Source organism: Alteromonas sp. KUL106 (genome assembly GCF_009811415.1).
In the GTDB taxonomy this organism is placed as follows: Bacteria; Pseudomonadota; Gammaproteobacteria; order Enterobacterales; family Alteromonadaceae; genus Alteromonas.
On the sequence record NZ_BLIG01000039.1, the window covers coordinates 57,672 to 109,457 of the forward strand.

Genomic DNA, 51,786 nt, shown 5'->3' on the forward strand with positions numbered 1-51,786 from the left:
GCGCCACTGGTTAAAAGCGGTGTAATTGCTATTGCGTTGTTAGGACAATGTATGCCGGCGCTTATGTTTGGTATTTATTGGCGGCGCAGCACCAAGGCAGCTGCCATTTCCGCTTTACTTGTGGGCTTTATTTGTTGGGCGGCATTTCTGCTCTATCCTAGCTTGCTTTCAAGCTATTATTTCGATCCCGCGCCGACTGACGAGGCGTTGGGACTCGGTTTTGCTTATTCATTACTCGCTAACTGCTGTACGTTTGTTTTAGTGGCAATGACAACATCCAAGCGAGAAAATACTGCGCAAGAAAGTGCTATTTCACGCGCCGACACACCTCTTTTAATGGTGAAAGTAAGAGATTTGATTGCGCTCACGGAGCGTGTTTTGGAGAAAGAAACACACGCTCAACTTATTCAACAGCTTTCTGTCGATGTCAATCGAGCATCAAGCAGCGGCTATGCCAGTCAGGCTTTAATAGAAAGAGTAAATAAATTATTGGCAGCCCAAGTTGGCGCCCCTAGCGCCAGGATTCTATTGGGAGCGATTGCAGATACAGGCGGAGATGCGTTGCCAGAGCTAGTCGATTGGGTTGAAGAGGCGTCGCAGTCATTTCAATTTAATCATGAAGTACTCCAATCATCTGTCCAGAATATCGAGCAAGGGATAAGCGTACTGGATGAAAAACTCAAATTGTTAGCATGGAACGACAGATATATTGAAATATTTAACTACCCCAAAGGCTTCTTAAAAGCGGGGATGCCTATCACTGACATACTCAGTTACAACGCCCAGCGCGGCTTATTTAGTGTTTCAAACATCGAGTCTAATCCTCACGCAGTTCAATCAGAAATTAACAAGCGCGTGAGTTTTATGCTGGACGGCAGTCGCCATAAATTCATTCGAAAACAACCCGACGGTAAAGTGATTGAATTAAATGGCGCGCCGCTACCGGGTGGTGGCTACGTCACGACGTATAGCGACATAACCGAGTACATTGCGATTCAGCAGCAACTCGAAAACGCGAAGGCGGAATTGGAAACACGGGTAGCAATAAGAACGGCAGAATTGGAAGAAGCGAAACGTCAGGCTGTGCAGGCAAATGAAAGTAAGACAAAATTTCTTGCAGCTGCTGGTCATGACTTGATGCAGCCTTTCAACGCGGCTACGTTGTTTGCAGCTATGCTGAGCAAGAAAACGCAAGGCAGTGAACTGGCTAGTCTATCAGAGGGTGTGGTCAATTCACTGGATAATGCGCAGAGTCTACTCACCATGTTACTTGATATGAGTAAACTGGACGCAGGAGTGTTGAAAGCACAAAAAAATGTATTCCCTTTGGATGAAATTTTATCCTCATTAGTACAAGAATTTACCATTATTGCGGAGCAAAAAGGGGTCACGCTTAGCTATGTACCTACAAGTTTATTTATCTATAGCGATAAAAATTTACTGAGAAGAGTGATACAAAATTTGTTGTCAAATGCCGTTCGCTATACTTCTCGGGGTAAAGTCTTAATTGGTGTTAAAAGAGCCCGCCGCACAAATAGAGATAATGAAAACGTTAACGATATAAGGATAGTTGTCTGCGATACCGGAAATGGAATTGCCGTAGATGAACAGCAAAATATTTTTAGTGAATTCCATCAGTTAGATAACCCGAATAGCAGCGAAGGGATTGGATTAGGATTAACCATAGTCGATCGCATATGTCGCTTATTGGCACACCGAATCACGATTGAGTCAACGTTAGGCAGAGGCAGCTGTTTTTCTGTCTATCTAGATTTAGCGCATGAGCAAGCTGTAATCGACCACTCCCACGTAACGGCTTCTTCCTCCTTGCCATTAGTCAACGCTGGTGAATCTGGCGTTAGTGAACTTTCAGCCTTTTTGTCAGACCGCGTTATATTGTTAATCGAAAATGACGAGCAAGTGGCAGGCGCGATGCGTTCACTATTAAATGACTGGGGCGCTGAAGTATATTGGATTAAGGGACAGCAAGACATATTACCTATTAATAAACATTTTGATGTTCTAATCGCAGACTATCATTTAAACACCGGTGAAACAGGCACCCAGTGCGCCGACATGCTGACTCAGAACGGCTTTTCATTTGGCTTCACCTTGTTAATAACAGCAGATCGCAGTCATCAAGTACGGGAAGAAGCGGCTTCATTAGGTATGGCGTACTTGCCGAAACCTGTGAAGCCACTCGCACTAAAACGCTTATTAAAACAAGGTATTGGTAGGTAGTTACTCAGGCAAACCTATATGCATTTTTGCCGTGCTGTATTCGAGCGTAACAACAAAATCTTTTAATAGGTCATATCCAATCAGCCCGACGACCTTTTTCCCACCAAGCCTGCTTCCTAGCTCTTTATACTGGCTCTCTATATGTGTCTTTTGCCCTTCAGCTGGGAAACTTACCTTTACATTACTGACTTCAAAGGGCCCAAATTTAACCGTATCTGCGGTAGCGAATTCATTGGCCCCAAAACCGTTAGCGCCAAACGACTCCGACACCCCTTCTATGTTATCTAACAAGCCGGCTCTCGACGCCACTTTCCTATCAACAAAAATAGAGCCAGCATTCCCAGTATCGATAAGAAGCCAAACCGTTTTGCCGTTGATCTCTATTTGAGCTATCGGCATACCACTTCCTTGCTGGACCACAGTGCGAACATTGGCGACATCGTGCATGTTCACGCTATCTCTTGTGAGAAGTCTTATTTTTTGATTTGGGTAGTCTAGTTGAACAATAAAATTTTGGAAGAAGCCCGAACCTAAAAGCAGTCCGTTTGAATGGTGACCCAAATTTCCTTCAACAAGGTTATCAAGCTCGAATTCTGAGCCGAATATATTGACCTTTACATTATTAAATGTGCTTCGTTTCTCAATCTTATATACACCTTGGATGTTGATAGCGCGTCCGCCATCTAGCTCCAAATTATTTTTTCCGATAAAGGCTTTATTGATACTGTTCACCTGAGCGCCAGAATCAAGCATGACTCGAGATTCTATTCCCTCTATTGTGACAGGTAAAAAAACGTGGCCTCGATCTAGTATAAAATCAGTCCAGTGCGTAGCGGCAGCGTGGCTTAAAAACGGCAATAGTAAAGCAATTAAATATACTGAACGCCTCATAAAAGTCCCTTTAAATTTTTAAAAACAACGTAGTTCTACAAATTATCCACTGCGAACGCTATCACATCGTTTTTGGCACTTCTAGCCATATGAAACATTTGATTTACCACAAGTAAACCGATGCATTAAACGTGCATGGCGTTTTTAAATGCAATGCCAGCTTTAGTCCTGTTGATTACGCCCAGTTTTCTAAGTACAGCCGAAACATGCTGTTTTACCGTTGATTCCGAGATCTCCAATTCGTAAGCAATCTGTTTGTTGAGTAAGCCGTCTGACACCATACGCAGTACTTTTAACTGGTGAGGCGTGAGTTGCTTTAATCGGCTCGTAAAGTCATCTGCGCCACACATACTATGGTCATTTTGACCAGCTGATTTGTTCTGCCCGTTTGGAGACATATGTGCTGAAGTAGGAACCCAAGTCTCGCCATCAAGCACAGTGTTGACCGCTTCAATGATACATTCAACGGAAGCTGACTTAGGAATAAATCCGCTCGCGCCCAACGCTAACGACTTTGCCATTACATCGGGTTCTTCTTGTGCAGTAACCACAACTACAAGCACATCTGGATGAAGCGCATGTACCTCAGCAAGGCCATTCAACCCTTCATTGCCAGGCATGGTGAGATCTAAAAAGAGCAGATCGATATCGTCATTTGATTTAAGACAAGCAAGTGTATCGGGGAAGGTAGACGTTTCTACAAGTTCAATATGCTCCACGCAAGTTAACGCATGGCACATTGCGGCCCTGAACAAAGGGTGATCGTCAGCAATGAGGATTTTCACAGACATAATGCTATCAACTTGTAACTACTTTGTTAATCAACATACTACCACGGCGGTAAATAAAGGTTAATCATAATGGCAATAATCGACATAAACACCGGTATGGTTCACACAAAAATGAACACGCCTAAGCTAAGAGGCCTAGGCGTGAAACAAGGTGTTAATTTTCTCTAGCACACTGGGTTTAGAATCGATAGCCCACCGTTAGATGAACCGTTCGCGGGTCACCGTAATACCCAATAAGTGTGGTATCACCGCCCAGACCTGGGCCGAAGTTACCTTCACCGTCTTGGGTAACAAAGTCGTAACCGCCAACCAGATACTCTTCATCGGTCAGGTTTTTAACATGTAATCCAGCATACCAGTCGCCTTCTACACTTTCCCAACGCGCGCTTAAGTTCACCATACCGTAGGCATCTTGTTGGATAAGATCGCTGGTTTCAAAGATGAGGTAATCATCGCGGTAATAGTAGTTGGCGTTAAACGTAATATCACCAAAGGTAGTTTCCAGTAAATAATTGGCGTTAACGTTGAAGGTATTCTCTGGCGTACTTGCCAAGCCAATTAACGGAGGAATCGCATTATTTTTCTTTATCTCAAAGTCGATATAACCATAAGCAGCGTCAAACTGCAGGTTGTCTGTGGCTACCCATGTCATCTCCAACTCCGCACCTTTTGCGGCAGTTTCTGCAGCGTTGCGCAGTCGCTGGTCAAGTGCTGTAGGGTCAGATAGATCACCTTCAACCCCGATGTATTGACGGTCTTTGTGATCGTAAGAAAATAGAGTTATGTTCATACGAAGGGCATCGCTTAAGTCGCTTTTCACACCCACTTCGAAGCTATCCACTACCTCAGGCCGAACCCCAGGCTCATTAGTTTGAGCACGAGGGTTAAAGGTGCCCGATTTAAAGCCCTGTGAATAGCTGGCGAAGAACATGGTATCGCGGTCCATTTGATACTCAACACCCACACGCGGAGTAAAACGAGACCAACTTTCTACCGCTGGCGCATCTAAGACATCATCGCCATCAGTGTCTGTCCCAAGTACTTGAGGCACTAGTTGTCCATCGGGACGAACATAGCCTTCAATCCAATCGGTATAGGGGTAAACGTTGGCAAACACTAAACCGTTATTTACAAACGCGGTCTTTTCTTCATCGGTATAGCGAGCACCAAGTGAGAGAGAGAGTTTATCAGTTACGTCGTAGTTCATTTGTGCATAGGCCGCCCAGCTCTCTGAGTTGTTGCAACCAGTGACTTCTCGGGTTAATCCCGGTGCGCCTAAGGCTTGCCCTAAAACGCCTAATATTGCGTCAAAGTTTCCGCAGCTTTCGCCGTCATATAAATACAATCCCGATACAACGCTGAAAGTTTCACCTGTATAGTTGACTTGAAGTTCGTGCGTATCATTACTGTCGTCATATTCAGCAGGCACATCAAAAATAGGCAGTGGCGTGTTATCAAAATCGATATTGGTGGGTGAATAACTCTCTCGGTGCGAACCAATATATTTAAGCTCTAAATTATCACTTACGTTATAGCGCGCTAGCCAGTTATACCCTTCTAGCTCTACTTTATTCCATGTGGGTAAGCTGGTGTAAGAGTCGTACACTGAATCAGGTACTGGTGCATCGGTGAGAATACTCGGAATTAAGCGATATCCCCCTTTTGCATTCGATGTATCTTCTGTTTTGTCCCAACCAAAGCGGAAAAATAAGTCTTCACTGGGGTGCACTTCAAGGGTTACTCTCGCTGCCCACAAGTCTTTGTTGTAGTTTTCTTTATCTTGGTTTGGCAAAGCGCTAATCAGATACTCACCGAAACCATCCCGATTCAAATTGGCGTATCCGACGCCAAGGTAAACCGTATCTTCAATAAGCGGAATCTGGCCTGTGACTCTCATATCGCGCTGACTGTAGCTACCTACCGTGGCCTCTACATTCATTTGAGTTTCGCCAGTCATCTCTTTGGTTACATATTTAACTGCGCCACCGATAGTATTTTTACCGTACAGTGTTCCCTGAGGGCCACGTAGCACTTCAATTCGCTGCACATCTAAGAGATCCAGCACCGCGCCTTGAGGCCGTGCAATATAGACATCATCAACATAAATCCCAACGCCCGGCTCATAGCCCCATAGCGGGTCTTGCTGACCTAAACCGCGAATAAACGCCGTCAGGGTTGAATTAGTTCCACGACTTGTCTGCAACGTGGTGTTGGGTGAAAACTGTTGAATTTCAGTTAACACACTTATGCCTTTTTCGCCCAATTCAACGGCACCAATGGATGTGATTGCAACCGGCGTTTCTTGAAGGGATTCTACGGTTCTTCGCGCTGTAACTTCAATGCGCTCTAATTTTCCTTTTTCCGCATCTTGATCATTGGTCGACTGCGGATTTTCTTGCGCGAATGCCGATGCCGAGCAAATTACGCCAGCCACCGCAAGGGCACAAAGGCTTTTTGTAGGCATGCTAGCCACGCTACGTTTATCTGACTTTAATGTGTTAGATGAAACCCAATTTAGTGTGTTTGTTGATTTAGACATAGTGACTCCTTGTTGTTCTAAGTTATAGGGCCTGTTGAACGTTACTGTACATTTTTGCAGCGGCCCGTGTGCTATCTAGACAAGGCGGATGTTTGACGGTCTAGTGGTTCTAAATCGAAAACATTCAACGCAGTATAGATGGCACACAGACGCTGCCCTAAGGGGTCGCTATGGAAGACTTTTACTCTTCGTCACTGTCCTTTAACTTAGGCCGCTAGCCTTGCAGGAGTGTTTCGTGAATAAAAGGCTTCCATTTAGACCAAAACTTGTACAAAAAAGATCGACAAGCCTTCATCACTGCCGGATGTATTGCCTACGGTCAAAATCACTTTAGTTAATTAATTGTTAATAGTATGTAGTACCATCGTACTATGGGATTTTGGTGAAAGTAACGTCACACTGAATCTTCGTTATGAATGCTTTTTATTGATTTACTTGCACTTTGTCTGTCGGAGACGAAGTAAGTCATTAATCGACTTAACTGTTTCGGATCATCTGCGGTCACAGATTTTTAAGGAATAATAATTATGTTAAGTATGATTGGCTTAGTAGGCGGTCTGTTGTTGCTTATTGTTCTAACAATACGCGGAATGAACCTCTTTATAGCCGCACCTTTGTGTGCACTTGTTGTTGCTTTTACCAACAACATTGGCGTATTCACTGGCGATGTAAACTTCGTTGAAACTTATATGAGTGGATTCTCAGGTTTCATTGCCTCTTGGTTTTTCATGTTTTTACTGGGTGCCCTGTTCGGTAAATTCATGGAAGACACCGGAGCTGCAGATGCGGTGTCTCGCTGGATCATTGAGAAAATTGGCTACAAGCGGGCAGTTTTAGCCGTTGTACTTGCGTGCGCTATTTTAACCTATGGTGGTGTAAGCGTATTCGTCGTCGCGTTCTCGGTTTACCCTATGGCAGTCAGCCTGTTTAAAGATGCGAACTTACCACGACGCTTCATTCCTGCCGCTATGGCTTTTGGTTCGGTGACATTTACGATGACCTCTGCGGGTTCTCCCGAAATTCAAAACTGGATCCCCATAAAATATTTGGGCACCTCGCCTTTTGCAGCGTGGGAAGTCAGCCTGGTTGTTGCAGTATTTATGGCATGCTTCGGGTATTGGTGGTTAGCTAAAATGATCAGAAAAGCGGTGAACAATGGCGAGGTGTTCGAAGCGAGAGCCAGTGACCCACATGTGCGCGAAAGAGCACTTCCCCATCCGCTTACCGGTATTATTCCGTTAATTGTGGTGTTGATTATTTCCTTCTTGTTTCATGAAGAACTCGCACAACTGGCGCTTATTCTCGCGTTAGGCGGGGGTGTGCTGTGTTTACTGGTTATTAATTACCGACATTTTCATAGTTTACCCGTGGCCATTAACTCAGGCACGACAGGCGCACTTATTGCGATAGGCAATACTGCCGCGGTTGTGGGGTTTGGCTCCATCGCGAAAAATACGGAAGCGTTTCAAACGACAGTCGCATTGATGACACAAATTCCAGGTAACGAACTGATTGGCGCCGCCATTGCAGTAAGCGTTATTGCAGGGTTGACAGGCAGCGCCTCGGGAGGACAGGCCATCGCTCTTCCTCTGGTTGCCCCTCACTATCTTGACCAAGGTGTCGAGCCAGAGCAATTACACAGAATTGTTTCAATATCGTCGGGAGCATTAGATTCGCTGCCTCACAATGGTTATGTAGTCACAACAATACGCGCTATATGCCACGAAACCCATCAGGCCGCTTACTGGGCAGTAGGCGCATTGACAGTGGTAGTGCCGGTTATTGGGCTTGCCATGGCCATTGGCCTGTTTAGCTTCATGTGATGCGACATCGATATGATAAAAAACATAAATAACAAATATGCTTCTCGGTTTGAAAAAGGGATAGATTCCATGAAAGGAAAAGTTAGAGGAATGAGCACGCTGGCCATGTTGCTCTTGTTTATGAGCAGCAGGTTCACGAAGCGAATGTTGTACTTACCTCAATGGGCGAGTGTCGCAGACCGCTGCACTTTCAAAATAAAGCATCGTTCGCTAATGATATTGAAATTGCGCGTTTTTACAGGCTTGGTTTTGCCTTTTACAGTAGCAATAAGTGTTCAACCGCTGGCTAACGAAATAGAGAGCGCTGGTACACAAACCGCTCTACCCTCTAATACGGCTCCCCTGATAGTAGAAAAACAGCGGTTTGATATACCCGTTTTTACGACCTTCAACGGTAAGCAAATTAGAAATGTGAAGGTGGGGTGGGAAGCTTATGGCCGCTTAAATGCCGATAAAAATAACGTCATTCTTATTACCCATTATTTTTCAGGTTCGTCTCATGCGGCTGGAAAATACAATCCGAATGATGCGTCTAGCGGATACTGGGACAGTTTGATAGGGCCTGGAAAAGCCATCGATACGAATCGTTTTTATGTAATAAGTGTAGATACACTGGCAAATTTAAATGCGTACGACCCTACCGTTATCACGACTGGGCCTGCATCAACTAACCCCGATACGGGAAAACCCTATGGGCTAGATTTTCCCGTGGTTACCATACGCGACTTTGTAAATGTACAAAAAGCGCTCTTTGAAAGCTTAGGTATCAGTAAACTTTATGCTGTCGTTGGGCCATCTATGGGGTCTATGCAGGCCATCGACTGGGCCAGTGCTTATCCTGATTGGGTAGAACGAATGATATCGGTTATAGGGGCCGGTCAAAGTGACGCCTGGACCACTGCGGCTCTTGAACACTGGGCTACGCCTATTACCCTTGATAACAACTGGAATAATGGCGCCTACACGAAGGACAACGGTCCGTTTGACGGCTTGGTTGCGTCGCTGATGCTAATTACTCAACATGCCCTTACGCCCGCATTTTTCAACGAGCAAGGCAGCGCACTGGGATTTAAAAATACTGAGGTAGCTCCGCTCAACGATATACGCCAGTCGCATAGCATTGTGAACTGGCTTCGCAAGCGCGCTCAGGCCCGAGCGAAAAGCATGGACGCGAACCATCTTTTGTATTTAGTCCGTGCTTGCCAGCTTTTCGTAGCCGGTCACAAAAATAATCTTGAGCAAGGACTGGCATCAATAAAGGCAAAAACGCTGTTTATTCCGGCTGAAACTGATTTGCTTCTTATGCCTTATTTATCGCAACATGCACACCAAGGCTTAACCTCCATGAATAATGACAGCACAATGGTCACGCTACACGGTAAGTTAGGTCATTTAGAGGGTGTGAGTAACGTTTCTCATCAGGCAGAGGCCATTCGCCAATTTTTAGAAAATGAAAAGGCAGAAAATTAATCATGAAACCTAATACATATTCTCGTAAATCCCTGTGTTTTTCTTTTATCGTTGCCAGCACACTTTCTTTCAGCGCAGTTTCCGTGGAAAAAAACGATATCCCTGAGCTCGCTCTTGACTTGGAAAATGTCACCGTATCTGGGCTATCGTCTGGTGGCTACATGGCGACCCAATTTCAGTTATCCCACAGCGATTGGGTAAAAGGCGTTGGCGTGATTGCCGGCGGCCCGTACTTTTGTGCTCAAGGTGACATTACCACTGCGCTCGCTCAATGTGTGAATAAAGTAGAAGGCGACATAAACCTTGAGACGCTTAATGACAAAGCGAAACAATATGCATCAGAGGGAAAGATTGCCTCGCTTGATAATATGAAAGACGCCAAAGTTTGGCTTTTCCATGGCACGCAAGACACACGAGTAGTTGCCAACGTCAGCGACTCACTTTTTGAACAATATCAAATGTGGACAGACACTCAAAACATTGCCTATATCAATGACAAGCCCATGGCCCATTTATTTCCGACCAGAGATAAAGGCGTAAACTGCATGAAATCAGAGAGCCCCTTCATCGGCAACTGTGACTATGACGCAGCGGGCGCCATGCTCTCTCATCTTATAGAAGGTGTTGCTACACCGGATGCGTCGCTTACAGGGAAAATACATTCGTTTGACCAGCAAAAAATAGCAGGTAGCGATGCCAAAACACTCGCAAGTGAAGGCTTTGTTTATGTACCGAAAAGCTGTGAGCAAGGAGAAACGTGTCGAGCTCATATAAGTTTTCACGGTTGCAACCAATATGCTGATGCAGTCGGCGATGCCTACACCACGCAAACAGGGCTAAATGAGTGGGCCGATGACAATAATATTGTTGTGCTTTACCCACAAACTAAGAAATCGCTCTTTATGCCGCTTAATCCTCAGGGCTGCTGGGATTGGTGGGGATATGCGTCGAGTGACTACGCTAATAAAGAGGGCGCGCAGATCACTGCCGTTAAAAAGATACTCTTCTCGCTAAACACTCGCCTTCCCTCAAAAACCAAGCAAGGAGAAGCTGATGAGTAAGCGAACGGTATTTATCACGGGTGGCGCCAGCGGCATTGGTTTTGGTATTGCCGAGTCAATGATGAAACAGGGCCACCACGTTATTATCGCCGACATCAACGAACAGGCAGCGCAAAATGCAGTGACAAAGCTTGCTCATTTAGAGGGCTCGGCAAGTGCTATTGCCGTTGATGTATGTAATGCTCAACAGGTAGCTGCACTCCCCGACGCTTTAGGCAAATATACCGTTGATGTGTTGATAAATAATGCTGGTATACAGCATGTTTCTCGCATTGAGGATTTTCCAGCAGACAAATGGCAACAGCTCATCAACATTATGCTTGTTGGTCCTGCTCTCTTAACCCAAACCTTTTTGCCCGCTATGCGCAAACAAAACTATGGTCGTATCATTAATATAGGCTCTATTCACTCTCTCGTTGCTTCTCCCTTTAAATCAGCCTATGTAGCGGCGAAACACGGGCTATTAGGATTTGCAAAAACCATCGCGCTTGAAACCGGAGACTGTGATGTGACCATCAACACGCTTTGCCCCGCTTATGTCAAAACGCCATTAGTGGAGCAGCAAATTACTGCACAAGCGAAAGAGAATAACTTAAGCGAAGAAGAGGTAATAACGAAGATAATGTTAGAGCCCATGCCCAAAAAGCAATTTGTGAGCGTCGAAGAACTAGCGGACACGGCTAACTTCTTAATGTCTTCTAGCGCCCGCAATATAACGGGACAAACCATGGTACTTGATGGCGGTTGGACCGCGAGATAAACGTTCAGTTTTGTTTCTCGTCTGCGCTAAAACAAAAAGACTGCGTTGTTCAGTCTTTTTGTGTATTCCGTTTTTAATTACCGTTATTTTTTATAACCACTTCTCTATTCCCATAGAGAAACATAGATGGCAATCATTTCTTCGATGGTTGGAATACGTGGATTATTTCCTGGTGAACCCGACGCTAGGGCTTGCTCCGCCATGGTTGAGGTTAAGCTAAAAAACGCCTCTTTATCTATACCAAAGTCTTTCGGTGATGGAACCTGAAGGTCTGCGTTGAGGGCTTTTAATTCAACAATTAGCTTTTGATTAGCAAGGTCGTCTGAATCGCTCTGGCTCGCAACTCCCATCGCACGCGCGCACTGGGCATAACGCACCGTTGCGCTTGGAATTGAAAATGCGGTAACTGCAGGCAACAACATCGCATTCGAGAGCCCATGTGGGACGTGAAATGCCGCGCCAATTGGACGGCTCATGCCATGTACCAGCGCCACTGACGCGTTTGAAAACGCAATTCCCGCCAGCGTTGATCCCAGCATCATGGCCTCACGCGCACGTTCGTTTTTACCGTCAGCAAAAACCGTTCGTAAATTTGGTGCAATTAGGGCCATGGCAGAGAGTGCCTGTGCGTCACTGTACAAATTAGCTTTACGACTCACATACGCCTCAATAGCGTGAGTGAGTGCATCAATTCCCGTATCTGCAGTTACACGCTGTGGCAAGCTTAAAGTAAGCGAGAAATCTATCAATGCAGCAGTAGGCATAAAACCTATACCCACACACAGCATTTTTTCACTGGTTTGTTCATCGGTAATAATAGTAAAGCGCGTCACCTCTGAGCCAGTGCCTGCCGTCGTTGGGATAGCGATAATTGGCAGCCCTTCTTCGTTTACCACTCTGGGAAATTTATAATCGCGCATCTCGCCACCGTACTTTCCCAAAATCCCTATCGCTTTTGCACTATCGATGGGGCTGCCACCGCCAAGGGCGATAATGCAGTCATAGGGTTTAGCGCGTAACGCTTCAACGCCCGCCGCTATTGAGGTTACTGTAGGCTCAGGCACAGTATCAGAGAATACATCCAGCGCGATGGAATGCTCTGCTAAATAACGCTGTATACGTTCGGCGTACCCTAATTCAACCATCATGTGATCAGTAATAAGCAAAGGTTTAGAACAGCGTAAGCTTGCAAGCGTCTCTGTAATTCGCTGGCTTGCCTCTTTTCCGATATGCATTGTTCTTGGCAAGATAATTTGATGAGCCATGTTTCCCTCGCAGCAACGTTTTCCAGTGTAATGTTGAGTAAAAGCGGAACAAAAGGTCATCAAAAAACTCAACCTCTGTGTTTTATTTTCGCTCTAACTTTTTGTTATCTCAGCATACCTTCCGCTACACGCAAAGCAATAGCGATGTGAAATTTATGTTAAAAGCTACATTTCTAATTGAAATTTATATTAGGCGAAAAAGTCGCGTTTCACTCCTTTTCCTAAAATTGAATGGTAGACTGTGAGCTGCGCTTCTATGGATAAGAATTATGAAAAAACTCGGTGTAATTGCATTGCTTGTAACTGTTCTCGCTATAGCGTTATGGCAATGGCCGAACCCTGATAGTCCTCTTTTAACCGAATCAGAGAGTTTTCGCGTTGAGACGCAGCTGCCTGACAATTTTTTTGATGAACACGTTTCCCCCGTACTCACGCAGCGCTGCGTAGTTTGTCACGCGTGTTATGATGCGCCTTGCCAGCTTAAAATGACTTCTTCTGAGGGAATAGCAAGGGGGGCGAATAAGGAAAAGGTCTACGAAGGAACCCGTATTACCGCCGCCCAACCCAACAGAATGTTCCTTGATGCCCACAGCACCGACGCGTGGCGTGAGCGAGGCTTCTTTGATGTTCTGCCGGCGGAGCATCAAACAACTACCTCTAAAACACAATCATCTGTTCTCGCTCAAATGCTGTTGCTTAAAAAACAGCATCCTCTGCCAGATACCCATCATTTAGGTTCTGGGTTTGACATCAGTTTAAACAGAGAAAACCAATGCCCCACAATAGATGAAATGGGGGGATATATTGCCGAGCAACCCCTTGGAGGTATGCCGTACGCGCTTCCGGGTTTAACAGACATTGAGCACAATACCCTCATGCAGTGGATACATAACGGCGCTCCGCTGTCGGAGCCTAAAATCCTATCAGACGAGCTAAAAGCTGAGGTATTGGCGTTAGAAAAGTGGTTAAACGGCGATAGCAGTAAGATGCAGTTATCTGCCCGTTATATCTATGAGCATTTATTTACATCGCATCTTTATTTTGAAGATGTTACTGCTGAAAAAGCGACGCCTCAATTTTTTAATTTAGTACGCTCGCGCACACCTTCTGGTGAGCCTATTGACATTATAGCTACTCGCAGGCCCTTTGATGATCCCAAGATTGACCGGGTTTACTACCGCCTACAGCCGGTATTTTCAACGATTGTGAGTAAAACTCATCAAGCCTATGCCATTAATGAAGCGCTAATAGATAAATGGCATTCTTGGTTTGTCGACGCCAACTTTGAGGTATCAACACTTCCTTCTTATGAGCCTGAGGTTGCTGCTAACCCTCTCACAGCGTTTGACTCACTCCCTGTTGAAAGTCGCTACCGCTTTATGCTTGAGCGAGCACAAAACACAATCATGGGGTATATAAAGGGGCCGGTTTGTCGAGGTCAGGTTGCACTCAATGTTATCAACGACAGATTTTGGGTGTTCTTTGTTGACCCTGATATAGCAGCCTCTAAAAAAATGAACGCTTTTTATGCTTCGCAAAGAGAAAATCTTCACCTTCCTGCAGAGAAAGACAGCTCAGCCTTAGCCGTTAACTGGGTAAAATACGCTAAACGTCAAGGTGAATACTTACGCGCTCGTACCGCGTTTATGAATGAAGAATTCAAAAATGGTGAGCACTTAAATATTGCAAGTATTTGGGATGGCGATGGGAACAACACCAATGCAAGCCTAACGGTTTTTCGCCATTTTGATAACGCGACTGTGGTTAAAGGAATGACAGGAGAGCCAACTAAAACCGCGTGGGTTATTGATTACGCATTACTTGAACGGATTCATTATTTACTTGTCGCTGGATTTGATGTGTACGGCAATTACGGTCATCAGTTGATGACCCGCCTGTATATGGACTTTTTGCGCATGGAAGGTGAGTCGAACTTTCTTAATTTACTTCCGCCTAAAACCCGCCATACATTACTGAGTGAGTGGTATCAAAATGCCAGCCCTGAATTGACAGACTATCTAGAAGGAGACATAAACAGTTTTGAGCAGCCTTCTGGCATTGTGTTTGACACAGACAGGCCGCAGCAGGAACTTTATCAAATGCTTTTAGAACATTTATCAGATGTCCTGCCAGCAGAATCGACCTTTGATAAAAGTATGTTGTCTGACGAACAATTTTCAGCCCTTGCGAATTTAGACTTTCTTCCTGCTAAGCAAGCCACACTAATGCCAGAAACTACCGTTATTGTTGTCAGGGATGACACAGACCCAGGTAAAATAGACGTGTTTACCGCACTACGAAATAGTGCGCATTACAACGTAAACAGCTTGTTTGAAGAAGAGGAAAATCGCGAGCCTTCAAAAGATTCTATTACCCTTGTGCATGGCTTATTGGGCAGTTACCCCGACGCGTTTTGGTTTATCAAGGCTTCAGAGGTCATAGGTTCAATCGAACATCTGCACACTATTCAAAGCGAGGCCGATTACAAAGCGTTACTTGACAAGGTAGGGATGCGGCGCACTAACTCTGAGTTTTGGACATTTAGCGATAACCTACTTCAATGGTCTAAAGAGCAATATCCTATTGAAGGCGGACTGCTAGACTACAATCGGCTAGAGGACAGATAAACCTTATTCTGCGTATCGCTTTACGCTTTTCATTTACGAAATACCTGTGCTAATGTCCATTCATTGAAAATGAAAAAACATTAGCACTGAATGCCCTATCAAACTGTTGCCTTAATTGGAAAACCTCAGCACGCTGCAACCCATGACAGTCTAAATATTCTTGCGGACTATTTGCTCGCAAAAGGGTGCAAACTGCTTGTAGAAGAAACCATTGCTGAAGAACTTGAAACCGAAAACTTTGAGAGTTGTAATCTCGTCGCGATTGGTAAAAACGCTGATTTAGCGGTCGTCGTAGGCGGAGACGGCAGCATGCTCGGTGCCGCGCGTGTACTGGCGCGTTTTGATATTCACGTTGTAGGCGTCAATCGCGGGAATTTGGGCTTTCTTACAGATATCCACCCCGATGACATTACACAGCAGCTAGACCTTATCTTTAACGGCGAATGTGTTGTTGAAGAACGGTTTCTGCTCGAGGTAGGCGTTTACAGACATGAAAAGCTCAAAAGTAATAATTCAGCGATGAATGAAGTGGTACTCCATCACGGAAAAGTGGCTCACATGATGGAGTTCGAGATCTACATTGACGAGCAGTTTGTGTTTAGCCAACGCAGCGACGGCCTAATTGTTGCCACTCCAACGGGGTCAACAGCATACTCGCTCTCGGCCGGCGGCCCTATAATTATGCCAAAGCTTGACGCCCTCACATTAGTGCCCATGTTCCCTCACACACTGAGCAGTCGGCCTATCGTCGTTGACGCCGACAGCCAAGTTTCAATGAAAGTATCAAAGGTTAACAGCCATTCTCTTCAGGTAAGCTGTGACAGTCATATCGTTCTACCTGTATTACCGGGTGACGAAATTCGTATAAACAAAAGTACCGATAAACTTCATTTGGTTCACCCCAAAGGCTATAGCTATTTTAATGTGCTACGCAAAAAGCTCGGTTGGGGTAGCAAACTCTACTGATCTGTCGCGCAATGTCCTCTCTTGTGCATTTATTACATAAGCCTGTAGCATTTTCCCAAAGCTACAGGCTTGAAAAATAAAGATTTTTTAATCTTTATCAAAATACCCAGATAAATCCGTTACTTATAAAAGGTCCTACATCCGGCATACCTGTTGCACCTTTACTATCAAGCTGTCAGCGAGAAAACATATCAATTTGTTGAACTGCGTTTTCTGAAAATATGGATGAATGACAAGGTTTCTCGAAAAGTCGCTGACTTTTATTTAGTAATAGGAGATATCATGAGTAATACCAATATCAAATTTACAGCCCCAGGAATGGATAACGACGCCGCTGCCAAAACAATCAAGGTATTGGATCAACGATTGGTCGCGTTATTAGATTTACAGCTAACACTTAAACACGTTCACTGGAATGTCGTCGGACCAAACTTCATCGGTGTGCATGAAATGCTAGACCCACAAGTTGATGCGGTTCGCGGCATGACTGATACAATCGCAGAGCGTATCGCAACATTGGGCGGCGTTCCAAAAGGGACTCCGAAGGCGATTGTAGATGGTCGTAGTTGGGAAGATTATCAGTTAGGCAAGGGCTTGGTGCTTGACCACTTAAAAGCACTTGATGCAGTTTACGATGGCGTAAACAGCGACCATAGAAGAGCCCTTGAGTTATTAGGTGAACTAGATCCGGTTTCAGAAGACATGATTACGGGTCAGCTTGCAGACCTAGAGCAATTTCAGTGGTTTGTCCGTGCACACATTGAGTCTGGTAGTGGCGAACTGCAACAATAACTCACTTCTCCAACTCACTTCTCCGGGCGCACGCCGTCTTCATCATGGCGTGTTGCACAGAAGGGTTAGTTATAAATCATGATAAGGAGAGCGTTTGCTCTCCTTTTTACTGTATAAAATAAACTAGCCCTTTGTTCTACTATCGGTTACACCCACCCTACCAAAAGGCTCCATATCTAGTTGTTTTTAAGTCATTTATTTTTTCTTTCATATTTATTTTTCAATTTTTGTGCGACTTAGCTTTACACTTTTAAATACTGTATATATTATCAGTTACTGTATATATCATCATGTTCAACTTCTTTCGAGTGTGGTTATGTTAGCGCATCTTTCAATATCTAATTTTGCCGTTGTAAAACAGTTATCAGTTCAGCTAGAAAACGGGCTTACAGCAATAACGGGTGAAACCGGTGCTGGTAAGTCTATTGCGATAGACGCTTTAAGCCTTTGCTTAGGTGAGCGTGCTGACGCGAACGCTGTTCGCAAAGGCAGTGCTAAAGCTGAAATTATCGCCCATTTTTCTCTTAGCAAAAATGAATTGGCAAAAGCGTTCCTTGACGAGCATGAGCTTACGTCTGACGAAGATGAAAATAGCTGCTTTATTCGCCGTGTTATTTCGAAAGAAGGCCGGTCAAAAGCGTTTATAAATGGTGTGCCGGCCTCGTTACAACAATTGAAGGGGCTGGGGCAATTTTTGCTAGCTATTCACGGGCAAAATACACATCTCCAGCTATTAAAAGAAGATCATCAACGCGAGCTTGTTGATGGATATGCTAAGCATGATGACATTCTAACGAATGTAAAAGAAACTTACGCCACGTGGCGTGATAAACAGCGCACGCTTAAGACACTTCAAGAGCAAGCACAGCAACGTGAAGATCGCCTACAGCTCCTCACTTATCAGGTACAAGAACTCGACGAGTTTGCAATTGAAGAAGGTGAGTTTGAAGACCTAGAGACTGAACACAAACGTTTGAGTAACGGCCAAAGCCTGCTAGAACAAGCGCAGACGAGTGTGTACAACTTATATGAAAACGATGAAGGCAACGCACTTTCTGTAATTCAAAACAGCATAGAGCGCCTGGGTGAGTTAGAAGCACACGATGCTAGCCTAACGCCAATGATTGCCTTATTAAATGATGCTGCGATCCAAGTTGAAGAAGCAGCGAGAGAGTTGCGCAGTTACTGCGACCAATTAGAAATTGATCCATTACGCCTACAGCACGTTGAGGCTCGTTACGCAAAAGCCATGGAGTTAGCGCGTAAACACACTGTTATGCCCGAAGCGTTGTATCAGCACCATCAAGAGCTCACTTCAGAGTTTACATCTTTATCAGAACAAGAGACGTTATTGGGTACGTTAGAAAGTGAGGTTGCTGAAGCAAGGGGAATTTACTTAGCGGCAACACAAAGCTTATCAGAGAGCAGACAACGCGCTGCGCTAAAGTTGAGCGAAGAAATTGAAGCCCAAATTCGCCATATGAACATGCCCCATGCGAAAGTAGATATTCAAATACAATACGATGAACTTAGAAAGCCGGTCAGTACAGGGCTTGATTCCGTGGAATTTAGAGTCTCGACGAACCCAGGCCAAGACGCAGATAAACTCGAGAAAGTGGTATCTGGTGGTGAACTGTCTCGTATAGGGCTAGCGATACAAGTTATCGCAAGCGGCCATCATGCAACACCCACTATGATTTTCGATGAAGTCGATACGGGTATTAGTGGCCCCACAGCATCTATCGTCGGCGGGCTATTGCGTAAGTTAGGCACGCAGTCGCAGGTTATGTGCGTCACGCACTTACCTCAGGTAGCGGCGCAGGCGCATAACCAACTGTTTGTCACTAAGCTTACCGATGGTGAAAGTACAGAAACGCAAATGCTGCCGCTAACCAAGCAAGACAGAATCGATGAGCTTGCAAGACTGTTAGCCGGCGATAAAGTAACCAAGTCGGCGCTAGCAAATGCAAAAGAGCTGCTTAAAAGCGCAGCATCGAACTAAAATGCAGTTGATTGGTCATAGTTGTCAATGTAGCATGCTTTCGCGCTTGCAATAAAACAGTCTCGAAATTCGTTTTAGCGAAATTCGTTGGCACTAACAAAGGCAATACTGGACAAATTAACGCATGAAGTTGCAACACCTATTAGTAATTCTTGGTATCACACTTACATCAACCGCTTGCTCGAACTGGATTTATCGAATCGACGTTCCTCAAGGCAATTTTCTTGACCAAAGAGACGTTGAAAAACTGCGCGTTGGAATGACGAAAGAACAAGTTATTTATGTATTGGGTAATCCTGTCGTTCAAGACTCATTCGACGATGATACTTGGTATTATGTATACGATATGAAGCGTGGCATGGAAAAGCGCGGAGAAGATTTTCAAAAGCAGATGGTAATTAACTTTGTAGACAACAAAGTAACGACAGTTGAGGGTGACTTCGAGTTATCTGAAGACTTCAATACTCCGCTTGATAACTAACTAGATTCAAAGGTAGCGGTTCGTGCTACCTTTTTTGTTTCTATCACTCTTTGTAAAAACACCTTTTTTAAACATTTATCGCTCAGCTGATTGAGGTTTATATGGAACATAGTTTTTGGCACAGTAAATGGCAAAAGAACGAAATTGGATTTCATGAACCTAAAGGCAATGTGCTTCTCGTAAAGTATGCGTCTTTTCTGCTTTGCGACGATAGCTCTAATTCTTCGTTAAAACGCATATTTGTTCCACTATGCGGAAAGACCCGTGACATTGGTTGGCTTCTTTCTCAAGATTGTGAAGTGGTAGGTGCGGAACTAAGTGAAGTTGCCGTTGTACAATTGTTTGAAGAGCTAGGTGCGAAGCCCACCGTCACTACTACCTCCAACGGGAAGGTTTACGCCAAAGACGGTTTAACCGTGTATGTGGGTGATATATTTAAACTCACACCTAGCGACTTAGGTGATATTACAGGCGTTTACGATAGAGCAGCCTTGGTAGCACTGCCGAGCCCCCTTCGCGAGCAATACGCTGCGCACTTAATGGCCATTACTCAATGCGCCCCTCAGCTAATCATTTCATTCGAGTATGACCAGAACGAAATGCCCGGACCTCCATTTAGCGTAAACGAAAAAACTGTTGATTCACTCTACGCTGGCGACTACGAAATTAAAAGGTTAGAACGCTCTGTGCTTGAAGGCGGTTTAAAAGGCAAAGTAGACGCCGATAATTTAGTATTCGCACTTAACCCCATTTAACTCGGCGTTTCTGGTTAAAATATTAACACTACTTTCCTTTTAAGGCGAACCGGCGCTGTAGACACAACTAGTAAAGTCTTGATGTGGCAAGACAAATACTATGTTAAAGACCAAGCAGCGTCTCTACACCAAACAATATTGCACCTATCAACCCGCCCACAATTGTGCCATTAATGCGCACTTTTTGAAGATCGCGACCAATGTTTAGCTCCACCTGCTGTGCCATTTCACGTTCATCCCAACTATTGATGGTGTCGCGTATGTGACGCGTTAGAAATTCAGCCAACTCGGGTGCCATATATTTCGCGGCTTCCCCTATATGCTTATTGAACGCCTTTGCTAATTCGCTATCTTGCGTCAACGTAGTACCCAAGTCATTTAAAAGACCCGACACCTTTGTTTCAGCTTTGCCACCTTTTTCTTCAAGAGATATTAACAGCCACTGATGAAATTTAGCCCATGATTGCTGCACATAAGCGTTTAAGGCCGGGTCATTGATAATTTTTTCCCTGTAGCTATTTATCTTTTTCTCCATTAACGGGCTGTGCTGTAATTCGTAAAGGAATTCATGTACTTGTTCGTCAAAAGCATGGCGAATAGGATGGTGCTCATCTTCATAGATGTCTTCTAAAATACTCGAAACGGCTTTAACAGCAATGAGTGCTCCCTGCTCGCTTAACCAACTAGACGGCAATAACTTTTCAATGCGGCTATATTCTGTTTTTAACCAGACCACTAAGGTATCTGCTATGTAGATTTGTGTTTCTGGCTCTGCGAGCAGTTTGGCTAATTTTCCTAGTATCCTATCAAGAACAACCTGGTGCTGACGCTCTTTCGTCACCGCGCCTAATGAAGTCGCCATTAACTGCCTGAGATCAAGTTTGTTAATGCCCTTCTGGGCGGTTTTAGCGATAAATGCTTTTACAGGTTTGTCATCAAGCACGCGCAGCACGCCAGCAAACGCATCGCATAGGAAACGACTCAAACGGGTCGCGTTTCTTTCTTGTGACAACCATCTTCCTGCGCCCTTAGCAGGGTCGCTGTCCCGAATTAGCTTTTCTATTGCTTCAGGGTGAAAGAATTTGTCTTTAACGAACAAAGACAAATTATTAGCAATTGCGGACTTGTTGCTAGCCACGATGTTGGTGTGGGGAATGGGGTATTTTGCTGGTATTGGTTTAAACAATGCCGTCACAGCAAACCAGTCAGCAAGACCACCAATAAGCGCCGCCTCGCTGGCCATCTTAATAAGTCCCAACCACCATGCACCTTGCAGATTTGTGTAAAACTTTGGAAGTAATACGGTTACAACAAATACACTTGCGGCAAAAATCAAACAGGCCAATGCAAGCCTTTTAGCCTCATTCAATTGCGTGTACTTGTCCTGCATAGACTGCTCCGTTTAAAAAACTTAATCACTATCTTGGTCGATCATTGGCGTATTGCCCTATTAATCACAAGAACTCAAGTCACGAGGAAAAAATTTGCACAATAAGCTTGCTGTTACCACAAGGTTTCGTTAACCCTTTCGTACTGCATGGAGGGTCCACACTTTTGTGCCACATTAAGAAAAATCGACAGACATTTCATCTTCACTACGCTGAATGAATGCAAACAATAGGCCTATTCACCAAAACAAGAATTGTAGCATTACTTAAATTCGTACGACTTGGTGAAAGCGACTTGGTAGGTAATCCAACTTTGTGCAACTTCGTGGACAGACACTTATTAACAACTTCGTGGACAGACACTTATTAATATTGGACACCCACTTAAGTTTCTTCAGATTGACCTAGAATATGCGCATTAAGTGTCTGTCCCTTTCTGTACCTTTCTGTATTTTGATGCGCGCAATATCAGGTGGTCAAATTCGCTATTCGTTAGCAAATAAGGCTAGTAAACTACTAATTAGGCCACAAAGCTAGAACGCTCATATTTGAAAATGCACTATCTTATTGATTTAAATGAATTTATCAGAGTGGCATGGTATGTGAAGACAACATGTAAATTGCTCTCACATTGAAATACGTGTGATTTCTAAAATAGTTAAGATTATTATGGATATAAGAATATGAAAAAGTCTCTTTTCGCCCCCACTGCTTTACTGCTTACTACCTCTCTCCTTTCAGGCTGCGTTATTCATGTTGGCGACGCTAGCGCACTAGAGGGCAGTGACTTCAGTTCTATTCTGGGCAACATCGACATCGCAGAAGGAAGACATGCAGGCGATATTTCCTCGGTAAATGGAAACGTAGAAATCAGTGATCACGGTGGTGCAGATGATGTCAGCATTGTTAACGGCAACCTTGAAATGGCCAGTCATGTGACTGTCCGAAATATTGACATCGTCAATGGAGATGTAAGTGCATCCTCTCACTTAAGCGTGCTTAAAGACTTAGAAACTGTAAATGGAAACATTACCCTTCCCACCCAAAGTCACATTGGTGGAAGTGTTGAATCAGTTAATGGTGACATTACGGCCGTGGACACAAAAATCGAAAAGCACATTAAAACGCTCAATGGTGATATTACGCTAACGGGGAGTTCTCACGTCGCTGGCGACATTGTCTATAAAGAAAGTGAAAGCTCGTGGGGAAATAAATCAGATAACAAACCTACGTTGACTATTAAGGCCTCCGTGACGGTCGATGGTAACATTATTCTTAAACGCCCTGTCAACATCGATATTGAAAGCGAAACCTTAAAGCAGAAAGTCATTGTAAGCTACAAGGGTGCACAGTAACGTATCGACATTACTTTTAGCGATACTTTAAAACTGATGACCGAAAAAGAAAAGATGCTAGCGGGAGAACTATATTTTCCCTCTGATAAAACGCTCTCGGCTTTGCGCAAGCAATGTCGTATTAAACTTGATGAACTTAATAGTATCTGCCAAAGCGAGCACAAAACGCGCACTAGACTATTGAAGGCGCTTTTTGGCAGCACGGGGAAGCGACTCTACATAGAGTCGTCGTTTAAATGTGATTACGGTGAAAACATTCATGTGGGCGAAAACTTTTATGCCAATTTTAACTGTGTCATTTTAGATGCCGCAAAAGTGACAATTGGCAATAATTGTATGATCGCTCCTCAAGTTGGTCTTTATACCGCTACCCATCCAATAGATCCCGCTCAACGCGCAACGGGAATTGAGTTTGCCAAACCCATCACCATTGGTGATAACTGTTGGATTGGGGGGATGGCCGTCATAAACCCTGGAGTGACGCTTGGCGATAACGTCGTTGTTGCTTCAGGCGCGGTGGTTACAAAATCATTTGGCGACAATGTAGTCATAGGAGGAAACCCCGCTAAGGTGCTCAAACAGGTAAATCTTGAAACGAGTAAAAGCTGATAGGTTGTTAAGTTCGACAACCATAACGCTGCCCTCATTTTTCCCTGAAGACTATAAGTAGCCGCCTAGGCTTAACACTTTCTAGGCGGCAACATCCCGAGCTTAACGACTAGGTTGCTCGTTTATTTATCCTTTAAGAGGTATCCGCAGACCTAATCCCATTGGGGCGCAAAATCAGGGTTTACAATGCGTTCACCGTTATCTAAATCGTCGACAAGGGCTAACTCTTCATCACTAAGCTGCACACCTCCATAGGCCAGATTTTCAGCCAAGTGCTGTTTGCTGGTTGATGATGGAATGGCGTAAATGTGACGCTTTTCCATCCACGAAAGTACCACTTGAGCGGGTGTTGCGCTGTGGTTTTGAGCGATTCGGTTTAGTGTTTCGTCCTTCATGACTTTGCCTACCGCAAATGGCATGTAAGCTGTCGCTCGAATACCTTTTTCCTTACAAGCATCAACCACTTTTTTGTTTTGCATGAAAGGGTGAATCTCAATTTGGTTCGTGTACACCTCGCCTTTACCCAAAATACTCTCTGCCTTGTCTAACAAGTCAATGGTAAAGTTGGAAACACCGATATGGCGTGTTAGGCCTTCCTTCTTAGCCTGCGCAAGGCTGCCTAAATAATTTTCTAGCGTGATGTCATTCCCAGGATACGGCCAGTGGATAAGCAGCAAATCAACGTATTCTAGCTTCAGTTTTTCCAAACTCTCATGCACGCTGGGGATGAAGTGTGCTTCGGCGAGCGACTCATGCCACACTTTCGTTGTTACAAATAGTGAGCCTCTATCTATGCCACTTGTCTTGATAGCATCTCCCACCTGCGCTTCATTATCATAGAATTGGGCAGTGTCTATGTGTCTGAAGCCTACTTCTAAGGCTTTGCTGACTGATTCGCGGGCTTCCTCACCTTCTAGACGAAAGGTTCCCATTCCTAACTGAGGCATGTCTTTCATTACCATCTCCTTTTCCGTGTCTTAGACATAAACTACGTGAAGTAGCACATTCATAGTTTGCTACGCCACCTTCCACAAAGAAGATCGCTATCAATCGTTTTCCACAAAGAACAAAGAAAAAAGAGACAAATATTCAAAGGATGGCTATGAAGCACAAGAAATAAAAAAGCCGCGAGAAGGAACTCGCGGCTTAGTTATACCAGTCCGTATAGATAACGCTATTTGCGTTTCGATGGACGCCCTGCACGTTTGCTCAAGCCTTGTTGCTTGCGCACTTTATGTTTTTTCACAGAGCGGCGCATACGGCTTAAACGCGCATGATCAAGTTTACCTTGTCGAACGTTAACCATGGTTTGCGTCTCGTCAGGAAGCTGAACATGACTGCGAAGCGCGTTTACTTCTTCCAGTCCAAGCTCAACCCATGCACCTTGTGGTAAACGCTTTTGAAGCTCAATTGGACCATACTTCACACGTATAAGTCGGCTAACCTGAACCCCCTGTGATTCCCACAACCTGCGCACTTCACGATTACGGCCTTCTTTTAACGTAACGTTATACCAGCGGTTCATACTTTCATCTTCAGCATGCTGCGGGGTTGGAGCGCCTGAAATAGTGAGGAACTTTGCTTCACCATCTTCTAATTCAACGCCTTTTTGAAGGGTATTAAGGGTTTTACTTGTCACCTCACCGAATACACGCACAGCATATTCACGCTCTACTTCACATTTTGGATGCATTAAGCGATTTGCCAGCTCTCCATCATTCGTGAAAAGCAAAAGGCCACTGGTATTCATATCAAGACGGCCAACGGTGATCCAACGTCCCAATCGAATAGCAGGCAGTCGGTCAAATACTGTATCGCGCCCTTCTGGGTCGTGACGACTGCATAATTCACCTTCGGGTTTGTTGTACATTAAAACGCGACAAACTGGCTGTTCGGTTTGGCGAGACAGTAAATGCCCATCTACGCGAATTTGCGCGGTATGGTCAACTCTGTCCCCTAGCGTAGCTTTGGTGCCATCAACCGATACTCGGCCTTCTTCAATCCAGCGTTCCATTTCACGTCGCGAGCCTAGCCCTTGGTTAGCCAGTACTTTTTGCAACTTTTCAGTCATGTTTTTTCACTCTTAATTGCTTGTTTACGGTCGCACGGTCTATTCAGACGGTGCCTCATTTAACACCTTAAGCGGCGAGTCTGACGCGATACTCTCTGCCATACTTTCAAACGTATCAACATTGGGCAAATCGCTCAATGATGCCATTGAAAAGTAGTCTAGAAAGCCTTTGGTGGTAGCGTAAAGTGCAGGTCGTCCCGGCACTTCTTTGTGGCCTACTACCTTTATCCAGTCTCGTTCTGTGAGTGTCTTTATAATATTGCTACTTACCGCCACACCTCTTACCTGCTCAATTTCTCCACGGGTAATTGGCTGACGATAGGCAATGAGCGCAAGCGTCTCGAGCATTGCTCTGGAGTACTTTGGCGCGTTTTCTTGCCATAATTTACTTAACCACGGGCTCAGTGCATCTAAGGACTGGAAGCGATAGCCGCTTGCTACTTCTACCAGCTGAATGCCTCTAGGTTGATAGTCTAGCTTGAGCTCCTTTATTACCTTACTCAAGGTGCTATCAGCCACGGTAAACTCATTGAGAACCGTTTCTTTTAATTGCTGCTTTGAAATGGGCTTTTCAGCAACAAATATTGCAGCCTCAACCAACTGCTTTAGCTGCGCCGTGTTAATTCTCTTCATGTGAACCTAATTTTACATGAATTTTTGCATAAGGGCCTGCCTGAATGCATAAAATTAGTTGTTCTTTTACTAATTCTAAAATAGCCAAAAAACTAACCACTACGCCAGCTTTCCCTTCATCAACAGTAAATAGCCGTTCAAGCGGCGTATATTGTGAAGTGTTAAGCATGGATAAGATAAGTGACATGCGTTCTCGCGTGCTTAGCGCTTCTCTTTCGATGGTATGGTGTTCAAACGCCTCTGCGCGTTTCATCGCAGCACTAAATGCGAGGACTATTTCGGCTAAAGAAACGTCGGGCTCTATTCGAATAGGCGCGACGCTCTCACTCACCTCTACATGAGCGTTAAAAATATCTCTTTCAAGGCGTGGTTGCGTATCTAGATCTTCTGCTGCCTGCTTTACCAATTCGTATTCTTTCAAACGCCTGATAAGTTCAGCGCGAGGATCGTCTTCTTCCTCATTATCATCACTGCGCTTCGGTAATAAATGACGAGATTTAATCTCAGCCAGTATTGCGGCCATTAACAAATACTCGGCTGCCAACTCCAATTTAAGCGCCATCATGGTATCGACATACTCCATATACTGTTTAGTGACAGTGGCAATGGGCAATGTTGTGATATCAAATTTTTGCTTGCGGATTAAATACAACAGTAAATCTAGCGGGCCTTCAAAGGTTTCAAGAATGACCTCGAGCGCATCAGGAGGAATGAAGAGATCTTCTGGTTTTTTAATGAGCGCTTCACCATTGATAAAAGCGAGCGGTAGCGGTTGCTGAACTGGCGCCGCAAGCCCCTCCTTAATAGGGGGGGCATTATCTCTATTCTCTTCTTTGACAAGTTCTGACACAGTTCCACAACCGATTTCAAACGCTTTCGCAGCGATTATTAATGATTTTAATGATTATGCGCTCGCGCTGCATACTCGTCTTTCTTTTTTCAAAAAGCGTTCAAACAACCGTTATTCAAACGGAGATGGGTCACCGGTGCCATGACGTAAAATAACAGGCGTATCTTCTGATAAATCAATCACGGTTGTGGGATGCTCACCAATGTAACCGCCATGAATGATCAGCCCAACTTGCTTTTCTAAGTTGTCTCGAATGATATCTGGGTCTGATTCAGCCATGGTGTTGCCCGGTAGTATCAAAGAAGTCGACATCAAAGGTTCACCCAGTTCTTCTAATAATGCTAGCGCGATTGCATTGTCTGGCACACGGATCCCGATGGTTTTGCGTTTAGGGTTCTGCAAGCGTTTAGGCACTTCCCGTGTTGCTTTCAATACGAATGTATAGTGCCCCGGTGTATTGTTCTTAATCTGCCTAAACGCAGTGTTATCGACCTTGGCATAAATGGATAGCTCGGACATGTCGCGACACATCAAAGTGAAATTATGGTCTTTATCTATCTGACGAATGCGGCAAAGCTGCTCTAAGGCTTTTTTATCTTCCATTTGACAGCCTATGGCGTAGCCTGAATCCGTCGGGTAAACGACAACCGCACCCTCGCGAATTAACTCGCACGCTTGGCTTATCAGGCGTTTTTGCGGGTTATCTGGGTGTACATAGAAAAATTGACTCATCGTTACTTCCTTTTCTGAAAAACGCTCGTCAGCGCTTCTCGTTGTTGTCTGTCTGGACCGCCTTTCGCTGACATGTGGTTGTTTTATTGGCCCACTGATTTCAACGCACTACCACCATCTAACTATAGATTTGCTCTTCATTCACTTTCAACCCTCCTAAGCTGATGCCAGTCGTGCCATACAGGTGTTAGCTGACTGCTGATCCCAAGGTTTTTACCTAATTCTGTCCAGCGAGACGGAAAATGAAAATCGGAACCCGCAGAAGCCAGTAAATTATGAGTCAGTGTGATCTCGTTGATAAGCTCTTGCTTTGTCTTGTTTATGCCGGGGAAGGCTGTTTCCATGGCATCACCACCAGAATGGGCGAACTGCGCGACCAACCGCCTTAACCATTTAGCCGTCATATCATAATGTGCAGGGTGCGCCAGCACTGCTTGTCCACCGGCGTCGTGGATCCATTCAACGGCACTTTCTATACTTGGCCACTCGGCTTTTACCGCCGCCCGTTTGCCTTTGCCTAAATATTTTTTAAATGCAGCTTGCATGGTGGGCACACCATAATTATTGACTAATACCCGAGCAAAGTGTGCACGGGTAACTTGCCCCACGCCAGCTAGCGCTTTCGCTCGCATCAATACACCTGAAAATCCGCACTTTTCGAGTTTATCAGCAATTTTTTCAGCGCGCGCTTCGCGTATTTCTGCCTGACCATTTAAATGAGATAAAAACCTCGGACATTGCCTGTCTACATTTAAACCTACGATATGAATATCAAAACCATGCCAAGTAGTCGAAATTTCAACACCATCAATAATGGTTAAGGGCCGCTTTTGCTTAGCTTGTGTCGCATGAGCTTCTTCCAAACCAGCAACGGTGTCATGGTCTGTCAGCGCAAGCACGTCCACCTGCATAGTGTGAGCACGAAGAATTAATTCTTCTGGTGTCAGGTGACCGTCTGAATATTTTGTATGGCTATGTAGATCTATTTTCAATGTAATATGCAAATTTTAGGTTGACACGAAAGGCAATTTGTTTTCTTCTATACGCACAAAGTATACGTACTAACGGCTTCAAATCCTATTGAAGTTTGAAAAAACAACGAGTAATTCATGCATTCTTTCTACAATTACACAGCGATGACTGTTGCAGCTTGGTGGTGGCACTCCCTAATATGACGGGCGGTGTGCACAGTAGTGCGTGAATGAAAACACATAAAGGCCCGTTTACACGGGCCTTTTTTTTATCTTTTTGCAATTGGAGAGTAGCAAAAATGAGTTTAGCGGAACTGGGCACGGTCCCAGGTAAGGTAGAGACAATTGAGCAAGTGGGTCATTATGTTGACGATCCTCTTGCCGCGTTTGCCCACCTTTGTGGTAACACGAGTAATGCGCTTCTTTTAGAATCAGCTGAAATCGATTCTAAAGACGATTTGCAAAGCTTACTCATGGTTGATGCAGCCTTACGCATGGAATGCAGAGGCAGCCGTGTGGAAGTAAGCGCGTTAACGAAAAATGGGGCTTCAGTATTGCCTCTATTCGCCACACATGCCCCTGAGGGCCTCAACGTTATTGATAGGACAGACACTTCTATCGTTCTTCTTTGCGATGAAGCAAACAGCGAACTGGACGAGGATAGTCGACTAAAAGCAGCGAGCGTTATGGACGCACTGCGTATCGTTATCAATAAGATCACTCCCATTCGCCAACACCCTCATGCCATTTTTCTTGGCGGTGTTTTCGCCTACGACATGCTAGCGGGCTTTGAAAAATTACCAGATGTTGCTGAAGGTGAAAACGACTGTCCAGACTTTGTCTTCTATTTAGCAGAAACGTTGATTACGGTTGACCATCAAACTCGCGAAACCCATCTTATCGGCAGCGTATTTAGCGGTGAAGATGTAGCACAGCAATATTTTGCCATTGCGCAGCGATTGGAAGCCATTCATCAACTTCTTCACGAGATGCCGGCTACGCCGATTTTGATAGGCAATGAGACCCTATCGTCTTACACGCTAGATGGACAGACACTCGGATTAGAAGCAGCTGTGCAAAATGGACAGACACTCCCTTCATTCGAGGCAAGCGTAGATATCAGTGACGAGCAATTTTGTCATCATGTTCTCGACTTAAAACAACACATTTTAGCCGGCGATATTTTTCAGGTCGTGCCCTCACGCACATTCTCTCTCCCCTGCCCATCGCCACTACTTGCTTACGCTAAGCTAAAAGAGTCCAATCCGAGCCCTTACATGTTCTTCATGAAAGATATCGCTTTTAGTATATTTGGCGCCTCACCCGAGTCGGCACTTAAATACGAAAGAGAGAGCAATCAGGTAGAGATTTATCCCATCGCCGGTACTCGTCCCCGCGGTAAGCGCCCCGATGGTAGTATCGATAGAGACTTAGATAGCCGCATTGAACTTAACCTTCGTGAAGATGTTAAAGAGAAGTCAGAACACATTATGCTGGTAGACTTAGCACGAAATGATGTAGCCAAAGTTAGCCGACCTGGGACCCGCTATGTGAAAGACCTGCTTAAAGTCGACCGTTATTCACACGTGATGCATTTAGTTTCTCGCGTGGTTGGCCAGCTTCGCGACGATTTAGACCCTTTACACGCTTATCAGGCCTGCATGAATATGGGTACATTGGTTGGCGCACCTAAGGTAAGCGCAGCCACACTCATTCGAGAAGTCGAGAAAAAACGCCGCGGGAGTTACGGTGGCGCCGTGGGGTATTTAAACGGCCAAGGCGACATGGATACCTGTATTGTTATTCGCTCTGCTTTTGTTAAAAACGGCACGGCTCACATTCAAGCCGGTGCTGGGGTAGTCTACGACTCTATTCCTCAAGCCGAAGCTGATGAGACGCGAGCCAAAGCACAGGCGGTGATTGGCGCAGTTAAAGCTGCGCTACAGGAAGAGATTGATGCAGCGTTAGGTAAAGGAGGCAACGCATGAACCAACAAGTTACCACTTTATTCTTGCTCGATAACGTAGATTCGTTTACCTATAACCTTGTTGATGAGCTGCGTACGTTAGACTTAGACATTAAAGTCTATCGCAACACCGTGTCGGCTGAACTGCTTTTTAGCAAAATGCAGGAGCAAGCCGCAAAAGGCCCCGTGCTATTAATGCTTTCACCGGGTCCTGGCGCGCCAAGTGAGGCTGGCTGCATGCCGGCTCTACTCAAAAGGGTAAGCGGTGTATTTCCTGTAATTGGGATTTGCTTAGGGCACCAAGCTATTGTGGAACATTACGGCGGCACGGTAGGTAGGGCGAGCCAAGTAATGCACGGTAAATCATCGGCCATCACGCACTCAGAAGAAGATATGTTTGAAGGTCTTCAGCAACCTTTGCATGTTGCCCGCTACCACTCACTGGTCGCCCATGAGCTTCCCGATAGTCTTACCGTTTGTGCATCGACGATAAACGATGACGGTAGCGAAGTGGTAATGGCAGTTTACAATAATGAAGACCGCATGCTTGGCTTCCAATTTCACCCCGAGTCCATTTTAACAGCCCATGGTAGTTTGCTGTTGAAACAAAGTATTGACTATTTAACGTTACAGGGAGCTAACCATGCTTAACGCAGGCCCTCTACTTGAACAAATAATGCTTGGAGAATCGCTGTCGCAGACCGAAGCGTACAGCTTGTTCAACAGCATTATGCACGGCGAGCAAAGTGAAGTGATGATTGCCGCTGTGCTGACGGCGCTTAAGATGAAGAAAGAGTCGCCAGGAGAAATTGCCGGTGCGGCAAGCGCCATGGTGGCCAATGCACTCCCCTTTCCGACTCCATCATATGAGTTTGCTGATATTGTTGGCACCGGCGGTGACGGACATAACACTATCAATATTTCCAGTGCTGCAGGGGTAGTAGCAGCGTCTTGTGGCGTGAAGGTAGCGAAACATGGAAACAGAAGTGTTTCGAGCAAGTCTGGCTCAGCGGATTTGTTTCGACAATTTGGCCTCAATCTGGAAATTAGCCCGGAAACGTCTCGGAAATGTCTAGATGAAGCAAATTTCACATTTCTTTTTGCACCGGTCTATCACTCAGGCATGCGCCACGCAGCCCCCGTGCGCGCTGCGATGAAGACAAGGACTCTATTTAATATTCTAGGACCACTAGCAAACCCTGCGGGTCCAACTCACGGCGTTTTCGGCGTATACTCTCCGGAATTGTTAGAACCCTATGCTAAAACGCTAATGTTACTTGGGCAACATCGCGCGATGATTGTCCATGGTGATGGACTAGATGAATTGGCCCTTCATGGTGAATCCATCATTTACGATCTGGAACATGGCGATATTCGTAAGCTTTCGGTAACTGCACAAGACTTCGGTTTACCCTACTATCCGCTATCGGCAATTGAGGGCGGCGAGCCAGAAGAAAACAAACGGTTTGTTGAGGCCGCGCTTAGAGGTGAAGGTAAAGAAGCCCACCGCGCAGCCATTGCAATGAATTGTGGTGCACTGTTGAAAGTAACAGGCAAAGCCAACACCTTTAAAGAAGGGGCTGAAATGGCAATGAATGCCATGGCAGAAGGGTTACCCATGGAATTGTTGTCAAAGGTCGCGAAAATCACTCAGGAGGTAAGCACGAATGGCTAATGTGCTTGAGAAAATTGTTGCAGACAAACGAGAAGAGGTTGCGGCGCGTAAGCAGGCGCTGCCGCTAGACAGTTTTAAAGATAACTTGACGCCATCAGAAAAAAGTTTGTTTGATGCGCTAAATGAGCCCAATGCTGGCTTTATCTTTGAATGTAAAAAGGCATCACCCTCCAAGGGACTTATCCGAGAGAACTTTGATTTAGACGAGATTCTATCTGCTTACACGCCCTACGCAGCGGGTATCTCGGTCCTGACAGACGAAAAATATTTCCAAGGTAAATTTGAATACCTTGCTTATGTAACAGAACGGGTTTCTCAGCCAGTTCTTAACAAAGATTTCTTCGTCGATACTTATCAAGTGTATTTGGCACGTCATTATAACGCCGACGCTGTTCTTTTAATGCTGAGCGTCTTAAGCGATGATGAATATCGCGAGCTTGCAAGCGTGGCAAATTCACTCTCGTTAGACATTCTTACCGAAGTCAGTAACGAAGAAGAAATGGAGCGAGCCATTGCACTTGAAGCCAATATCATCGGTATTAATAACCGCAATTTACGAGACCTCTCTACTGACTTAGGAACTACAGAACGACTGGTACCTATGCTCGAAAAGGCTTCTCATCATTATGTGGTTATTTCGGAGTCAGGTATTTATACCCATCAAGATGTGCTGCGCTTAGCGCCAGTATCACAAGGTTTCCTGGTAGGTAGCGCCTTGATGGCTGAAGATGACTTGTCACGCGCGGTAAAAACGTTAGTGAATGGTGCAGTTAAAGTTTGTGGGCTGACCAGCGCCGAACAAGCACAAATGGCATTTGATAAAGGCGCCAGCTTTGGTGGGCTTATTTTCGCAGAAAAATCTCCGCGTTACGTGAGTGAAGCACAGGCATTGACCATAACGCAAAGCGTGAACGGTGCGTTTGTGGGAGTATTCGTCAATCACAACATTGATGAAGTAGCATCGCTTGCGGCCTCGCTAAACCTTTTTGCGGTGCAACTTCACGGAAACGAAGATGACGCCTATATTGCAGCGCTTGCCGCCAAGCTTCCAGATAATTGTGAAATTTGGAAGGCCGAAGGCGTAAAAGCAACCTCTACTGACGCACTACCAGAAACAGTGGACAGACACTTAAACAATAGCTTTATCAGCCGCGTTCTTTTGGATTGCCAAGTCGGCGATGCAAAAGGCGGTACAGGTGAATCTTTCAACTGGCAACTGATCAGAGACACTCAAACAAAAAATAAGTTAGTGCTTGCTGGCGGTATCAGCGCCGACAACGTTGCAAGCGCTATCGCAACAGGCTGTGGTGCGATTGACGTAAATTCAGGTGTTGAAATCGCGCCAGGCACAAAAAGCGAGAGCAAACTCGACGCGCTCTTTGCTATTTGCCGCCGCTACTAATTAAAAATACAGGACAACGTAATGAACCAGTTAGATACAAAATTTGGCGAATTTGGTGGCATGTACGTGCCCGAATTGCTTATTCCAGCGTTGGATCAGTTGGAAAAAGCGTTCTTAGATGCCAAAGACGATCCAAGCTTTAACCAAGAATTTTTATCACTGCTAAAAGATTATGCGGGTCGCCCAACGTCTATGACGTTGACCCGTAATCTGGTTAGCAACCCAAAAGTAAAGCTTTACCTCAAGCGCGAAGACTTACTTCACGGTGGTGCGCACAAAACTAACCAAGTACTTGGTCAGGCACTGTTGACCAAACGCATGGGTAAAAAAGAAGTGATTGCAGAAACCGGTGCGGGCCAGCACGGCGTTGCTACCGCGTTAGCCTGTGCATTACTTGGTCTAAAAGCGCGTATTTACATGGGAGCAAAGGACGTCGAACGTCAGGCGCCAAACGTATTTCGCATGAAGTTAATGGGAGCAGAAGTTATTCCTGTTAATGCAGGTTCAGGCACACTTAAAGATGCGGTGAACGAAGCTATGCGTGACTGGTCTGCTAACTACGACACTGCACATTATCTTCTCGGTACAGCTGCGGGACCTCATCCATTCCCGACTATCGTTCGTGAATATCACCGTATGATCGGTGAAGAAACTCGCGCACAGATTATGGAAAAAGAAGGCCGTTTGCCAGACGCCGTGGTGGCTTGTGTAGGGGGTGGCTCAAATGCAATTGGTATGTTTGCAGACTTTATTGATGAACCTTCTGTGCGCCTAGTGGGCGTAGAGCCTGCGGGCAAAGGCGTTCACACTAAAGAGCACGGCGCTACAATTGTTACAGGCACGAAAGGGATCCTTCACGGCGCTTACACCTTTATAATGCAAAACAAAGAAGGTCAAATTGAAGAGAGCTACTCAGTATCAGCGGGCCTTGATTACCCTGCTGTTGGCCCTCAACATGCTTATTTGCACGACATTGGCCGAGCGGAATATGTGGCTGCAACTGATGAAGAAGCGTTAAATGCGTTTCAGCTTCTGGCGAGAAAAGAGGGTATTATTCCGGCACTTGAATCATCACATGCACTTGCTCACGCGCTAAACATGGCCGACGAGGCAGAAGAAGAGACGATTATCGTAGTGAACTTGTCAGGCCGTGGCGATAAAGACCTAGCGCACGTCATCAACATTTTAGGGGACGATTTATAATGGATAGATATGCACAAATGTTTGCAGGCCTTGATGACAAGAACCAAGGCGCATTCGTACCTTTTGTTATGGTGGGTGACCCTGATTTAGCACAATCTGAAGCTATTATTTGCCAGCTTGTTGAAAGCGGCGCTGATGCACTGGAGCTCGGAATTCCGTATTCAGACCCAATTGCTGATGGGCCGACTATCCAAGCTTCAGCGATCCGTGCGTTAAAAAACAAAGTGACGGTTGCAGATTGCTTGAATGTGATTTCACGGGTTCGCGCAAAGTACCCTGACGTTCCTATTGGTTTGTTGCTCTACAGCAACTTAGTGATGGCCCAAGGTATTGAGAACTTTTACAGCAAAGCGCAAGCAGCGGGCGTCGACTCTATTTTGGTGGCAGACGTTCCAATTCGCGAAGCTGCGCCTTTTCAGAAAGCAGCCGATGCGACAGGCATCTCTCAAATACTGATTGCACCGCCAAATGCCACCGATGAAACCATGGAAAAAATTGGTGAATACAGCAAAGGTTATACTTATTTGCTTGGTCGCGCTGGCGTTACGGGTGCCGAAACCGCCGCAAATATACCTGCGTCTGAGCTTATTGAACGTTTGAACAAGCATAAAGCAGCACCTGCACTGTTAGGTTTTGGTATTTCAACACCTGAACAAGTCAAATCAGCTATCGATGCCGGTGCGGCTGGCGCGATTTCAGGTTCAGCAACAGTCAATATTATCGCGGCAAATTTATCGGACAGTCACAAAATGCTAAGCGAGCTCGGCAGCTTCGTAGAAAGCATGAAAGCAGCAACGGCAAAAGGATAAGCGCATGCTATATATGATTTGTGCTACTGATATCGCGGACAGTTTAGAAAAACGCCTTGCGGCACGCCCCGCTCACCTTGAGCGTTTAAATGTATTAAAAGAAGCGGGCCGTTTAGTGATGGCTGGTCCCTTCCCTGCTGTGGACAGCCCTGATCCAGGCCCGGCGGGCTTCACCGGTTCGCTAGTGGTAGCAGAATTTGAGTCGCTAGAAGCAGCCCAGGCATGGGCTGACGCCGACCCGTATATCGAAGCTGGCGTCTATGAAAGCGTTATAGTTAAGCCTTATAAAAAGGTTCTGCCTTAGCTCTTTAAACTATCGGTTACATGTTTACTGGTAGCCCTTGTCAAAAGCCCCCTAAAACCGTGTAACAACGGGTTTAGGGGGCTTTTTTGTTTGTGATGATTTCTTGTGGACAGACACTTATTTGCTCCCTTGGACGCTTATTGTGGACAGACATTTAATTTTTCACCTGAATACAGACAATCACTCATCACTAGCGCGGGGCACAAAATACAAATTTAAGCGACGCTTATTCATTAATACCGGCCACAAAGGGCGTGTACAAGGCGACAAGTTTGTGCAATAAGGTTATGGACAGCCACACAGAAATTGCCGGCAATAGCTATCTTGTATCCTTAGTAGAAAAGCTACTGCGTTTTTCTGCGGATCTTTTATGCCTTCATTATCAGTTTGAAACCTAACCTTACTTTTACAGATCTATCTTTTCGTGCTCACCCATCTCTTCTGGTTTTACCGTTTTACCAGTTAGCATTTTAAACATGCCCTTTAGTGAAGGGTCTGCATTCCACACTTCTGCATCTATCAGTTCAAAGCGAAGCATCAATAAAGAAGGATCATCTCTACCTTTCTCGAACCATGCTTCCACTGGGTTAGACCAATATTTATCAATCACCTCTTTGCGTGATTCAACGGTGAGGTTGCCTCGGATACAAGCAAATACGTCGTGACCTTTAGATGCAAAATGAACCATGGCTTTTCCACCTTTAGCAATACGGTTGTCTCGACTGGTGTAGAACCAAAACTCACCATCGGCGTCTTTATCCAATTGGGCATACATAGGCTCGGCATGCATATCCTCGCTTATCAGACTTACCATGACTTTTGGGCTATCTGACATTGCTTTCCACATTGTTTTCTTAATATCACTAGACATAGTTTCTCCTTGTTGAAAGCAAGTGTCTGTCCAAAATTACTCTTGAACTAGGCAGTCGGACTGAGCGTATTACTTTCAAATTTATGATTCACGTACAGCCTTTTGAACGCACATGGCATGCCAAAGAATTCGCCTTATCCCAGATTCGCTAGTCAATGAATTATTAAGAAATGTGTGCCTCTTTCTTCAACGCGAGGTAAGCACAGGTTTGGACAGTCACTCAATTCCCTACCTCACCTTCACATATCTAACAGTTAACCCCTAGACAGCCGCTCGACAGTGCCACAAACGGGGTTTTACTTGGTTTGAAATAAGTTCAGTGGACAGACACTTTTTCAAAATACGGGTAAAGATTACTCACTTCTTAGTCATGTCGAGTCAATTCAAATGTTCTAGTTGATTTGAAGCCTGCAAAAGATGCTGTGGACAGAGATTCTATACTCACGCCTGCGGTTTAAAAACGTTTGAGTGTCTGTCCTTATCTGTACTTATCTTTACTTATCTGTACTTTCCATGCCCGAATGTCATTGCACTCTTTGAGCTAAAACCTCCTCTCACTAATTTCACAAGTCTGTGTCTGTCCACAGTATATTTCTTTTTGTAAACGTCATTTACTTAAGACTTATATACAGCTTTTACTCTGCGAGGTAGACTAAACCTAGTTCAGAATGGGTTCAGTTAATCAAGTTATACTTATCTGTAATTTGACCTGAGTGGGATAATAATTGTGAGGTTGTATGACATTATCGCTTCGTGTTGCAGTAGTTTGTTTAGTGTTAGCGCTGTCTAACACAGCGTCAGCTTTGGCGTTTCAAGACTCTGGTAGCGATATCTCAAAAAGCGAAGCTGCAGAGCGCGCCCGTGTAGCAGTAGATGGCCGCGTTTTGAAAGTTGAGCAAACCTCTAAAAACTACCGTGTAAAAGTGCTCAAGAAGTCAGGGCGAGTAGTATCGGTAGACGTAGACAAACGCTCAGGCAAGGTAAAAACAAGTAAAGATAAGGATTAACATGCGTATCCTCGTAGCAGAAGACGATAGCAGATTATTAACTCAACTTGATGCGCTCCTTCAGCGGAATGGCTATAGCGTAGACCTCGCAGACAATGGCGAACACGCCCTTTTTCTAATCAAAGAATATAGTTACGACCTGGCTATAATCGATATTGGGATGCCCAAGCTTGACGGCTTTGATGTTATAAGAAAAGCCCGACATGCTGATATTGCGTGCCCCATACTTATTCTTACAGCCAGAGATCGATGGCAAGAAAAGGTAGAAGGCCTCGATGCAGGTGCTGACGACTACCTTACCAAACCTTTTCATAATGAAGAGCTACTTGCTCGGACCAAAGCATTAATCAGACGGGCTTCAGGGCAGGCAAATCCCACCATTCAGTTTGGCCCTATCACGCTGGATACAGTAACTGAAGAATTATCTCTAAATGGACAGGCTTTGGATTTAACGGCTTACGAGTATAAAGTCATGGAGTATCTGATGCTGAACCCGCAAAAGGTTATCTCTAAAACGGAGCTAACCGAGCATATTTACGACCAAGATTTCGATTTAGATAGCAATGTTATTGAAGTTTTCGTGGGAAGGCTGCGTAAAAAACTTGATCCAACTGGTGAATTAAAGCCAATCGAAACCCTTAGAGGCAGAGGCTACAGGATAAATAGAAGTTTATGAGGCAGTTGTCGCTTCGTCTTCGGAGTATCTTTTTAGCGATTGTTCTTTTAGCGTTTTTTGCGCCCTTTACCGTAGTCATTTTGGATGAGGCTTACACTGATAGTTTAACGCAAGCCAAAATGAGTGAGCTTCGGTTGATGAACTTAGGTCTTTTGTCTGCTTTTGAACTCGATGGCGATGTGCCCTACATGCCTGAGGTATTATACGAAGAGCAGTTGAACCTTCCTGGCTCAGGCTATCTCGGTATAATCGTTTTTAGAGGCGAAGTTATTTGGCAATCAGCTTCTGCTATTGAATACACGTTTTCACCACCTGAAATAAACGTTGCTGTTGGGAATGAATTGTTTTTGGATTCCTATACACCTACGTTTGAAGAAAATTCTCAGTTTTTTGTTTATGCCTTTACTGCAGAATTTGCTTCAAGTAGAGACTTCGAACCCGTTCGGTTTTATATATTTAACAACAAAGCACTTTTTGAAGCTGAGCGAAACACGTTCTTAGACACAACTTGGCAATGGATTTTCACTCTCTGCACAGTACTTCTTATCTTTATTGTCATTGGGATCAGCTTAGTTCTTCTTCCTGTTAGAAAATTAATTGAAGAGATTTCACAAACTTCAAGCGGACATAAACGACAGTTGGAGTTTCGCTATCCTGTTGAGTTTGACTCTCTAAAACAGTCTATTAATGGGTTACTTCAAACCGAGGCTGCTCAGAGAGCGAGATATAAAAACAGCCTAGGAGACTTAGCACATAGTTTGAAAACGCCTCTAGCTGTGGCATCAGGGGCTAGCAATTTGCCCGTCGAAGTACACGAAGCACTGCAGCAGATAGACAAAATCATTAAACGACAGCTAAAAAGAGCGAGTGCAGGCAAATCTGGTTGGCAACAAGCTATCAATGTTTCACCTATTTTAAACAAACTTGCCGATGCGATGGACAAAGTTTATCAGGATAAAACGCTAACTATTGAATTGGATATTGAAGAGCATCTCCAGTTTAAAGGAGACGAGACTGACTTCATGGAGCTTTGCGGCAACCTTCTAGATAACGCATGCAAAGCGGCAAACAATAGCGTAATTGTAGCAATAGAGAAAAGCGCCGGGTGGCTTACAATAAAAGTTGAAGACGACGGTCCAGGTATCCCCGACGACAAAAAGGTACTTTTATTGGAACGAGGAACCCGCCTCGATACCTACACCGAAGGTCATGGAATAGGTATGGCGCTAGCTGCTGACTTAGTTTCTATCTATGAAGGTAGAATGCTGATTGAGGATAGTTCGCTCGGTGGCGCGCGCATCGTTATTCAATTTCCCAATCACGATTAGTCTTTTTATGCAGTAACGTGTGTTGAGAAATTACTTATCGAGGCCGTTATTTTCAGTATTGGACAGTGAGACAGTGGACACACACTCAAAAATTCGAAAGCTGTTTGAAACTGGATGCAAAATCGTAAAATCGGACAGTCACTTGTTATTCTGGTAGTCGACTCTCCGCTTTATGAAAATCGCTACAAACTCATAAGTGTCTGTTCCTTTTATCGCTTACTGTTCTTAGTTATGTAAACACCGGATTCAAATCGGACAGACACTTCATTTACTTGCACTCCTCGTTCCCTTAACAATAAAACAAACAAGTGTCTGTCCCTTTTAACTCATTCTGAAATTAAGAGGCAGACTTTTCACCTTCACTCGATAACAACACAGCAAGCCACTTACTTTCTTCGCGGGACTCAAGAGCTATCTTTACTACCATGGTTAACGGTACTGAAAGCAGCATTCCAACTGTACCTAGCAACCAACCCCAAAATATTAAAGAAAGAAATACCACGAGTGTAGACAGTCCCATGCCCTTACCCATTAATTTAGGCTCCACCATATTACCCATGATGGTATTAACAAGCACAAAGCCAAGTGCAGCAAAACCTGCTGAAGCTGGACCAAGCTGCACAAACGCAATCAATACTGCTGGCACTGCAGCAATAATAGAGCCTATGTTTGGAATGAAGTTGAGCATGAACGCCAAAACTGCCCAAAGCATGAAATGGTCTACGCCCATGACATACAACCAAACTCCAATGATTAGGCCTGTCCCTAGACTGACTACCGTTTTTATCGCTAAGTAACTGTTTACAGAGCGAATAAACCTGTCGATATGCTTAAGTTTCATGCCAGGGTCTGCAAGCGCAATATGCAATCGGCGAGGAATACTGTCTGCCTCAAAAAGCATGAAAATAACAGTAAGAAGAATAAGGAAGAGGTTTGAGAGCACGCCGCCCATTCCGCTAATAAAATTCGTTGCCACCGACATCGCCGTTGCTGGGTCAAGGTGTGATGCAATTAACTCTCTATTGATGTGAATGTTTAATTCAGCCAATTTCGACACAACCCAAGCAAACTCTGTATCAAGCTTACTTCTATATTCTGGCAAGTTTTCTCTAAACTCGGTCATTGACTGACCAACTAATCCAGCTAAAAGAAAACCAAAAACGACGATAAGTAGTATAACAAAGGTGATAGAAAGCCATTTAGGCACGCCAAATTTCGAGGTCCAGCGTATGATTGGACTACACGCGATCGCTATAAAAATAGAAAGAAAAAACGGGACCATGATCGTACTGGCGGCTTTGACACCGGCCATTACAACCACAAGACATGCTAATACGATAAGAATTTTTGCTGTTGGCGAGCGTAGTTCCATTGACATTTTGTGCTACATTCCTGACTGAAACGACAACACTTTACAACGACTTATAAACAACTACAAACAAGAGAATTCAATGAACTTTAATCTTGCCACTATTAAAATTAAAAACTTAAGACTACGCACATACATTGGCATCAATGAAGATGAAATAAAAAACAAGCAGGACGTTGTTGTTAATGTAAAAATCGATTATGACGCTGAAAAAGCGACAAACACCGACGATATGAGTGACGCGCTAAATTATAAAACGATTACAAAGGCGATCATTAAACTCGTCGAAGACAATCGCTTTTCCCTCTTAGAAAAGCTTACCGCCGATGTACTAAGTATTGCCGCAGAACATTCTTCGGTGCGCTACGCTGAGGTAGAGGTCGATAAGCCACATGCCCTTAGATTTTCTGATTCCGTATCCCTAACATTATCTTGCAATAAGTCTGAATAGATCCACAACCCTAGGAGCTAATTGTGAACATTCTTTTGACCGGTGGAACAGGGCTTATTGGAAGTGAATTTATTAAGAGATATTCAAATAAACATCGCTTCACCGTTGTCTCTCGTGACGTGGGTAGAGCAAAAAGCAAATTAGGGACTCGCGTAGAGGTTGTTGAGAACGTTTCTTCGATAAAAAATTTCGAGAGTTTCGATGCTGTCATAAATTTAGCCGGTGAGCCTATCGCCGATAAGCGATGGACAGACACTCAAAAGAAAATCATTTGCGATAGCCGCTGGGATATCACTTCTGACTTAGTCGCAAAAATAAACAGCAGCGAGACGCCTCCTTCTGTTTTTTTATCAGGATCTGCTATCGGTTATTATGGCAGTCAAGGAGACTTGATTGTAACTGAAGAAACATCACCTCACAGCGAGTTCACCCATGAGCTATGTGCAAAATGGGAAGCTATTGCTAACAGCGTAGACCAAACAAAAACTCGTGTGGTAACGCTTCGTACAGGTGTGGTACTTACGGAAAAAGGCGGTGCACTTGGGAGAATGGCACTACCGTTCAAATTAGGTGCTGGAGGTACACTCGGGAGTGGAAATCAGTATCTGGCATGGATCCATTTACGTGACATGGTGCGTGCTATTGCGTTTTTGCTCGACAATAGTGATTGCTCCGGCGCGTTCAACTTAACTGCTCCGGAACCCGTCACAAATAAGACGTTCTCCAAAGCTCTTGCAAAATCACTTAACAGGCCATGCCTTTTCAATGTACCTAGCTTTGTTATGAAAGTCGCGATGGGAGAATCATCAAAAATGATACTGGAAGGACAACGAGTCATTCCTCAAAAACTCACCGCTGCTGGGTTTAAGTTTGATTTCCCTTCTATCGATGAGGCACTTGGCGAAATATATAACGCTTAATTCAGTCGCCAAACTTCTTCTTGCGTAATGTGGACAGGCACTTAATTTAAAAAGAAAGTGACTGTCCACATTTATTGCTCAGCGTTTTAACGATTAACTTTGCCCAGACACTAGCCTAACAAACTTCTATTTTTGTCGAAGAAGCGTTCCGCTCAAGTTTTTAGTAAAAACCACAGTTTCATAAAAAGCGAATCTGCCTGTGGACAGACACTCAACGCAATCGAGTGTCTGTCCATTCTATGCAGTCCGTGCATTTTGCAAAAGCACAAAAACACCTAAACCATATTCCGCAACATCTGGCTGGTATTAAGTGTAAGTAAACGCCAACACCCAAACGCACCCAATATGCCAACTACGATGGCGCCAACGCTTGGTGCTATGGCCCAGTATTCTGGGTGTAAACTAGCTTCCATTTGGAACACTGAGGTTTGAAGTAAATAAAGGCTTAACTCATTGGCCATTGCTGCCATAAACCCAGCGACCACACCAATAATGACAAACTCAAAAATAACACTCTTTCTTATCAACGCCCCCTTGGCACCAAGCGTACGAAGTATGGCTATTTCCTGTCGGCGTTCATCCATACTCGCCTGTACCTGAGCAATCAATACCAGGCTGCCCGCTAACAATACTAGGACCAAAATAAACTCAACGGCTACAGACACTTGGTCAACAATCTCTCGCAACTGATTAATTCGAGCATCAACGTCAAACATAGTTATCGAGGCAAACGGCTTGAGGAGGTTAGTTAACTCTGCTTTTCTCTCGGTAGGCAGATAGAAACTAGTAATGTACGTTGGACTAAATGCGGCCATCGCCTCAGGGTGAATAACGAAAAAGAAATTAGGCTGCATGGTCTGCCAATTAACCGTGCGAATGCTTGTCACTTTCGTTTCGACAATCTCGCTACCCACATTAAAAGTAAGCCGATCGCCCATCTTAATGTTCAACCGTTCTGCGACCCCTTCTTCAACGGAAACCGGGAACCATCCTTCCTTGTATTGCTTATCCTCACCACCGTGCCAGTTCCCGTCAATAACCTCGTTTTCTTTTTGAAGCGTGTTGCTCCAAGTTAGGTTTGCTTCTCTACCTAGGCCTCTTCGGCCTTCTCGATTCGGCTCATCTTCTTTAGACACCTCGGTGTTTACCCCTTCACCATTTACCGAAACAAATCGGCCTCGGATGACGGGATAAAACTCTTCGATATCGACATCGTTGTTAGCGAAGTGTCTGTCCAACTCTGGTTGGATGTCCGGTGTAATGTTTATCAAGAAATAATTCGGTGTTCCTTCGGGTAACTGCGAGCGCCATTGCGAAACCATGTCGTTGCGCATTACCAGCACCACTAAGAGCAACATTATAGTGACGGAAAAGCTAATAAGCTGTACGCTGTTGTCCATTGCGCGTCGCTTGATACGTGCCCATGCCAACTGCCACGCCCCCATTCTTCCACTACCCAGCTTGCGACCTACCGCAATTAAAATGTACGTAGCGCCAAGCAATCCAAGTACCAGTGCAGCGCCAGACACAAATAGAATTGCGCTAATTTTCAAATCACGGCTATACATCCACATCAGTAAAAATATCGCGCCTCCAGAAGCCACGAACTGGATGCTTCTTGAGCGTAGATTCGCCGAGATATCCTTTCTCAATACGCGAAGCGGGGGGACTGAAAACAGCTGTAAGAGTGGGTACAAGGAAAAGAGCAAAGCGCAGGTAGCGCCTGTAGCTACGGCGATTAAAAGCGGGCGCCAATGCCATACGTCGAGGGACACATCCACTCTATCCGCTACAAGTGAAACCACCACTTGCTGGCCGATAAAACCAATAACAAGGCCGATAAAAATGCCCAGCCCAGTGATGAATAAAATTTGGAACAAATAGACTTTTCGGATAGTGCTGCTGGTTGCACCCAAGGTTTTCATTATTGCGACCGGGTCAAAGTGTCGCTGAGCATAACGCTGAGCAGCAACGGCAATGGAGACTGCTGCTAATACTATTGCTAACAAGCTTGCCAACAGAAAATAGCGCTCAGCACTGGCGACAGAACGCCCTATCGCTGACTCGTCATCTTCGACTGTCCGCCATGAATGTAGGTCATCGTTTAATTTAGGCAATAACCAAGTATTAAAACTTTTTATGTCACCCGCATCTCCAGCAAAAAAGCCAACATAACGAGCGCGACTTCCTGGCCCGGTTATCGCAGTTTGCTCCAAGTCATCTAGGTTAATGAGCGCAATGGGGTCGGTATTAAACACACTAAAGCCAGCATCTGGAATATCCACCAGCACATGTGTGACGATAAACGTGCCATCGCCAATTTCAATACTATCGCCAATAGAAAGCCCTAGACTCTGGAAGAGCCGAGACTGTACCCAGGCCTCGCCAGATTGTGGTAATTCCGCGGTAGTACGTTTTTCCCCAAACGGCTGGTCAGTAATACTGACTGTGCCTTTCAGCGGATAGGCGTTATTCACAGCGCGTAAATCGACAAGCGACATCTCGTCGCCTTTAAACACCATCGAGCGTGTTGCCACCTGCTTTGCCGTCGCAAGGCCCTCTTCTTGAGCTTTGGCTAACCATTCCTCGTTGATAGGGTCATCTGAACGAAGTTGCGCATCTGCTGCAATGAATGCCGCAGAGCGAGACTTTAGTGCGCCCTGTAAACGCTCACTAAAGAGTGACAACGACAATACGGCTGCCACAGACAGCACAATAGCCAGCAATATGATAGTAAGTTCACCACGCCTAGCCTCATGCTTGAAAAGCCGCCAAGCTAAATTAAAAGACGTAGACATCTAGACCGCCTCTTGCTTTTTTAGTGTGCTCGCACCGGTTGTTTCAGTGAGTTCTCCCGCATTCATGGTAAGTTGCCTGTCACAATGTTCCGCAAGCTCGTTATCATGGGTTACAAGAACGAGAGTCGTCCCTTTTTCTTTATTCATTTTAAACAGTAGTGCTTCTATTTTTTCACTGTTCTTTGAGTCCAAATTGCCGGTAGGCTCATCGGCAAAAAGTATCTTGGGAGAGGTGATAAATGCTCTAGCAATGGCGACACGCTGTTGCTCCCCTCCAGATAGCTGATTGGGAAAGTGGTGCGCGCGATGCTTCAAACCAACTTGCGCTAGAATATCCAAAGCGAGTGCTTTTGGGTTATCAAGCCCAGCAATTTCCGCCGGTAGCATCACGTTTTCTAAGGCTGTTAAGCTTTGAACTAACATAAAGCTTTGGAAAATAAAGCCCACTTTATTGCCTCTTAAAATCGCGCGCTCTTCTTCATTCATGCTATGAAGTGCTTCGCCATCTAAGAAAATTTCCCCTTCTGTAACTTGGTCGAGCCCTGCCAACAACCCCAAAAGGGTTGACTTACCCGAGCCTGACGCACCAATAACGGCAACGGACTCACCAGACTTGACTTCAAAAGAAATAGGACGAAGGATCTGCAGTGAACCTTCACTCGTATCCACTACTTTGGTTACAGCATTTGCTTTTATCATAAGAGGTCATCAATTCGTGTTTGTTAAATTTCGTTATTTGTTCGCTTTTTTACTTATTCTTTTAATACCGTTTCAAGCGCTATCAGATCAAGCCGAGCAGAGCGACGCAAGCGAAAATGCGGTTTTACTTATCTTAGGTGACAGTTTATCCGCGGCTTATGGATTACAGCAACATGAGGGTTGGGTCAGTTTGTTACAAAAGATGTGGCAAGACGACAATATTCCGATTGATATTGTAAATGCTGCGGTAAGCGGAGAGACCACTGACGGTGGTTTAGCGCGATTTCCCCGTTTATTAGAGCAACACAACCCCACCCATGTATTGATTGAACTGGGCGGTAACGACGGCCTTCAGGGCCACAATATCGGCAAGATTAGAGATAATTTAGATTCGCTGGTAAGTGTTGCAAAGGAAAATAATGCCGTGGTGTTTCTGCAAGAGATGCAAATTCCTTCTAATTACGGCAAACGCTACACGCAGATGTTTACGCAAAACTTTTCTAAAGTAGCGGAAGCTAAGGATGTTCAAAAAATCCCTTTCTTTCTTGAAGAAATAGCGCTTAACAAAGAATTAATGCAGAACGATGGTATTCACCCAAATGCAGATGCACAGCCGTTGATCGCTAACTTTATGGACAGACACTTGAGAAGTTTAATTATTGATGCTCAATAATTGTGCTAAGCTTTTGGGTAGAAAATTTAAATACGAGGGTTCTTTATGGACGTTTCTTCAGTTAATTCGTCGCCAGTTTCCACTGTTTTAGAGTCGCCACAACGACCGACTCAACAGGTTGAGCCACGTAACGTGCAAGAAAGTCGCGATACTCAGCCTCAAAGCACACAACAGACCTCAAGCACTAACGATGGGCGTGTGGGCTCTCGAGTTGATGTGTTTGTATAATTTCCTCTTTGAAGAAAATTGTTTGGGACAGACACACGTTTCTAGTTTGGCTAATGCCAGGGCAGTCTCAGCTGTATGCGCATAATAAAGGTTTAAGAATGGACAGACACTTGCTCAACTTGGGTGTCTGTCCACAGCTTCCACGCTTTCAAGTTCTATTTAAAGGGCTTTCATTCATGCGCATTGAATAACCCATGATACAAGCGTTCATTGAAAGTAACCTCCTCCAAAACTGTCCCAAAGACCACTTAAAATTGACGCCGTAAATCTCATAATGTTAGTAAATAACTATGGGATACGGATATGCCTTTACCTCGTTACAAACAAATAAACACCGACGTTACGCCTTTTTATCACTGCATTTCTCGCTGCGTACGGCAGTCTTACCTTTGTGGTCGCGATGCCCGCACCGGCATAGATTACGAACATAGAAGAAAATGGATTCAAGACAGGCTCCATAAGCTATCGCAGGCTTTTGCCATCGACTTATGCGCATACGCTGTTATGCACAATCACATTCATGTAGTACTTCATATAGCAAAGGGCCGAGCTGAAGGCTGGACGATGGACGAAGTCTTGCTTCGATGGAGAATGTTTTACAAATGCCCACCCGTAGTGCAGCGATATTTAGAAAATGTTGACTCAGTAACGTACGATGAGCTTGCAGAATTAAAGTCATTATCTGTTATATATCGTGAGCGGCTTCAAAGCATCAGCTGGTTTATGCGTATGCTCAATGAATATATTGCTAGAAGAGCTAACAAAGAAGATGAATGTAAGGGCTATTTCTGGGAAAGAAGGTTTAGGTCACAAGCTATACTTGATGAGAAAGCACTGGCCAGTGTGATGGCTTATGTCGATTTAAACCCCATACGAGCAAAAATAGCGACGACGTTAGGCAACTCTCACCATACCAGCATCCAATATCGATTGAATGCTAAACGCTCAAATAAAACGCCCAAGTTTTTGATGCCCTTTAACGATAATAACCACCATAGTAAAGTGCCCTTGCCCTTCGCATTTACCGATTATTTGCAGCTTATCACTGATACGATGAATGCGGAGAGTAACAACGATACATATAAAGTCACAAAGCTTCCTAGTCGCTTGCTCGGTAAGCTTGGCATGACAAAAGAGAACTGGCAGCTAGTAACCAGTAATTTTGAAACACTTTTCACAGGGCCAGTCGGTTGCCCCGAAATGATGGAGGATTTTGCTAGATGCTGTCAAAGAGCATGTCGCCCCAACGTGGCAAATGCTCAAAAGTATCTGTCATAAAATTGAGCGCCATTGCAAAAATGCTTGGCTAGATTTCGGCTTGGCGTGCGAGTACGTCAACAATGTCTTGAGATTTTGTTAGGCGCCTTATGTCGTTGAATAGAACTTCAGCTTCAGGGTATTGTCTTTTCAGATACCCGCACCATTGCTTAATTCGGTTGGGGTAATATTTACCCTTGTCACCAAAAATTTCGTAGCCAGAGTATTGTATCAACAACGCAGCCAGTTCAGACCATGGCATGGGTGCTACGCCCTCTTTAATACTCAGCGCCAAATTAGGCATTGCCAATGCACCCCGTCCTATCATTAAGTTGGTACACTGTGATTGGCTCTGGCAACGTTTGGCGTCTTCAGCTGTCCAAATTTCACCATTTGCGACCAGTGGAATATTGGTGTGCTGCTTAATCTTTGCTATCCAGTCCCAATAGGCCGGTGGCTTATAGCCTTCTGTTTTGGTTCTTGCATGAACAACGAGCTCGGAGGCGCCTGCTTCAGTGATAGCTAAAGCATTGTCGATAGCCAAAGATTTATCTTCAAAACCTAATCTGATTTTGGCTGAAACTGGGATTTCTTTAGGAACTGCGTCTCTAACAGCTTTCACAATGTCGTATAGGGTTTGAGTCTCTTTCAACAACACCGCCCCGCCCTTACTTTTATTAACTGTTTTAGCTGGGCAACCAAAGTTTAAATCAACACCTGGAGAGCCCAACTCTATTGCAGTTTCTGCGTTCTCCGCAAGCCATTGAGGATGCTGCCCTAGTAATTGCACTCGAACTGGTACACCTGACGGAGTTTTGCCGCCGTTGTGAAGCTCAGGACAAAGTCTATAAAACGTTTTCTTAGGTAACTTTTGATCGACAACCCTTACAAATTCAGTAACGCACTGATCGAAACCACCCACGCGAGTGAGCATATCCCTCATTAGGTGATCGACAACACCCTCCATAGGGGCAAGCATTACTTTCATTTTGTACTTCTCAGAGTGGTAAACAGAAAATTGGCGCGGGAGTTTAGCAAAAAGCGTTAATATCAGCCAGGTTTTGGTGTTCAGTTTTTCAACTTCTGTGACTGTCCGTTCTGTACCTTTAATATTTTTTGGAGAATTTGACTGACCATCAGTTATGGCTATTTGCTCTAAACGTAATAAATAGTGCGAGCAAGGCTAGGTGTCTGTCCAACATTTCGCTTGTCTTGATTTCTGTGAGAATCTAGTTGGCATCTGATCTTATACTAGTGGGAAAGTTTGTGTGTCTGTCCATTTTTGAATATGTGCCGTGTTAAGCGGCTGCAAGAAACAGCTTCAAGTCAGTGACAAGTCCGAAACATCTTTTTCTAAACTCTCAAGACGAGTGAAAACAGCCTGCTTTTGACTATCCGTGTATGTCCGCCAATTAGTGATTTCCTCAATCGTGCGCTTGCATCCAACGCAAATGTCATCTTCAGTTAATTGGCACAAGGCTATGCACGGAGATACTAATTTCATAAGGCTTCAGTTTTATCTACATTATCTTTTTCAATCAATTGGCGCGAAGCGGCAATTGCCGCCATTGTATTTTCTGATAATTCTTTGTTGGACCACAAGCAGACGTGGCAACCAAACCGTGACTCTAGATATGAGGAAAACTCAGTGTCTGTCCTGCATTCATATCTCACTAAATTTTGTTTTTTGCCGTCGTAAATAACCGCAGAATAAGTAAACACAGAGAGCCTCCTTGAAAAGAGGCTCAAATATACATCTAGACGTCTAAACGTTCAAGCGTCTATTTCACATAATCAAGTGCGGCGCAAATTGCGGCTACCTGAGCATCGTTACAGTTTTCGGGAGTCGCGTTATCGCTATCAGGATAAACTTCTGTCGTTGTAACGTACTCTGCATCTGTCATGCCTCCACAAAGATACAAAGCCTTTTTGTCGTAACAAATCACACCTTCACTTACTACGTCCGAACCTATAATTTTCCCACTTTCATCTGGTGGGGCAATGTGCGTTACTTTTTTAACAGCATCAATAACTGCTTTTTGAAAATCTATTTGAGGGCTCGGAGTGTTAGCTACCGTATAGAAACCGTCAGGAATGTTCCAATTGTCATGAGTAACGCCATCCCGCGCAGCTAGCGCAGGCCTAAACTCACTATTGTCGGTATCCGTCGTTTCATGTAAATCAATATGGAGCGTTAGAGGTAACGCTAAGTCCGACACCAGCTTCTTAAGTTGAGCAGACTCAGAGGCTGGCGAATCTCTGTAAAATGATCGATTTGGATCTAACGCCAGCGGATTCCATCGATTTATAGTTTCGTAACCCCAGGGACTTACACATGGCACAACAACTATATTTACTTGCTCAGCGTACTGAGCCAGCTTTGTTTCAATAAATTGTAGCGCACCTTGTACACCACTGGTTTCATAACCGTGAACTCCGCCTGTGACCAGTGCAGAAGGCTTGTCAGCGTCAAATTTTTTGGGAATGACAACATACAGTGGGTAACGCGCTGTATCGTAAGGAAGCGCACCATACTGCTTTAACTCAAAACCTTCAGGGATAATATTGAAGAGTTTATTGAGTACTTCTTCTTGATAACTTCTTTTAACGGTCTGCTGTGCTTTCCACTGCGCTTTTTCTTCTTCGCCCCAAGGCTCACCCGGAGTTCCAATTGGATAATTCTGCATATAACACCTCTTTTTTATTTGAGAGATCATATCAGTTCAATAAGCTTTCGTATCTATTCTAGTGAAGATTCATAATTGGTTGTGACATTAGTTCTTTACGCATCTCACCTTAGAATAATATTCAGCTAACGGTGTTGACTCCCTATGAAAAGCCTTACTAATCATGACAAAAAGGTTGGTATATGACTTAGTAGATTAATATTTTAACGAAGGAAAGAAGAGTGTCTGTCCACAGTGGGCTCTACAGTGGGCACACAGAAGGTTTAATTTAAGTGTCTGTCCACTAAGTATTCATTACGTATTAACTGAACATGTAAACGAAGGGAGTGTCTGTCCACATGGTTTTAAGCCAGAAACAAAAAAACCAGCCAAATGGCTGGTTTTTTGATA

47 protein-coding genes (1 of these 47 cut by a window edge) are annotated in these 51,786 nt (G+C 44.6%); 28 read left to right on the top strand and 19 right to left on the bottom strand.

The features are described 5' to 3' along the window. Window positions 1-2,241, top strand: partial view of a PAS domain-containing hybrid sensor histidine kinase/response regulator gene (locus GVO63_RS14140; RefSeq protein WP_159580717.1) — the 3' portion only. The gene continues 1,200 nt to the left of window position 1, outside the view; 2,241 of the gene's 3,441 nt are visible here — the last part of the coding sequence; the start codon falls outside the window, past its left edge; it ends in the stop codon at window positions 2,239-2,241. On the opposite strand, the gene GVO63_RS14145 is transcribed toward GVO63_RS14140, so the two are convergent. From GVO63_RS14145 to GVO63_RS14155, 3 genes are all read right to left on the bottom strand, one after another. Further along, window positions 2,242-3,132: an aspartyl protease family protein gene (locus GVO63_RS14145; protein ID WP_159580719.1), complete on the bottom strand. Its 891-nt coding sequence runs from the start codon at window positions 3,130-3,132 to the stop codon at window positions 2,242-2,244. It abuts the gene before it with no gap. Window positions 3,133-3,257: 125 nt separating this feature from the next. Beyond that, window positions 3,258-3,923, bottom strand: coding sequence for a response regulator (locus GVO63_RS14150; RefSeq protein ID WP_159580721.1), 666 nt, complete (start codon window positions 3,921-3,923; stop codon window positions 3,258-3,260). 178 nt (window positions 3,924-4,101) lie between these two features. Continuing rightward, window positions 4,102-6,462, bottom strand: coding sequence for a TonB-dependent receptor (locus tag GVO63_RS14155; protein ID WP_159580723.1), 2,361 nt, complete (start codon window positions 6,460-6,462; stop codon window positions 4,102-4,104). 527 nt (window positions 6,463-6,989) lie between these two features. Between GVO63_RS14155 and GVO63_RS14160 the strand changes: the two genes are divergently transcribed. From GVO63_RS14160 to GVO63_RS14175, 4 genes are all read left to right on the top strand, one after another. After that, window positions 6,990-8,285 carry a GntP family permease gene (locus GVO63_RS14160; RefSeq protein WP_159580725.1) on the top strand — a complete coding sequence of 432 codons (1,296 nt, stop codon included), beginning with the start codon at window positions 6,990-6,992 and terminating at the stop codon, window positions 8,283-8,285. Window positions 8,286-8,354: 69 nt separating this feature from the next. Next, a complete protein-coding gene (locus GVO63_RS14165) occupies window positions 8,355-9,755 on the top strand; it encodes a homoserine O-acetyltransferase (protein WP_236552159.1) in 1,401 nt (466 codons plus the stop codon). Continuing rightward, window positions 9,755-10,816: a PHB depolymerase family esterase gene (locus GVO63_RS14170; protein ID WP_159580785.1), complete on the top strand. Its 1,062-nt coding sequence runs from the start codon at window positions 9,755-9,757 to the stop codon at window positions 10,814-10,816. The genes GVO63_RS14165 and GVO63_RS14170 overlap by 1 nt, the downstream gene beginning before the upstream one ends. Next, a complete protein-coding gene (locus GVO63_RS14175) occupies window positions 10,809-11,576 on the top strand; it encodes a 3-hydroxybutyrate dehydrogenase (RefSeq protein ID WP_159493944.1) in 768 nt (255 codons plus the stop codon). Before GVO63_RS14170 ends, GVO63_RS14175 begins: the two co-directional genes overlap by 8 nt. Before the next feature lie 104 nt (window positions 11,577-11,680). On the opposite strand, the gene GVO63_RS14180 is transcribed toward GVO63_RS14175, so the two are convergent. Next, window positions 11,681-12,841: an iron-containing alcohol dehydrogenase gene (locus GVO63_RS14180; RefSeq protein ID WP_159580727.1), complete on the bottom strand. Its 1,161-nt coding sequence runs from the start codon at window positions 12,839-12,841 to the stop codon at window positions 11,681-11,683. Window positions 12,842-13,110: 269 nt separating this feature from the next. On the opposite strand from GVO63_RS14180, the gene GVO63_RS14185 reads away from it, so the two are divergent. The 6 genes from GVO63_RS14185 (at window position 13,111) to tmpT (ending at window position 20,464) form a co-directional block, all read left to right on the top strand. Then, on the top strand, window positions 13,111-15,468 hold the full coding sequence (locus tag GVO63_RS14185) for a fatty acid cis/trans isomerase (protein ID WP_159580729.1): 2,358 nt from the start codon (window positions 13,111-13,113) through the stop codon (window positions 15,466-15,468). 90 nt (window positions 15,469-15,558) lie between these two features. Continuing rightward, window positions 15,559-16,434 carry an NAD(+) kinase gene (nadK, locus tag GVO63_RS14190; protein ID WP_159493947.1) on the top strand — a complete coding sequence of 292 codons (876 nt, stop codon included), beginning with the start codon at window positions 15,559-15,561 and terminating at the stop codon, window positions 16,432-16,434. A 282-nt stretch (window positions 16,435-16,716) separates the two neighbouring features. Further along, the gene (gene dps, locus GVO63_RS14195) at window positions 16,717-17,226 is read left to right on the top strand and encodes a DNA starvation/stationary phase protection protein Dps (RefSeq protein ID WP_159493950.1); all 510 of its coding nucleotides are present in this window, start codon (window positions 16,717-16,719) and stop codon (window positions 17,224-17,226) included. 316 nt (window positions 17,227-17,542) lie between these two features. After that, window positions 17,543-19,228, top strand: a complete 1,686-nt coding sequence (gene recN / locus GVO63_RS14200) for a DNA repair protein RecN (protein ID WP_159580731.1) — start codon at window positions 17,543-17,545, stop codon at window positions 19,226-19,228. Between the two features lie 124 nt (window positions 19,229-19,352). After that, window positions 19,353-19,709 (top strand): outer membrane protein assembly factor BamE, encoded by a 357-nt coding sequence (locus GVO63_RS14205; protein WP_159493952.1) that lies wholly within the window; start codon window positions 19,353-19,355, stop codon window positions 19,707-19,709. A 101-nt stretch (window positions 19,710-19,810) separates the two neighbouring features. Beyond that, window positions 19,811-20,464, top strand: a complete 654-nt coding sequence (gene tmpT, locus GVO63_RS14210) for a thiopurine S-methyltransferase (protein ID WP_159580733.1) — start codon at window positions 19,811-19,813, stop codon at window positions 20,462-20,464. Window positions 20,465-20,567: 103 nt separating this feature from the next. Here the strand turns inward: tmpT and GVO63_RS14215 are convergent, their stop codons facing one another. Continuing rightward, on the bottom strand, window positions 20,568-21,854 hold the full coding sequence (locus tag GVO63_RS14215; protein ID WP_159580735.1) for a DUF445 domain-containing protein: 1,287 nt from the start codon (window positions 21,852-21,854) through the stop codon (window positions 20,568-20,570). Window positions 21,855-22,535: 681 nt separating this feature from the next. On the opposite strand from GVO63_RS14215, the gene GVO63_RS14220 reads away from it, so the two are divergent. Together GVO63_RS14220 and GVO63_RS14225 are read left to right on the top strand one after the other, a co-directional pair. After that, window positions 22,536-23,207 (top strand): hypothetical protein, encoded by a 672-nt coding sequence (locus GVO63_RS14220; protein ID WP_159580737.1) that lies wholly within the window; start codon window positions 22,536-22,538, stop codon window positions 23,205-23,207. A 36-nt stretch (window positions 23,208-23,243) separates the two neighbouring features. Further along, window positions 23,244-23,816: a sugar O-acetyltransferase gene (locus GVO63_RS14225; RefSeq protein ID WP_159580739.1), complete on the top strand. Its 573-nt coding sequence runs from the start codon at window positions 23,244-23,246 to the stop codon at window positions 23,814-23,816. A 152-nt stretch (window positions 23,817-23,968) separates the two neighbouring features. Here the strand turns inward: GVO63_RS14225 and dkgB are convergent, their stop codons facing one another. From dkgB to GVO63_RS14255, 6 genes are all read right to left on the bottom strand, one after another. Then, window positions 23,969-24,772 (bottom strand): 2,5-didehydrogluconate reductase DkgB, encoded by an 804-nt coding sequence (dkgB, locus tag GVO63_RS14230; RefSeq protein WP_159580741.1) that lies wholly within the window; start codon window positions 24,770-24,772, stop codon window positions 23,969-23,971. Window positions 24,773-24,990: 218 nt separating this feature from the next. Beyond that, window positions 24,991-25,887 carry a 23S rRNA pseudouridine(2605) synthase RluB gene (gene rluB, locus GVO63_RS14235; RefSeq protein WP_159493958.1) on the bottom strand — a complete coding sequence of 299 codons (897 nt, stop codon included), beginning with the start codon at window positions 25,885-25,887 and terminating at the stop codon, window positions 24,991-24,993. Window positions 25,888-25,926: 39 nt separating this feature from the next. Continuing rightward, complete coding sequence (scpB, locus tag GVO63_RS14240) at window positions 25,927-26,520, bottom strand: SMC-Scp complex subunit ScpB (RefSeq protein WP_159580743.1); 594 nt, start codon at window positions 26,518-26,520, stop codon at window positions 25,927-25,929. After that, a complete protein-coding gene (locus GVO63_RS14245; protein ID WP_159580745.1) occupies window positions 26,507-27,370 on the bottom strand; it encodes a ScpA family protein in 864 nt (287 codons plus the stop codon). Before GVO63_RS14245 ends, scpB begins: the two co-directional genes overlap by 14 nt. Window positions 27,371-27,481: 111 nt before the next feature. Continuing rightward, entirely contained in the window at window positions 27,482-28,102 is a 621-nt protein-coding gene (locus GVO63_RS14250) for an L-threonylcarbamoyladenylate synthase (protein WP_159493961.1), read from the bottom strand. A gap of 137 nt (window positions 28,103-28,239) precedes the next feature. Beyond that, complete coding sequence (locus tag GVO63_RS14255) at window positions 28,240-29,094, bottom strand: PHP domain-containing protein (protein WP_159580747.1); 855 nt, start codon at window positions 29,092-29,094, stop codon at window positions 28,240-28,242. Between the two features lie 278 nt (window positions 29,095-29,372). Between GVO63_RS14255 and GVO63_RS14260 the strand changes: the two genes are divergently transcribed. The 7 genes from GVO63_RS14260 to GVO63_RS14290 are packed head-to-tail and all read left to right on the top strand — an operon-like array spanning window position 29,373 to window position 36,432. Beyond that, window positions 29,373-31,061 carry an anthranilate synthase component 1 gene (locus GVO63_RS14260; RefSeq protein WP_159580749.1) on the top strand — a complete coding sequence of 563 codons (1,689 nt, stop codon included), beginning with the start codon at window positions 29,373-29,375 and terminating at the stop codon, window positions 31,059-31,061. Further along, window positions 31,058-31,690 (top strand): aminodeoxychorismate/anthranilate synthase component II, encoded by a 633-nt coding sequence (locus GVO63_RS14265; protein ID WP_159493964.1) that lies wholly within the window; start codon window positions 31,058-31,060, stop codon window positions 31,688-31,690. Before GVO63_RS14260 ends, GVO63_RS14265 begins: the two co-directional genes overlap by 4 nt. Further along, window positions 31,683-32,714: an anthranilate phosphoribosyltransferase gene (gene trpD / locus GVO63_RS14270; RefSeq protein WP_159493965.1), complete on the top strand. Its 1,032-nt coding sequence runs from the start codon at window positions 31,683-31,685 to the stop codon at window positions 32,712-32,714. Before GVO63_RS14265 ends, trpD begins: the two co-directional genes overlap by 8 nt. Beyond that, window positions 32,707-34,116: a bifunctional indole-3-glycerol-phosphate synthase TrpC/phosphoribosylanthranilate isomerase TrpF gene (gene trpCF, locus GVO63_RS14275; RefSeq protein ID WP_159493966.1), complete on the top strand. Its 1,410-nt coding sequence runs from the start codon at window positions 32,707-32,709 to the stop codon at window positions 34,114-34,116. Before trpD ends, trpCF begins: the two co-directional genes overlap by 8 nt. A 21-nt stretch (window positions 34,117-34,137) precedes the next feature. Beyond that, window positions 34,138-35,319, top strand: a complete 1,182-nt coding sequence (gene trpB, locus GVO63_RS14280; protein WP_159580751.1) for a tryptophan synthase subunit beta — start codon at window positions 34,138-34,140, stop codon at window positions 35,317-35,319. Next, window positions 35,319-36,128, top strand: coding sequence for a tryptophan synthase subunit alpha (gene trpA / locus GVO63_RS14285; protein WP_159580753.1), 810 nt, complete (start codon window positions 35,319-35,321; stop codon window positions 36,126-36,128). Before trpB ends, trpA begins: the two co-directional genes overlap by 1 nt. A gap of 4 nt (window positions 36,129-36,132) precedes the next feature. Continuing rightward, on the top strand, window positions 36,133-36,432 hold the full coding sequence (locus tag GVO63_RS14290; RefSeq protein ID WP_159580755.1) for a YciI family protein: 300 nt from the start codon (window positions 36,133-36,135) through the stop codon (window positions 36,430-36,432). 406 nt (window positions 36,433-36,838) lie between these two features. Here GVO63_RS14290 and GVO63_RS14295 read toward each other — a convergent pair whose 3' ends face one another. Then, on the bottom strand, window positions 36,839-37,303 hold the full coding sequence (locus GVO63_RS14295) for a pyridoxamine 5'-phosphate oxidase family protein (RefSeq protein ID WP_159580757.1): 465 nt from the start codon (window positions 37,301-37,303) through the stop codon (window positions 36,839-36,841). A gap of 737 nt (window positions 37,304-38,040) precedes the next feature. Between GVO63_RS14295 and GVO63_RS14300 the strand changes: the two genes are divergently transcribed. The 3 genes from GVO63_RS14300 to GVO63_RS14310 are packed head-to-tail and all read left to right on the top strand — an operon-like array spanning window position 38,041 to window position 40,314. Continuing rightward, window positions 38,041-38,310: a PepSY domain-containing protein gene (locus GVO63_RS14300; protein WP_159493971.1), complete on the top strand. Its 270-nt coding sequence runs from the start codon at window positions 38,041-38,043 to the stop codon at window positions 38,308-38,310. Between the two features lies 1 nt (window position 38,311). Further along, complete coding sequence (locus GVO63_RS14305) at window positions 38,312-38,986, top strand: response regulator transcription factor (protein ID WP_159493972.1); 675 nt, start codon at window positions 38,312-38,314, stop codon at window positions 38,984-38,986. Continuing rightward, window positions 38,983-40,314, top strand: coding sequence for an ATP-binding protein (locus GVO63_RS14310; protein ID WP_159580759.1), 1,332 nt, complete (start codon window positions 38,983-38,985; stop codon window positions 40,312-40,314). The genes GVO63_RS14305 and GVO63_RS14310 overlap by 4 nt, the downstream gene beginning before the upstream one ends. Window positions 40,315-40,651: 337 nt before the next feature. Here the strand turns inward: GVO63_RS14310 and GVO63_RS14315 are convergent, their stop codons facing one another. Further along, window positions 40,652-41,692 carry an AI-2E family transporter gene (locus GVO63_RS14315; RefSeq protein ID WP_159580761.1) on the bottom strand — a complete coding sequence of 347 codons (1,041 nt, stop codon included), beginning with the start codon at window positions 41,690-41,692 and terminating at the stop codon, window positions 40,652-40,654. 73 nt (window positions 41,693-41,765) lie between these two features. Between GVO63_RS14315 and folX the strand changes: the two genes are divergently transcribed. Both folX and GVO63_RS14325 read left to right on the top strand, forming a co-directional pair. Further along, entirely contained in the window at window positions 41,766-42,134 is a 369-nt protein-coding gene (gene folX, locus GVO63_RS14320) for a dihydroneopterin triphosphate 2'-epimerase (RefSeq protein ID WP_105931964.1), read from the top strand. 23 nt (window positions 42,135-42,157) lie between these two features. Continuing rightward, on the top strand, window positions 42,158-43,054 hold the full coding sequence (locus tag GVO63_RS14325) for a TIGR01777 family oxidoreductase (RefSeq protein WP_159580763.1): 897 nt from the start codon (window positions 42,158-42,160) through the stop codon (window positions 43,052-43,054). 275 nt (window positions 43,055-43,329) lie between these two features. On the opposite strand, the gene GVO63_RS14330 is transcribed toward GVO63_RS14325, so the two are convergent. Next, complete coding sequence (locus tag GVO63_RS14330) at window positions 43,330-45,852, bottom strand: ABC transporter permease (protein ID WP_159580765.1); 2,523 nt, start codon at window positions 45,850-45,852, stop codon at window positions 43,330-43,332. Next, window positions 45,853-46,551 (bottom strand): ABC transporter ATP-binding protein, encoded by a 699-nt coding sequence (locus tag GVO63_RS14335; protein ID WP_159580767.1) that lies wholly within the window; start codon window positions 46,549-46,551, stop codon window positions 45,853-45,855. It abuts the gene before it with no gap. Between the two features lie 16 nt (window positions 46,552-46,567). Between GVO63_RS14335 and GVO63_RS14340 the strand changes: the two genes are divergently transcribed. The 3 genes from GVO63_RS14340 (at window position 46,568) to GVO63_RS14350 (ending at window position 48,730) form a co-directional block, all read left to right on the top strand. Further along, window positions 46,568-47,224 carry an arylesterase gene (locus GVO63_RS14340; protein WP_159580769.1) on the top strand — a complete coding sequence of 219 codons (657 nt, stop codon included), beginning with the start codon at window positions 46,568-46,570 and terminating at the stop codon, window positions 47,222-47,224. 45 nt (window positions 47,225-47,269) lie between these two features. Next, entirely contained in the window at window positions 47,270-47,452 is a 183-nt protein-coding gene (locus GVO63_RS14345; protein WP_159493979.1) for a hypothetical protein, read from the top strand. A gap of 303 nt (window positions 47,453-47,755) precedes the next feature. Further along, the gene (locus GVO63_RS14350) at window positions 47,756-48,730 is read left to right on the top strand and encodes a transposase (RefSeq protein WP_159580771.1); all 975 of its coding nucleotides are present in this window, start codon (window positions 47,756-47,758) and stop codon (window positions 48,728-48,730) included. Between the two features lie 28 nt (window positions 48,731-48,758). On the opposite strand, the gene GVO63_RS14355 is transcribed toward GVO63_RS14350, so the two are convergent. The 4 genes from GVO63_RS14355 to GVO63_RS14370 all read right to left on the bottom strand — a co-directional run bounded on the left by GVO63_RS14355 (window position 48,759) and on the right by GVO63_RS14370 (window position 51,396). Continuing rightward, window positions 48,759-49,697: a tRNA-dihydrouridine synthase gene (locus GVO63_RS14355; RefSeq protein ID WP_159580773.1), complete on the bottom strand. Its 939-nt coding sequence runs from the start codon at window positions 49,695-49,697 to the stop codon at window positions 48,759-48,761. A 333-nt stretch (window positions 49,698-50,030) separates the two neighbouring features. Then, complete coding sequence (locus GVO63_RS14360) at window positions 50,031-50,213, bottom strand: DUF1289 domain-containing protein (protein WP_159580775.1); 183 nt, start codon at window positions 50,211-50,213, stop codon at window positions 50,031-50,033. Then, window positions 50,210-50,431 carry a hypothetical protein gene (locus GVO63_RS14365; RefSeq protein ID WP_159580777.1) on the bottom strand — a complete coding sequence of 74 codons (222 nt, stop codon included), beginning with the start codon at window positions 50,429-50,431 and terminating at the stop codon, window positions 50,210-50,212. Before GVO63_RS14365 ends, GVO63_RS14360 begins: the two co-directional genes overlap by 4 nt. Before the next feature lie 59 nt (window positions 50,432-50,490). After that, window positions 50,491-51,396, bottom strand: a complete 906-nt coding sequence (locus GVO63_RS14370) for a M14 family metallocarboxypeptidase (RefSeq protein WP_159580779.1) — start codon at window positions 51,394-51,396, stop codon at window positions 50,491-50,493. Window positions 51,397-51,786 lie beyond the last annotated feature (390 nt).

What these genes read in the sequence shown, in the direction of transcription:
- folX (WP_105931964.1), top strand. Translation starts at nt 41,766, where the DNA reads ATGAACTTTAATCTTGCCACTATTAAAATTAAAAACTTAAGACTACGC.
- GVO63_RS14290 (WP_159580755.1), top strand. Translation starts at nt 36,133, where the DNA reads ATGCTATATATGATTTGTGCTACTGATATCGCGGACAGTTTAGAAAAA.
- GVO63_RS14185 (WP_159580729.1), top strand. Translation starts at nt 13,111, where the DNA reads ATGAAAAAACTCGGTGTAATTGCATTGCTTGTAACTGTTCTCGCTATA.
- GVO63_RS14350 (WP_159580771.1), top strand. Translation starts at nt 47,756, where the DNA reads ATGCCTTTACCTCGTTACAAACAAATAAACACCGACGTTACGCCTTTT.
- GVO63_RS14220 (WP_159580737.1), top strand. Translation starts at nt 22,536, where the DNA reads ATGAAAAAGTCTCTTTTCGCCCCCACTGCTTTACTGCTTACTACCTCT.
- GVO63_RS14345 (WP_159493979.1), top strand. Translation starts at nt 47,270, where the DNA reads ATGGACGTTTCTTCAGTTAATTCGTCGCCAGTTTCCACTGTTTTAGAG.
- GVO63_RS14180 (WP_159580727.1), bottom strand. Translation starts at nt 12,841, where the DNA reads ATGGCTCATCAAATTATCTTGCCAAGAACAATGCATATCGGAAAAGAG.
- GVO63_RS14225 (WP_159580739.1), top strand. Translation starts at nt 23,244, where the DNA reads ATGACCGAAAAAGAAAAGATGCTAGCGGGAGAACTATATTTTCCCTCT.
- GVO63_RS14305 (WP_159493972.1), top strand. Translation starts at nt 38,312, where the DNA reads ATGCGTATCCTCGTAGCAGAAGACGATAGCAGATTATTAACTCAACTT.
- trpCF (WP_159493966.1), top strand. Translation starts at nt 32,707, where the DNA reads ATGGCTAATGTGCTTGAGAAAATTGTTGCAGACAAACGAGAAGAGGTT.
- tmpT (WP_159580733.1), top strand. Translation starts at nt 19,811, where the DNA reads ATGGAACATAGTTTTTGGCACAGTAAATGGCAAAAGAACGAAATTGGA.
- GVO63_RS14215 (WP_159580735.1), bottom strand. Translation starts at nt 21,854, where the DNA reads ATGCAGGACAAGTACACGCAATTGAATGAGGCTAAAAGGCTTGCATTG.
- GVO63_RS14145 (WP_159580719.1), bottom strand. Translation starts at nt 3,132, where the DNA reads ATGAGGCGTTCAGTATATTTAATTGCTTTACTATTGCCGTTTTTAAGC.
- GVO63_RS14315 (WP_159580761.1), bottom strand. Translation starts at nt 41,692, where the DNA reads ATGTCAATGGAACTACGCTCGCCAACAGCAAAAATTCTTATCGTATTA.
- GVO63_RS14175 (WP_159493944.1), top strand. Translation starts at nt 10,809, where the DNA reads ATGAGTAAGCGAACGGTATTTATCACGGGTGGCGCCAGCGGCATTGGT.
- GVO63_RS14300 (WP_159493971.1), top strand. Translation starts at nt 38,041, where the DNA reads ATGACATTATCGCTTCGTGTTGCAGTAGTTTGTTTAGTGTTAGCGCTG.
- GVO63_RS14155 (WP_159580723.1), bottom strand. Translation starts at nt 6,462, where the DNA reads ATGTCTAAATCAACAAACACACTAAATTGGGTTTCATCTAACACATTA.
- trpB (WP_159580751.1), top strand. Translation starts at nt 34,138, where the DNA reads ATGAACCAGTTAGATACAAAATTTGGCGAATTTGGTGGCATGTACGTG.
- GVO63_RS14260 (WP_159580749.1), top strand. Translation starts at nt 29,373, where the DNA reads ATGAGTTTAGCGGAACTGGGCACGGTCCCAGGTAAGGTAGAGACAATT.
- GVO63_RS14335 (WP_159580767.1), bottom strand. Translation starts at nt 46,551, where the DNA reads ATGATAAAAGCAAATGCTGTAACCAAAGTAGTGGATACGAGTGAAGGT.
- GVO63_RS14165 (WP_236552159.1), top strand. Translation starts at nt 8,355, where the DNA reads ATGAAAGGAAAAGTTAGAGGAATGAGCACGCTGGCCATGTTGCTCTTG.
- GVO63_RS14370 (WP_159580779.1), bottom strand. Translation starts at nt 51,396, where the DNA reads ATGCAGAATTATCCAATTGGAACTCCGGGTGAGCCTTGGGGCGAAGAA.
- GVO63_RS14355 (WP_159580773.1), bottom strand. Translation starts at nt 49,697, where the DNA reads ATGAAAGTAATGCTTGCCCCTATGGAGGGTGTTGTCGATCACCTAATG.
- rluB (WP_159493958.1), bottom strand. Translation starts at nt 25,887, where the DNA reads ATGACTGAAAAGTTGCAAAAAGTACTGGCTAACCAAGGGCTAGGCTCG.
- scpB (WP_159580743.1), bottom strand. Translation starts at nt 26,520, where the DNA reads ATGAAGAGAATTAACACGGCGCAGCTAAAGCAGTTGGTTGAGGCTGCA.
- GVO63_RS14295 (WP_159580757.1), bottom strand. Translation starts at nt 37,303, where the DNA reads ATGTCTAGTGATATTAAGAAAACAATGTGGAAAGCAATGTCAGATAGC.
- dps (WP_159493950.1), top strand. Translation starts at nt 16,717, where the DNA reads ATGAGTAATACCAATATCAAATTTACAGCCCCAGGAATGGATAACGAC.
- GVO63_RS14310 (WP_159580759.1), top strand. Translation starts at nt 38,983, where the DNA reads ATGAGGCAGTTGTCGCTTCGTCTTCGGAGTATCTTTTTAGCGATTGTT.
- dkgB (WP_159580741.1), bottom strand. Translation starts at nt 24,772, where the DNA reads ATGAAAGACATGCCTCAGTTAGGAATGGGAACCTTTCGTCTAGAAGGT.
- GVO63_RS14360 (WP_159580775.1), bottom strand. Translation starts at nt 50,213, where the DNA reads ATGAAATTAGTATCTCCGTGCATAGCCTTGTGCCAATTAACTGAAGAT.
- GVO63_RS14205 (WP_159493952.1), top strand. Translation starts at nt 19,353, where the DNA reads ATGAAGTTGCAACACCTATTAGTAATTCTTGGTATCACACTTACATCA.
- GVO63_RS14160 (WP_159580725.1), top strand. Translation starts at nt 6,990, where the DNA reads ATGTTAAGTATGATTGGCTTAGTAGGCGGTCTGTTGTTGCTTATTGTT.
- trpA (WP_159580753.1), top strand. Translation starts at nt 35,319, where the DNA reads ATGGATAGATATGCACAAATGTTTGCAGGCCTTGATGACAAGAACCAA.
- GVO63_RS14265 (WP_159493964.1), top strand. Translation starts at nt 31,058, where the DNA reads ATGAACCAACAAGTTACCACTTTATTCTTGCTCGATAACGTAGATTCG.
- GVO63_RS14150 (WP_159580721.1), bottom strand. Translation starts at nt 3,923, where the DNA reads ATGTCTGTGAAAATCCTCATTGCTGACGATCACCCTTTGTTCAGGGCC.
- nadK (WP_159493947.1), top strand. Translation starts at nt 15,559, where the DNA reads ATGCCCTATCAAACTGTTGCCTTAATTGGAAAACCTCAGCACGCTGCA.
- recN (WP_159580731.1), top strand. Translation starts at nt 17,543, where the DNA reads ATGTTAGCGCATCTTTCAATATCTAATTTTGCCGTTGTAAAACAGTTA.
- GVO63_RS14250 (WP_159493961.1), bottom strand. Translation starts at nt 28,102, where the DNA reads ATGAGTCAATTTTTCTATGTACACCCAGATAACCCGCAAAAACGCCTG.
- trpD (WP_159493965.1), top strand. Translation starts at nt 31,683, where the DNA reads ATGCTTAACGCAGGCCCTCTACTTGAACAAATAATGCTTGGAGAATCG.
- GVO63_RS14330 (WP_159580765.1), bottom strand. Translation starts at nt 45,852, where the DNA reads ATGTCTACGTCTTTTAATTTAGCTTGGCGGCTTTTCAAGCATGAGGCT.